Raw genomic sequence first — 42,978 nt, forward strand, 5'->3', positions numbered from 1 at the left:
TGTTGTTGCGAAAGTAACTCTATAAGCCCTTATGTATAGAAAAAAGCGCTCCTTTGGGGCGCTTTTTTATGGTTTTGTCCTGCCCTAAATAAAAAAACCTATCTAATTTTAAATTAACGTCAGTTCGGGATAAACTCTGATGTAAGTTATTGAAAAGATAGATCAGGTGCAGCGGAGTCTTACCATTTAAAGTCAGATGTAAGGATTAACCTTCGGTTCGACCTACTTTTCTTTCGGGAAAAGTAGGCAAAACCATTTGTCAGTCGCCAACTCGACAGATACCATCAAGTACCTAATATATCGCAAAAACAGTATATTACAGGTGTAGCCCTGCCTCGAACAATGCGACTGACGTTTCCGCGTATCATATAGTTGGTAACATATCTTATCCCGAACTCAGGTTAAATTAGAAAGCGTTGAACAAAATTTTAATGTTCATTCATCATATTGGTTAGAAATTTAAATCATTAGAATATAGAGATTATGGTGATTGATGAGATGGTTGTGGTAAAAGTGATTGATAAGAAAAAGTGTTGCTTCTAGTTTGGTTTAGCCTGTTGGAATGCTGCAAGTAAAAGCAAATTATAAGTAGTCTAAGCATCTATAAGTATTCAACTCATATACTCCTGATTATATACACGATTCTAAATGGCTGAAATTGTCAGACAATGAGTCTATAAAGCTGTCCTTAACTGATATTTGTATGACCTAAATTGAACTTATTAGATTTTTATAAAGTCGTAATATAACAATTAAGAAAAACAAACATAAAGTTTTGTGTACTGAAAAGTACGCTAAAAAGGAGCAACAGCAATGAATGCTAAAGTGAATATTTCCAATCGTGCAGGTGCATCATTCCCAGTACGCAGAATGAATTTTGATTTTGATGATGTGCCTGAATATTGGGCAAAAAATTCTGCTGGAATTACCCATTTCATGACAGCATTGTCTGCATTATTTCCAGATGGTGAAAAGCTATTTATCGATTCTGTGCGCGCGGTGCGCTATCACCCTGCCATTAAAGACAATGAAGCACTCCAAAAAGAAATCAGTGCTTTTATTGGGCAAGAAGCAATGCATACACATGAGCATGCTGGGTTTAATGCTTCAGCACAAAAATATGGACATGATGTTGCTAAGTATGAACGTGAAACGGGTAGATTAATTCAAGGTGCACGTAAATGGTTTGCTCGAGCTGTGCGACCATTTGGTATGACTCAAGAGATGGTTGATCTAACTGCAACGACGGCATTGGAACACTTTACTGCAACGCTTGCATCACAATTATTGATGAATAAGAACATTCAGGCACTTATGACAGATCCAACAATGTCTTATATGTGGTATTGGCATGCAGTTGAAGAAAATGAACATAAAGCTGTTGCCTATGATGTTTATGAAGAAATATTTGGTCGAGGTGTGAAGGCGTATGCATTACGTAATACAGCTTTAGTCGTGGCAATGGCGCTAATTTTTGTGACTCAATCTTCTTTTGTCATTCGCTTATTGAAAGAGGATGGTAAGTTAAATTTGAAAGAATTAGGAATGATTTATAAATATGCTTATAGCCCATCGAAAGGGGTAATCACAGGGATGACTCGAGAGATGTTGGCATATTTTAAACCAGGTTTTCATCCAAATGATTTAGATACTGTTGATTTGTTAGAGAAATGGAAAGCTAAGTTAGGAATTTAATTTTCTAATATCTAGGTGTTTTAGCAGATCTATTGTGAATAGAGCAACAATTGTTGCTCTTTTTATTAGACATCTTTTGATAATTTCTTATAATTCATTTTTTATTTTAAGTTGATGAACGAAGATGATTCGTTTGATGCAAGCTTCTGATCTGCAAGTTGTCGTTGAGATTGAAAACCTAGTACAAAGTCACCCTTGGACAAAAAAACAATTTGAGGAATCAATGGATGGCTATGTAAGCACTGTAATCGAACAAGACCAGCAAGTTGTTGGTTTTTGTATCTTACAACCTGTTTTAGATGAGGCGAATTTGTTATTGATGGCAATTCATCCGAGTCAGCAGGGCAAAGGCCTAGGCTTTAAGCTTTTAGATGAATCGATTGCCTTGCTGAAAAATAATCCAGTTCAAATTTTCCTTGAAGTGCGTGAGTCAAATCAAGCAGCAATCGCTTTATATGAAAAGGCAGAATTTCACCAAATTGATTTAAGGAAAAACTATTATCCTAAAAAAGAAGGTGGTCGCGAGCATGCCATTATTATGGTAAAAACCTGTGGTGATGATTTTTCTCAATTATTTAAATAGGTTTGAGTGATTGTTTTAAATAGATAATTAAAATAAAAAAGCCGATTATTTGATAATCGGCTCATTCCATTCAGAGGGGAGAGTCGTCATTAGCATGTCTCCCAGCTGTTGGATCTCTTGCGGTTCTAAATGGCGGTTAATGCGTCGCCATTGACCATCTAATAACAGTTCAAAAGGCGCATATTGGGATTTGTAATTCATTTTATTGGAATGTGGAACCCAATAGCCTAAATAGACATAGTCTAAATTCTGTGATTGCACATATTCGATTTGCTTGAGTACGGCAAATACACCCAGTGAGCGTTTGTTTTCATCGGGATCAAAAAAGGTATATACAGCAGAAATACCATCATCTAACTGATCACAAGTCGAAACACTAATCAGTCGATCATCTTTCCATAATTCTAAGAAGAAGCTATCAGTACAACTGTGGATTAAAAATTTCTCAAATTGATCATAACTTGGTGGAAACATATCTCCATCTGCATGTCTTTCAAGAATGTAACGTTCATAAAGTTGATAATGTGTTTGAGTGGCTTGTTTTGTAGAAATGATTTTTACTGTTAAATCTTGATTGCGTTTCCATGCTTTTTTTTGTGCACTACTCATTTTAAATTCTGCAACAGGCACACGGCAGGAAAGACACTGTCGACAAAGATGGCATTCAGGTCGATAAACAAAATCGCCACTGCGTCTAAAGCCCACTCTAGATAGCTCAGACAGCGTGACTACATCGATCCGTTGAATCGGGTCAAGAAACACCATTCTGGCAGATTTATTCTCTAAATAACTGCAATCGTGGGGTGGCGTAATGTAGTACTGTAAGTCGTTTAATAGGGACTTGGGATGATAAGAATTCATAAATCATGTCCCTCCTTTATTTTCATTCCATTAAATGCGAAAAATTCGCTATTGTTTTACTTGAAAATACACGCTCTTGATAACTTTTCCAATCTATAGGGGGCTGTTTTATTACATCTTGTAACGATTTAAGGTATTCCTGACGAGAAAGTGTACAAGCACCGAGGCTGATGAGGTGATCATTGACCAATTGACAATCAATCCAAGGTAAATGATTTTCTCGACCAATCAGCATTAATGTATAAAAAGCCATTTTGGATACATCGGTTTGAGTACTAAACATTGATTCGCCAAAACAACCCTGTCCAATGGTGACGCCATATAGACCACCAACGATGGTATTTTGATCCCAAACTTCAACGCTGTATGCATAGCCTGCTTCAAATAAATCGCAATATCCTTGGATAATATCTTCAGAAATCCATGTTTCATCTGCATAACTACGTGGCATAGCGCAAGAACGAATGACTGTTTCAAAGTTACGATTGATGGTAATCGCATAGTCAAACTTCTTCATATTCCGCAGCAATGATTTACTGGGTTGATAATCATTCGGACGGATAATACAGCGTGGTTCTGGACTCCACCAACAGATCGGTTCGCCTTCTGAAAACCATGGGAATAATCCATGGGTATATGCTTCATAAAGTGTGGATGCTGTTAAATCTGCACCAATACAAATAAGACCTTGTTCATCTGGATCAGCTTCAACTGGATCTGGAAATATAAATTGTGAAAGAGGAAGTTGACTCACGTTTCATCATCAAATAAAAAAGATCAGCTTTATATTAGCTGATCTTTGTGGGTTGTGTCGTGTTAGATGTTATGCAAAAAGTTTCAGTTGCTTCGCAATTTTTAATTTATCGCTCTGAATAAACTTTTGCGCTTTTTCTTGAAGCACGTCTAAACTTTGCTTGCGATCAGAGACTGCATTGCCATCTTTATCTAAGACTTTCCAATCCAATTGATCAAGAACACCTTGAATGTATTCGGCGAATTGTTTTGCTGTTTTAAGACCATCGACAAAATGAGCACGATAGTACAATTGGCTAAATTGATCTGCAGGAATGCCAATTCCAGTGATTGCACATGCTAACACTTGATAATTTTGATGGTAACTGGCTTGCTCTAGCATGTAGTGATTGAGTTTTTGTGAATATTGAAGTTGTTCTTCTGTTGCTGGATTCTGCGAGCAAGGTAAAGCTAAACCTAAATGGCACAAAATCACCAAGGCATTTAAAATTTGAGCATAATTTAAATTAGGAATCGCTTTTTCTAATTCAGCAATGGTCTGAGGTTGATAGTCCTGCTTTTTGAAATACGCACCTAAAGGTTCATAAATATTTTGAATTAAATTAAATTCACCCAAATACCCATTAATAGTTTTTGGCAAAGTTTCAGGTGCCGTAAGCAATACAAAGGCTGTATTTCTAAGACGATGTTGTTTTTGCAAAGCTGTTAAATTATTTTTTCCACGGATAAATAGATCTTTTCTAAATTGTGTATTTGCAAAATAGTCACGACATTGTTCTTTAAAAATTGGATGTTCAATCTGATTCAGAAAAATTTGGTGCTCTTGAGTAAAATTAATATTATCCAATTGCGTATTAAGGTCGGTTGAACCTGCATAAGACAGTTTAACGTCTTCTAAAATTCGGACTACTTGTTGGAATGAAAAGCATTGCCAATCTTGATTTAAATATTCATGAATTAAATAATTCGGATTTTGATTTTGTAAGTCTTGTACTTTGCTTAAAGCATTTGGATTACGTTTAGCGAAATTTGGATTTTGTTGCAAAAGAGATTCACTAAATGCCAGAGAATCTTTGACCTTTTGAATCGGGTTAGTACTGGTGCTGTTAAATTTGAAATGGCTATGAAATAACTCACGAATCGGCATATTAGCAGCCCAACCCGTAACACAGTTATAACTAATGTAAACAATACCATTCGGTTTTAAAAACTTTCGAATGAATTTTAAAATAATATGTTGATTTTCATGGCTAATCCAACTCCAAATTCCATGTAGGCTGATTGAATTAAACATCGGTAAATCTTTATTTAACAGCTCTTCAAAACTTGCATCATAAAAGTGATGGGGTACTAGGCATTGTTCAGCCAATTGATTGGCATGTGCTGCATGTGCAGGATTAAAATCTGTACCGTAAAATGTACCAAAACTTGCAGCAGCATGAATATTGAGACTAACGCCTTGACCAAAACCAAGCTCGCAATGCATATCGTCTAAATCATTACTTGAACAATCAACGCCATTTAAAAGTAGACAAAATTTTTGATAATTTGGACTTAAATCTTTGTAATAGCCATATGTGTAATTTACTTCAGTTTGATAACCATCTGTCCATGCTGTCGTCACAGTATTTTTCCCATATTAAAATTATAAAAATGATTCAACTATTTATAAATTAAAAATAAATAAACCGCCATATAGGCGGTTTATTTTTACAAAAAATAATCAATGCGTATATTTATTCTAAACCATCTAAATAACGATCTGCATCCAGTGCAGCCATACAGCCTGAACCCGCAGAAGTGATGGCTTGGCGATAGACATCATCCGCAACATCACCAGCAGCAAATACACCAGCAACCGAAGTTGCAGTTGCATTACCAGCTGTACCGCTATGCACTTGAATATAACCATTACGCAATTCAAGTTGCCCTTCAAACATCGAAGTATTTGGTTTATGACCAATCGCTACGAACATACCAGAAACATCAACGTCTTGAGTTGAACCATCTTGAGTCGATTTAATACGTACTGATGTTACACCTGAAGCGCTATCACCTAAAACTTCATCCACTTGATGATTCCAGACGATCGAAATCTTTCCTTCTTTAACTTTTTCGTTCAAATGATCTTGAAGGATTTTTTCAGAACGTAACTTATCACGACGATGTACTAATGTGACATGTGAAGCAATATTTGACAGGTAAAGGGCTTCTTCAACGGCTGTATTACCACCACCAACAACCATCACTTTTTGGTTTTTGTAGAAGAAACCATCACATGTTGCACAAGCACTTACACCTTGGCCCATATAAGCTTGTTCAGACTCTAGGCCTAAATATTGCGCTGTTGCACCTGTTGCAATAATCAAAGCATCACAGGTGTACTCAGCCATATCGCCTTTTAATACAAATGGACGAACATTGAGATCAACTTCATTGATGTGATCATAAAGGATTTCAGTACCAAAACGCTCAGCATGTGCTTGCATGCGATCCATTAACGCAGGACCTGTTAAGCCGATAGGGTCGCCCGGCCAGTTATCTACTTCAGTCGTTGTTGTAAGCTGACCACCCAATTGCATACCAGCGATGAGCGTTGGTTTGAGGTTTGCACGTGCAGCATAAACAGCAGCACTATAACCAGCGGGGCCAGAACCTAAAATAATTAACCGAGAGTGACGAGCGCTCATGAGTCATCCTTTTTTATAAAAAATATAGAAATTGGTAGAATTATACGTGAAACTCTAGCAAAGTTGTGTGGCATCGATGTGGGTAATATTGATCATCTAAATCGAAATGAGCTATATAGGCATAGAAATGTTATAAAAGCACTTTGGGAATTCTGTTAGAAAATAAATCACTGAATTCTTAACAATGCTTACAACACACGTAAATAATAGTGCATCTTTTTTTACTGAACAGGTGCATAATATAAAGATTTCTGCTTTGAAGAAAGTTTAAAAGCTTCAGAAAAGAGTAATTTGAATAATTGGTTACAGGATAGTATATGACTGCGGTGTCGAATGTTTATGCACAGCGCTTTTTAACAACAATATTCTTGATTTCATTTGGGATATATCTGTTCCTTGCAACAGTGACTTATACGCCATTTGATCCAGGTTGGATGCATATCTCAAGTGATACACAGCAGGTTTCAAATGCCAGTGGTGTAGCAGGGGCGTGGATTGCAGATTTATTGTTTGGCTTTTTAGGTTGGGCGAGTTTACTTATCCCTGTATTTATATTTATTGAAGCTGTGCAAGTATGGTGGCCAAGAAGTTTTTTAAGCCGTCCATTTCGTTATGCTGCTCAATTTTTCATTTTACTTGCAACTTCAAGCTTTTTATATTTGATGTGGAATGTGCCAGCAGACACTTTGGCAAATGCATCAGGTGGAATCGTTGGATATGAGTTGGGTGAAAGTCTCACTCAATTGATCACGGTTTACGGCGCTGTTGTATTACTGATTATTTTATTGCTTGTTTTGTTTACTTTAGCCTTCGGGATTCAATGGAATAGAACATGGTCGACATTAAAAGCCACACCATCATATTTACAAGAACTCTTTTATAGAAATGTCCCTGAGAGTGAGTCTGCATTTGATTTAACGACATCTCAAAAAAATAAAAACCGTTCAGCAGCACAAAAGCCTGTACCTGTAACAGCTCAAGCCGAATTTGTTGAGCCTGAAGATGAAGTTCATACAAAAGAACATTTGGTTATTAAGAAAACCAAACATTCACAAACAGCTGAGCGCTTGTTTGACGATATGGTAGAGCAGGAACACAGAACTCAACAGCCTTCTCAGTTTGATCAAGATGGCTTCAGCGATATTGATGATTTAGAGTTAGAACGTACTTTAGAAAAGGCTCATCGCTTAGAACAAGACAGTAAACGTACAGTTTCGTCGGGTGAGGTTTGGAAAGCGCTACAACAAGACCAAGATCATAACAGTGATATTGATGCACTTCTGAAAGCTTCAGAGGATGATTTAAAGCACACTTTTAATGATCCTGAACATGTTGCACGTGATGCCTTTGAGGCAAATTTGAATCGTCAAGAAAAGTCTTTAAATTGGGATGATGATCAAGTCTTTGATGAGTTGTTGGCAGTTGTGCCAAACGGTCAAACAGCAACCGATATTCATAGCCCATTTAATAGCGAAACTGTTCAATCTCAACATAATGTAAATCAACATTTAGCTCATACGTTAGGACAAGCTCTACCAGAATTTAATTCTAGTGCTTCTGTTGCAATTGTGACGTCAAGTGCGACAGTACAAACTCTTGCGAGTGAATTGGATGATTTAGCAATGCTTGCTGATGATGGCTTTACAGATATTGCAGATGGTGGCTTTAGCGATAATGATCATCAGCATAACCAAGTAGCTCATCAGACAGCAGCGAAAACCACAACAAATTATTCACAATCGACAGCGTTTACACGTGCGGATATTCAAACAAATATACAGCCAGTAACATTGGTGAGTGAAGAAGAGAAATCGTTAATTGCTTCAGATAAAGATGCTTTTAGAGATGCATGGCAGGAAACGGCAGGTAAACCTCTAGAAGAAATTGAAGATCAAACTGAAGATGACTTTGATTTAGATGCACCATTGATAGATTCGCATGGGCGACCGATGTCACGTGCAATGCAAGTGGCTCAAAAGCGTCGTGATTTACCAACATTACCTGGTTTAGAGTTGTTAGATAAAGTTGATCCAAATAAAAAAGTCAATTTTACCGCAGAGCAACTTTCTCGATTATCCGAACTTTTGGAAATTAAACTTCAAGAGTTTAATGTCAAAGCAAAAGTGATTGAAGCACAACCGGGCCCAGTCGTTACTCGTTTTGAGTTGGATTTAGCACCGGGTGTTAAAGCCTCTAAAGTGACAAATATTTCACGAGATTTAGCACGTTCAATGTCGATGGCATCTGTACGTGTGGTTGAGGTCATTCCGGGTAAACCGTATATCGGTATTGAAGTGCCAAACAGTTCGCGTGAAATGGTGCGACTCATCGAACTCCTTGAAACGCCAATGTTTAAAGACCCATCTGGCATGCTTTCAATGGCGATGGGTAAAGATATTTCGGGTAATCCAGTAATTACAGATTTGGGTAAAGCACCTCACATGTTGGTTGCGGGTACCACAGGTTCTGGTAAATCTGTTGCTGTAAACTCGATGATTTTATCAATGTTATTGAAATATACACCTGATCAATTACGTTTAATTCTCATCGATCCAAAACAATTGGAATTGGCAAACTATAATGATATCCCTCATTTATTGACGCCTGTTGTCACTGACATGAAAGATGCAGTCAGCGCGCTGAATTGGTGTGTCAATGAAATGGAACGCCGTTATAAGCTCATGTCTTTCTTAAAGATTCGTAAATTGGCAGACTATAACCGTAAGGTTGAAGAAGCAATTGCGAATGGTGAGGATTTAATTGATCCAACGTGGAAGCCTAGCGATTCGGTTATGCAAGAACGTACGCCAAGATTACAACCTTTACCATCGATTGTGATTGTTGCCGATGAGTTCGCCGATATGATCATGCAAGTGGGTAAGAAAGCTGAAGAAATGATTACGCGCCTTGCGCAGAAATCACGTGCTGCGGGTATCCATTTATTACTTGCAACACAACGACCATCTGTTGATGTGATCACAGGTTTGATCAAAGCCAATATTCCAACGCGTGTTGCTTTACGTGTAAACAGTAAGATTGACTCACGTACCATTCTTGATGGTGGTGGGGCAGAAGACTTATTAGGTCATGGTGATATGTTATTCCTCGGGCCCGGTAAAATTGACCCTGAGCGTGTACATGGTGCATTTATCAGTGACGATGAAGTAAACCGTATCTGTGATGCATGGCGTGAGCGTGGTGATCCAGATTATGTCGATGAAATCCTGACACCTTTTGATGAAGAACCGACTTCTCGTGGTTTTGAAGATGGTGATGGTGATCCAAATCGTGATGCTTTATACGACCAATGTGTTTCCTTTGTTCTAGAAACACGCAAGGTTTCAGTTTCATCGTTACAGCGTAAGTTTAGTTTAGGCTATAATCGTGCGGCACGTATTGTGGATCAAATGCAAGAGCAGGGCATTGTCAGCGAACAAGGTGCTAACGGTAAACGTGATATTTTGGTTTAGTACGCTATCTTTCATAAAATAATGAAAATGCCCCGTCAAAATGAAGGGGTATTTTTTATTGTAGATCAGCTTTTTTATATGTTAATAATGTTTTATCTGGAGCTAAGTGAAACACAACTTTTCACATAAATGTAGTAGTATAACCATCCAAATTCAACGAGCTTCTCAAGATGTTGATTGCTTTATGTACATTAATCTTTATTCATTTTTGCGCTTTAATCACGCCGGGGCCAGACTTTTTCCTCGTTTCGCAAACGGCGATTAGTCGCTCAAGAAAGCAATCGATGTTTGTGGTTCTTGGGATTACCGCAGGGGTGATGTTTTGGGCACTTTTAGCATTATTGGGATTAAATATTATTTTTGAAAAAATGGCTTGGTTAAAACAAGTCATGCTGGTGATTGGTGGAATTTATTTGTGCTGGCTTGGTTTTCAAATGCTCAAGTCCGCATTCAGTAAAAAACCCATCGCAGAACAACAGAAATTTGAATTACCACAAAGCAATTTACGTTTTTTTCTGAAAGGTTTTTTAACCAATTTATCCAATCCAAAAGCTGTGATTTATTTTGGTAGCGTATTTTCAATATTCCTTGCGAATCCTAATTTAGACGGTGTCCATTCTTTACTCTTTGTGATTGTGTCTATAGAAACATTGATTTGGTTTAGCTTTGTGGCTTTTGTATTTTCATTACCCAGTTTTAAAGCAGCTTATCAGAATGCTGCAAAATGGATTGATGGAATTTCTGGCGGAATATTTACATTGTTTGGTGCATACTTGATTGGAAACCATTGATACTATAGTCATTGCCTAGACCCGTGTTTAACGCTAAAAGAAAAAACCTGCTTGAAAGCAGGTTTTTGTACTTAATTTTAAGATTTTACTTATTTACTTAAATGTTAAGCAAATTTAGCTAAAACTTCTAAAAACCCATCTTTTTGACGTGGGTATTGCGCAATCACATCATGGATGCGTTGACCTTCTGGGTTGGTTGCATTGATATCACGCTTATCTGCAATGAACTGAGTCAATAAACGCTCATAATCAAATGGACGCATATGTTTGAATGCATGATAAAGCACATGAAAATCTGCGTTTGTACCTTCAGGAGGAAGTTGGGTTAAATAGGCAAATACACGCTCGTCTGACCATTCTTCATTGAACGTTGCTGGCTGTGAAAGTGCCATAACAGCATCTCCTCAAATTTAATAATTTAAAACGCATTGAGCTTATTCATCATTATATAAACCCTTATTAAATTTTCTTTAATAAGGAATAATGCAAAGCATTGATGAATAATTGATAACCCAATTAAAAAGGGCAAAATAACTTGCGCCATTTTGCCCTGATTCAATCTACTTGACTAATCAATAATAGAATTAACGTTCTTCAGGTAAATTGATATTCATTTCCAACATTTCAATATTCGCTTCTGAGCGAACTTGCATTTGGATATGCTGTTCATCTACACCACGAACATAACGATTGACCACTTGCATGATTTCTTTCTTCATTTGGTCAATCTTGTCTTGGCTCAGACGCTTGCCTAAACCATTTTCAGAAGCAACAATAACTTTTAAGCGATCTTTAGCAGTTTGGGCGCTAGATGGTTTGTCATCGTTGCTGAAAAGTTTACTCCAAAATCCTGCCATTTCTTACGCTCCAAATAGACGTGCTAACCAACCCTTAGGTTTCACAGTGATGTGACGATAAGGACGTTCTTCACCTAAGAAGCGAGCCACTAAGTCATCATAAGCCTGACCTGCCGATGCTTCTTGATAAAGTATAACAGGTTTACCTTCGTTCGATGCTTGAAGCACGCTTGGGCATTCAGGAATAACCCCTAGTGTTGGAACACGCAAAATATCTTTAGAAATATCTTCAATCGTTAACATTTCTTGTTTATCAGCACGTTCAGGGTTGAAACGAGTGATACATAAGTGTTTACGAACACGTCCTTCGTTATTTTCAACTTTCTTTGTTTTGCTGTCGAGCATACCAATAATTCGATCTGAATCTCGTACAGACGAAATTTCAGGATTGGTCACAATAATCGCTTCATCTGCATGATACATGGCTAAAATAGCACCACGTTCAATGCCCGCAGGCGAGTCACAAATAATATAATCAAACTCTTGTGAAAGTTCTTCCATAACACGAGCGACACCATCATCTGTCAAGGCATCTTTATCACGTGTTTGTGAAGCAGGTAAAATATATAAATTTTCGATATCTTTATCGCGAATTAAGGCTTGTTGTAAACGTGCTTCATTATTTAAAACATTTACAAAATCATAAACAACACGACGTTCGCAACCCATGATCAAGTCTAAGTTACGTAAACCTACGTCAAAATCGATAACAACAGTTTTATGACCACGTAGGGCTAAACCTGTTGCAAAAGATGCGCTCGTCGTAGTTTTACCTACGCCGCCTTTGCCTGATGTAACAACAACAATTTTGGCCACCGAATCCACTCCTGTTATGGTCATCCCTTTAATTGGGGATTTTTTATGGTGTTTAATTTACATTAAAATTGAAGAGCTTCAAAGACTAGCTCTTGTTGATCATTCAAGTGAATATGTACAGCTTTTTTTACCACATCTTGTGGAATATCATCAGCTACACAATATGTTCCTGCTATAGAAACCAATTCAGCTTCTAGTGAATGACAAAAAATTCTTGCAGCGGTATTCCCGCCTGCACCTGCGATGACTCTACCACGAACACTGCCATAGATATGTATATTTCCTGAAGCAATTACTTCAGAACCACTATTAATCCCTGCGTTGAGAATAATATCACCATGATCTTGAACGAGGCATTGTCCAGTTCTTAAGATTTCATCGTGATAAGACGTCACATGGCTAAAGGATTTAGGTGCTTCTGCTACAGTATTTTCAACAACTTTGGCAGATGAACTTTGTTCTTTTACAGGTGTTTCAACCACTTGTTCTTTGGTCGGTTTGATGCGTTGTAAAGGACGATCTGCTGGCAAAACAGGGAATTGAATTGCACGTGCCTGATCACCCAATAAACCATCAATGACGGCCATAGGTTGTAAATCAAGACTGATAATCAGTTGAATAAGCGCAATAAGCTCTTGTTCAACTGTGGTGTCGATAATGACTAAAGCCCCTTGATAAGACGTTTCACTCATCATCGAAGTTAATTGCTGGCGGATGGCATCATGATCATTTGTATCAAAGGTTAATCGTGTAAAATTAACCATTCTGCCTGTAATCCGTATATCAGCCATAATTATTCCTTAAAAGGCTTGTGACCTAAAATTTTCTATCTGAAGTTAATTTGTAAAATAGCGCAAATGCTAGAACAAATTGAACGATTTCTCTAGCAAAGATACAAATAATTTCAATGAAATGGCTATTCTTTAGCTTGATCATTTTTATTCAATTCAAGTTGCCACTGTTTTACTGCAACTTGTTTCTTCAGTGATTCTAAACTCTCATAGACTACAGATTCAACCAATTCTTCAAGAGACTGATTTTCAATATTTAACTGACTCAGTTTTGTTGAAATGAGCTGATAGGTTGCATTTGGGCTTTTTACGCTACCTTCAGTGAAAGGCTGAATCAAACCCTGAGTAATATTTTCACCTAACTGTTGTCCAATATTTTGTATCTGATTTTCAATCATCCCACCTGCGATTGGAATCATACGCAATAGTTGCGTCAATTGAGGTGTGTCTTCAATGGCTTGGCGAACGATTTGCCCTACATTATTGGTAATTAAAGTACGTTGAGTTTTTAATTCTGTTGCTAAGGATTCTTGTAGAACTTCTGCAATAGCTTTGGCGAATATCTCACGATGATGATCGACCAAGTCATGAATAATTTTTTTATGACTGGAACTGGTATCTAACTCTTGTTTTACGCCATCAATGACAGTAATCACAACACGATCGGATAATTCTTCCATGACCACACGATAATAGAACAAAACACGTTTCATAATGCTGTCGGGAACGACTTTATAGCCCATTTCATGGAATCTATAAGCAATAACCCCTGCACGAATGAGACGTAAAAACCGTAAGTAAGGGCTAATGGCTAAAATTTCATACCAGTGAATAAAAGGGAAGAAGAACCAACGTGTGTGATGTTTATAAATAATTGCAATGAACCAACGGATGAGTAATTCTGCAATTAAAAAAGTAATAAACCAACTTTCGGTTTTAACTACCCATGGGTGTAGAGCATCTTTGTAATATTGTAAAACTTGAGGTAGATGAATACTTTCAAAGAACCAGTTCCCAAAGTTACTCATCAATAAAGCATTGGCACATAAACAAAATAAGTTGAATACGATGATGAACATCATAAAAATGTCATAAGCTAAAAACAGTTTCCAACCGACTGTATCGTGACGGATATGCTGACGAATGCCTGTTTTATTTATTGTATTTTGGCTAGATTCTTGCTGAATTTCTTGTTCTGTCATTGCAATTCCCTTTGAAAACTGACTTCTTTCATCATGTTTTATACCGAAAATGTTTATGGTGAAATAATATTGAGAAAGAAGCCATTGATTTAATGCTGATATTTATTCTTCATTAGACTAATCAGTTGGTCTTTTTCAGTCCACAAATGATCAACCCATTTTTGAAAATGCTCACGATATTCTGCATCATCTTCGTAATTTCCACCGAGAACCCAATCTGGAATCTCAATTTTGCGTATATTGACTGCGATTCGAGGAACTTCACCAAACCAAAACTCACCATAACCAGGTGCGCCATTAGGGTAAACAATGGTCATGTCCACCAAAGCATCAATCTTATCGCCTAAAATATCGAGTGCTAAAGCTAAACCACCCGCTTTAGGCTTCAATAAATTAACATAAGGTGATTGCTGTTGTTGATGTTTTTGTGGGGTAAAACGCGTACCTTCCAAATAGTTCAATAAGGTAAAGGGTTGGCTCAATAGTTGTTCACAAGCTTTACGTGCTTCTGCTAAATCACGATATTTAAGCTCAGGATTCTTAGCAATTTGTTCTTTCGTATGTCGTTTCATCATTGGGAAGCCTAAAATTTTAAAAGCTTGTCCAACAAAGGGGATGAAAATCAATTCCCACTTGGTAAAAAAACGAGTCAGAGGCATACGGGTTAAACCAAAATATTGATTGACCGTGGTATCAACCCAACTTTGATGATTACACATCATGAGATAACGTCCTTGCATATTGAGGTCTAGACCTTCATCAATACTAATATCCCATTGTGTTTCAGGTAGAACATGGTCAATTAACCAATTATTGACACTTAACCAGCTATTGGCAATGTTAATATTGGTTTCATCCACTTTTTTAGATTTTTTGAATAGTTTGGATAATCCAAGTGCTAACACAGGAGGACCATGAAAAAAGGTGCTCCCAGTGATCACTGTGCCAACGGATAGTCCTTTCGTAATTTTTTTTAAAATAGGTTGCTTCTGTTGCTGAGATGACATAGAACAGTCCTAATCATTTTTGCATATTCGAATTAAGTCCTAAATATAGACCTTAGTTGCCTAATTAAAAAGGGACATTTATAAACTGTGTACAAATTATGGTGATCAGTTTTGCAAACTTTGCGCTATATATTACAAAATGTAAAAAAAAGTGAGATTCTTAACAAAATGCCCCTAGTGGAAATTTATTATTTATAAGAAACTTAAGCTTAACAAAAAACACAACTCGGAGGCATGCAATGCGTGCACTATTAATTACGACTTTAACAGCTGGGGCTTTGGCATTATCAGGATGTCAAACAACTGGTAATAACATTGGTGGCGTTGAGTATGACAAAGCTGCCTTGGGTGGTTTAATTGGTGCAGCGGCAGGTTATGGTCTGTCTCGCGGGAATGCCAACACTTCTGCGCAAAATAACCGTGCGGCTGCAATTGGTGCTGCTTTGGGTGCGGGTGCAGGTATTTATCTAGACAATAAAGAGAAAAAGCTTCGCCAACAAATGGCGGGTACTGGTGTTGATGTAAGTCGTAATCCAGATGGTTCTGTTGCTTTAATTATGCCTGGTAGCATTACTTTTGATACCAATAAATCAAATATCAAACCTAACTTTTACAGTACGTTGAATAAAGTTGTTCAAACGTTGAAAGAAGATAACAAGAGCGTAATTCTTGTGACTGGTTATACAGATAATACGGGTACAGATGCGATCAACATCCCATTGTCACAAAACCGTGCTGCTTCTGTAGCAAACTACCTGAAAGGTCAAGGCGTACAAAGCCGTATTGATACTCAAGGTTATGGTTCACAAAACCCGATTGCAGATAACTCAACTGCTGCCGGTCGTGAGCAAAACCGTCGTGTAGAAATTAGTATTTATGCTGCAAGCTAAGAAATCGTTATAAGATTAAGACGATTTTGTAGTCAAAACACAAAAATCGAATCATAGCTTGCTGTGGTTCGGTTTTTTTACGCCTAGCAAAATAAAGAATAAGAAACGTCAGTTCGGGATAAACTTTGATATAAGTTATTGAAAAGATAGATCAGGCACAGCGGAGTCTTACCGTTTAAAAGTCAAATGCAAGGATTAACCTACTTCGTCTTGCACTTCGCTTGAAATATATTTCAATCTTGTTCAGGTTCGACCTGAGAGGTACTACCTCGCAAGGCTTTCGGGAAAAGTAGGCAAAACCATTTGTCAGTCGCCAACTCGACAGATACTATCAAGTACCTAATATATTGCAAAAACAGTACATTACAGATGTAGCCCGGCCTCGAACAATGCGACTGACGTTTCCGCGTATCAGATAGTTGGGAACATATCTTATCTCGAACTCAGGTTAAGACGGAAAATAAATATGAGCACTTGTCATTTTTATAGTTGTTGGCTGTGAGCAAAACCGTCGTGTTGAAATCACGGTTGATGAAACAAAATTATGTTAAGCCTTTATCTTGAAGACGCATTTTTGAAATAGAGTGGCATCATCAAAACCACCTTCGGGTGCTTTTTTATGCGCTCAATTTTTTAGTCGGACACATTCACATAAAGCATTTTGCAACTGTGCTTTTGATGACTATAATCGAGCTCGAAGTTTTTAGAGGATGAACGATGTCAAAAGCAAGTCAATTGAACGACAAGCAACTTGAAGCCATGAAATATACTCAAGGACCCTTGTTAGTACTTGCAGGGGCAGGTTCAGGTAAGACTTCTGTAATTACAAGAAAAATTGCTTATTTGGTTCAACAGTGCGGCATTCCAGCGTATCGAATTACGGCAATGACGTTTACCAATAAAGCGGCACGTGAAATGAAAGAGCGTGTAAGCAAACTATTGGGAAAAGAAGAAGGGAAAGGCTTATCTGTTTCCACCTTCCATAATTTCGGTTTAAATTTATTACGTATAGAACTTAAAAATACGCCACTCAAAGCAAACTTCTCAATTCTAGATGCTGATGATTGTAAACGTATTCTGATGGACTTGATGCATCGTGACAATATGTCGGGCGCAGAAAGCAAAGAGCTCATTGCCAAAGCAATGAAAAAGATTTCTGACTGGAAAAATGACCTTATTCTTCCAGAGCAGGCGCATACTACTTGTGAAACAAATGATGATGTTCAACTTGCACATTTGTATCAACTCTATGAACGTAATTTACGTGCCTATAATGCAGTCGATTTTGACGATCTGATTGTCATGCCAACTCGTTTACTTCAGGACAATGCTGAGGTACGTGATCGTTGGCAGAATCGTGTCCGTTATCTTTTAGTCGACGAATATCAAGATACCAACACAGCACAGTATATTCTGGTAAAACTACTGGTGGGTGTGATGGGACAGTTCACAGCAGTAGGTGATGATGATCAGTCAATCTACGCATGGCGTGGTGCAAAGCCAGAAAATATGGCATTGCTTCAAGAAGATTTTCATAATCTAAAAGTGATTAAACTTGAACAAAATTACCGCTCAACCAGTCGTATTTTAAAAGCGGCAAACCATGTGATTGAAAATAATCCACATTTATTCGATAAGAAATTGTGGAGTGATAAAGGTCATGGTGAAGTGATTCGTGTGATCACCTGTCGTAATGATGATGATGAGTCTGAACGAGTCGTCAAAGATTTATTAACACATAAATTGATGAACGGAAAGAATTGGAAAGATTATGCGGTGCTGTACCGTGGAAATTTCCAAGCACGTGTATTGGAAACACAACTGCGTCAAATGCAGATTCCTTATAAACTTTCAGGTGGTCAATCGTTCTTTGGACGTGCAGAAATTAAAGATGTGATGAGTTATTTACGCATCATTATCAACCCTGAAGATGACAGTGCATTCTTACGAATTATTAATACACCGAAGCGCGCGATTGGGCCAGTAACTTTGGAAAAATTGGGACTGTTTGCTCAAGAAAATCATTTATCGTTATTAGCAGCAGCAAGCGATCAACGTTTAACGATGGTTATGCCAAAGAAAGCGACAACGCAGTTGGCTGAATTTGCGGGCTTTATCAATGATTTTACTCGTGAATTATTGGATGATGATGAACCTGTGCCTAAAATTCGTCAGATGATGAACGACGCAGGTTATATTGATTATTTACGTGAATCGGCTGCAACACCTGCGCAAGAAAAAACCAAGATTGATAACGTTGAAATGCTGTATACCAGTATTCAAAGCTTGATCAACCGTGCAGAAGATGTCGATGAAAAGAACATCGAAAGTGTGATTCGTAAAATGGTGTTGCTCGATCTGCTTGAGCAACAACAGGAAGAAGAAGACACCGATAAAGTCAATTTGTTGACCTTACACGCATCTAAAGGTTTGGAATTTCCATTTGTCTATATCATGGGTTTAGAAGAAGAGTTGCTTCCACATAAGAACTCGATTGCTGCTGAAACCATTGAAGAGGAACGCCGTTTGATGTACGTGGGTATTACACGTGCGCAGCAAGGGTTGACTTTGACGCTCGCTGAACAGCGTAAAAATGGTGGGCAAATGAAGCAAATGACGCCAAGTCGTTTCTTAGATGAATTGCCACAAGATGAGTTGGATTGGTTAGGGCGTAAGAAAAAATTGGCTGAAAATGTCGATCCTAAACAACAAGCTCAGCAGTATTTACAAAACTTAAAAGCGTTATTAAAACGTTGATTTTTAACTCAAGCCAATCTGTTTAATATTGCCCAATTTCACTGAGCTTTCCTCTAAATAAAGAGGAGGGTTTGAGCAATTGGCGTGATTTTAAATCTTATCAATTTCTATGCTTACTGCGAAAAGCATTGATTTTGAAATGGATAAGATTTCAATAGTTTTGAACGGATTGGCTATTCATTTTTAATTGATTTACATAGGATTTCAATATGAAAGTTCAAGTAAAAGTACTTGATTCACGTTTAGGTCAAGAATGGCCATTACCGACGTATGCAACAACAGGTTCAGCAGGTTTGGACTTACGTGCATGTGTTGAAGAGGCGATTCAAATTGAACCAGGTCAAACTGTTTTAGTGAAAACAGGAATGGCGATTTATATTGAAGATCCAAACTTTGCAGGTTTAATTTTACCTCGTTCAGGTTTAGGTCATAAACATGGTATCGTTTTGGGTAATTTAGTGGGTCTAATTGATTCGGACTATCAAGGTGAATTGATGGTTTCGGTTTGGAATCGTGGTCAAAATAGCTTTACTTTAGAACCAGGTGAGCGTTTAGCACAATATGTACTTGTTCCTGTAGTTCAAGCGCAGTTTGATATTGTGAATGAATTTGAGGCTACTGAGCGTGGTGCAGGTGGTTTTGGTCATACTGGGAAAAATTAAGTTTTACTTGTTTTTTAGAGCCTGATTGATCAGGCTCTTTTATATTTTTAATATGTAACAAAAAGTATGTATATATAATGTTTCAAATTTGCATATAGTATTGCGAGTTTATATATGTTTTGCCTCTAACCTTGAACAAAAATTTTGAATAAATTGCTAAAGCGTCATTGAGTGTTTTTAGCTTAGATAGATAAGGTTAAGCAATTAGAAGTTTTGCTTATGAATAAAATGAACGATTTTCCTTTTCAGATTTTCCGTGCTTATGACATTCGTGGGAAAATTGAAATGCTACGACCTGAATGTGTTCAGGCGATTGCTGATGCCTTAGCGAATCAATTTATTGAAAATGGGCAGTCACAAATTAGCTTAGGGTATGACGCACGTTTAACCAGCCCGACTTTTGCTTATATTATTCAACAAGTATTTCAACAAAAAAATATCCAAGTCATAGAAATAGGATGTTGTTCAACACCACAGCTGTACTTTGCTGCACGACAAACAGGGGGGAATGGCATCATGGTGACAGCCAGTCATAACCCCAAAACAGACAATGGTTTCAAATGGATTATGCAAAGTGAACCGCCTTCACCTGAAATGATTCAAAATGTAGGAATCCAAGCAGAACAGTATTTTCAAACAAAATATATTCAAAATGAACAATTTGAAGTTATTCAAAACTTAACAAATACCCCAAGTCTTGTTCACCAAATTAAGTCTGAATTTTGTGTGCCTTATCAAACAGCAATGTTAAAAGACATCCATTTACCCAAACCTTTAAAAGTCGTGATTGATGGCTTAAATGGTTCAGCAGGTTATTGTGCCAATTTAGTATTGAAAAAATTGGGTTGTGAGGTGATCGCAATTCGTTGTAATGCGGATGGAAATTTTCCTGATCATGCACCAGATCCTTCACAGGCAACCCATTTAGAATTATTGCGTCAAAATGTGTTGAATCATCAAGCTGATATTGGAATTGCCTTAGATGGTGATGGTGACCGTGTAGTGATACTCGATGAAACAGCACATATTATTTCCGCAGATCGTCTATTGGCTTTATTTGCACAGATGTGTTTGAAAGAACATCCTCAACATGAAATTGTTTTTGATGTGAAATGTTCGTCTATGGTACGCCAAGCGGTTGAACGTTTAGGCGGCCATGCCAAGATGATTCGTACAGGAAGCAGTTTCCTACGCAAATATATGTCACAGTCGAAAGGTCGTGCTGTATTTGGTGGGGAATACGCAGGGCATTATGTGTTTAATGATGGACGTGGTATGGGCTATGACGATGGTTTATATGCCGCACTACGTGTCATGGAATATTTGTGTTTATTCCCAAAGGCGACATTGTCTGAAATATTAGCGCTTTATCCAGACCGTTTTTATACTGAAGATACTTATATCAGTACGCATCACACCGATCCTAAAGTTGTTCTGAATGAAATTGAACATTTAAGTCAAAATTTTGTAGCTAAATTGAGCAAAATTGATGGTGTTCGACTTGATTTTGAACATGGTTTTGGCATTATTCGAGCATCAAATACAGGTGAGTATTTCACTGTGCGTTTTGATGCAGATTGCCCAATTCATCTCAATGAAATTCGTCAGACATTTGCGTCTATGCTCAGTGATCGTTATCCTATGATCGCTCAAGATATTCTTCAAGCGCATTGACTGTTTTTACGTTCTTCGTATACCAGTCTAATCCATACAGTTCATTAAGGAGAGGCGAATGTCACATCAGCATGCTGGCATCGACAAAGCACAAATATTGACTGAGGCTTTGCCATACATTCAACGTTTTTCAGGAAAAACACTGGTTGTAAAATATGGTGGTAATGCAATGACGGATCCAGCTTTGGAAAGCTCATTTGCGCGTGACATCGTACTTTTGAAAACTGTAGGTTTAAATCCGATTGTAGTCCATGGTGGTGGGCCGCAAGTGGATTCATTACTTAAGCAGTTAGGGCGTGAGTCTGATCGTATTGATGGGATGCGTGTGACCGATTCTGAAACCATGGATGTGGTTGAGATGGTTCTGGGTGGTAGTGTCAACAAATCGATCGTAAATTTGATCAATAAGCATGGTGGCCGTGCGATTGGTTTGACGGGTAAAGATGGTAATTTGCTACGTGCCAAAAAATTATTGATGGAAAAAATACAGGATGATGGCACAGTAACTCAAATCGACTTAGGTTTAGTCGGTGAAGTCACAGGTGTTAAAACTGATGTTTTAGAAATGTTTACCCAAAGTGATTTTATTCCAGTCATTGCACCTTTAGGTGTAGATGAAGATGGGCAAACCTATAATATCAATGCAGATTTAGTCGCTGGTAAAGTCGCTGAAGCTTTAGGCGCAGAGAAATTAATCCTCTTGACCAATATTTCAGGCGTACTGGATGAAAATAAAAATCTACTGACTGGCTTAACTACACAAGAAGTCGATCGTCTGATTGAAACAGGTGTGATTTATGGTGGCATGATTCCTAAAGTTGGATGTGCATTGGATGCTGTAAAAGGCGGTGTTGTGAGTGCGCATATTGTGGATGGTCGTGTACCGCATGCAACTTTACTTGAAATTTTTACCGATCATGGTGTTGGAACGCTGATTACTAATCGTGTAAAACCAGCATAAGTCGATTATTACATGATGTATAAAAAGCGAGGAAGATCTTCTTCGTTTTTTATAGCTTGGATCGTCAAATGATGTATTCAAGCCCTTATGGTGATTTGTATGAATGTAAAAATACATTTATCTGATGTAGTTTATCTCAAAAATAATGTTACTGCTTAGTGTCAGTAATGACGTTGAAATAAAACAAATTATAAATATAATAAATTTCATTAATTGAAAATAATTACTTGAAAGTGAAAAATAAATGGAATTAAAAAATTTGGTTATCTGTGTATCAAGCCTATTGTTCACAGCTTGTGGAGGTGGTGGTGGCAGTAGTGAGACTGGTCAAACAGACCCAGAAGTTGTTAAACCACCTGAAATAACAAACACTGTTCCAGTTTCTGTTATTGAGACTTCTGCTGAAAAAGTTTTGTTGACTGAGCTACTTGATTTATCTGGTTTAAAAAGTTCAGATAAAGATGGAGATACGCTTTCTTATCAATGGTCTGTGGTTTCTAAACCTGCAAGCTCCCAAATTGAAACTAGCCTATCAAATTCAGGTCAATTCAGTTTTGTTCCTGATGTTGTGGGTAAATATGTTTTATCTTTGACTGTAAGTGATGGTAAAGCAACGAACACAACTGAAAAAAGTGTTGAAGTCGAAGTTAATCCAAATATTATTGCACTTTCGTTCAGACCATCCTTGGTAAGTTATTCAAGCAACTTAGATAAAATTATAGCTGTTGATGATCAGAACAACGTCTTAAATATTATTGATCGTCATAGCTCAGAAGTTCAAAAAGTTGTTTTAAGTGATACCGCTCAAGTACTGAAACTCAGTCCGAATGGGAAGTTCGCGATCGTTATTCATCCAAATCATATTTCATATATTGATGTAACTACAGCTCAACTTTTAAAAGCATATTCAAATGAAGGTCCATATACGGATGGGTTTATTACAGATAACTCTATTGCTTATTTTATTGGAAAAGAAAATGGTCAATGGAATGATAAGCCATTTGTAAAAATAGATTTAAAAAGTGGTCAGCAAGAAACTCAACTAAAAAATAATTATTATCATTTTTACTCTACTTTGAAGGGTGTTTATTCAGAAAAAAACAATCAAGTATTCTTTACAAACTTTGGATTATCACCACGAGATATTTTCCAAATTACAATCGATCCAATAACTGGTGATGCTGTTTCTTCGAGTGATTCACCTTATCATGGCGACTATACAATAGGTGATCGATTATTTTTGAATGAACAACAAGATTATATTTATACAAGTATCGGTACATATTTTTATGCAAAAAACTTGAACTATGGTGGAAAAATTAAACTTGATGAAAATCAAAATATACAATCATTTGTTCAAGATCCTGTAACGAATAATTTAAGTATCTTAACGATCGAGCAGGACATATGGTCAAATAATCGGGTCAAAAAGTACAATGCGACTTATGCCCAATATTCTGGTTATGGATATGGCGTTGTAAATAAAAAGGCATTTCCAGTCATTAGTGGATTACAGAGTTATGGTTTAAATCTGTTTAAAGACAATACTGGTAAATTGTTTTCAATTGTCCAAATTGGAAGTGCGGAACCTTATACTGCAAACCTAAAATATTTTGTGGTGAAGTAAAATTTGCAAGCCACATCATTTCTTTTGTGAAAGGATGTGGCACTTGTAATAGTATTATCTTTAAATAAATGCTTATCCACTGTTTTAAAACATTCATTATTTAGTCACATCAGTGTCATGCAGAATGCCTAGTGTAAGTAAAAGCACTAGGAGCGAAAGACATGTTTGCAAAACTAAACCAATATCGTCAGAACTTAAGCTTACCTTTACCAAAACCTAAAAAAGCACAATCACAATATAAATTTGAATGGGTTGAAGACTTAAAGCAACTCAAAGAAGTACAAAAATTTCGTGCAGTACAATTTGCAGATCAATTTGGAATTACATTTGAAAATGGTATAGATCAGGACTTGTATGATCTTGATTGTGAACACGCCGTGTTACGTGATAAATGGAGCAATGAAATTGTTGCTTATACACGCTTGAAACGCTTTCAAGGGCATGAATTAAAACAGAGTTATAGTTCTCAAGAGTTTGATGTATCACCGTTTTCAGAATTGAATAATATCGTCGAAATAGGGCGTACTTGTGTGCATCCACGCTATCGTAATGGTCGTGCATTATCGATGTTATGGCTCAATCTTGTTCCGACTGTATTATGGAAAATGAAAGCCAAATACTTGATTGGTTGTGTCAGCATTCGCTTAGAAGAGAATAAGGCACGTGCTTACTATACACATCAATATCTTAAACAATTAAATGCTGATCAATGTATTGATGTAAAAGCAAAACCTGCTTATGAACCTAGTCATCCTGAATATAGCTTCCCTCAAGATGAACGTATTCCAAAATTATTCGATGTATATTTGAAAATGAATGCTCAATTGTCTAAACAGGCTTACTATGATGAATCATTTAATTGTTTAGACTATTTTGTATTTGTAGAGATCAACGACATTGTGAAAAATTTTGTCTTGAATAAAATGGTCAATCGTTAACAATATCATTGAGATAATAATTGGTTGGTCTGGCTTAATTGTTAAGTTTTGCTTGGATATAAACCTGTTTGCAAATTTTATTCATGATTCTGATTTGCAAGCAGGTACTGACTCATGCACAATATTCGTATAACTAAAATGCTGTATGAATGAACTATGTGCCAATTGCTTGGAATGAACTGTGCGACACCAACAGATATTACTTTTTCCTTTCGTGGTTTTTCTCAGCGCGCGGGAATAACATCTGACCATTCTGACGGATTTGGTATTGCATTTTTTGAAGATAAGGCATGCCGTTTATTTGTTGATAATCAATCTGCAGTTGAATCGCCCATTGCAGAGTTGGTACGTAATTATCCAATTAAGTCACGCAATGTGATTGCACATATTCGCAAAGCCACTCAAGGCAAAATCGCCTTAGAAAACTCACATCCCTTTATGCGAGAGCTATGGGGAAGACAGTGGATTTTTGCACATAATGGTGATTTACATGGTTTTAATCCACGACTATCAGGGCGATTTACTCCAGTAGGAAGTACAGATAGTGAGTTGGCATTTTGCTATTTGCTTGAGCAATTGGTGTTTAAGTTTGGTTATGATGAGCCAAGTTTGAATGATATTTTTGCTTTATTAGAAGAAATTTCCCCTCAAATTGCTGAACATGGTACGTTTAATTTTTGTTTGTCCAATGGACAAGCTTTGTTTAGCTATGCGACGACCAAATTGCATTGGATTGTTCGAGAGTATCCTTTTAAACATGCCAGATTAGTCGATTTAGATGTGGATATTGATTTTAGCAAATTCACCACAGCAGAAGATCGTGTCGCGGTGATTACCACTGAGCCATTAACCCATAATGAAACTTGGACTGCTTATAAAGCAGGAGAGATGATTTTATTTAAAGATGGTCAAGTCATTAAAACAGCGTTGACACAAGTTAACCGATTATTACGTGAAGCAGAAAATCCTAGTTTAGTTAGAGTGACTAAAGCAGATCAATATTAATTTATTTTAATTTAATAATAAAAAGCCTTTAATTTCGATTAAAGGCTTTTATTTTTATATATTTAATTATATTTTTAAATTGCATAAGATCATCAATATGGTTAAAAAATATCTGACTCTTTTGGTTGAGTTTAAAATAATAACTTAGTTTAAACAGTGGCTTAAGTAAATAATTGGTTTTTATCGTGAATTCCGACTAATACGGTTCATTTTTATTTTGAAATTAAGTCGTTACTATGATTTGAAAAGGTGAAAACATTATTTAAAAGGCGGTCGTATGAAGATGAAATGGGTTCCAGATTATAATACTGGTATCGATGTGATTGACGATCAGCATAAAAGAATTTTGGATTATATCAACGAAATTAATGAAATCGGTGTCAGTACGGATCGTGCAAGAATTAAAAATATTCTTGATAATATTATCGATTATACCCAGTCGCATTTTACATTTGAAGAAAGTTTACAAGAGGAAGCAGGTTATAAATATCGTGTTCCGCATAAACGCGTACATGATTTATTTATTAAGCGTATTGAAAGTTATCGGACGAGTTTTGAACAAGGACATTCGATAGAACATGAATTACATGAAGTTCTGTCTAAATGGTTGATTAACCATATTCAGCACGATGATGCGGATTATGTAGGCGCTGTGAAATTAAATATGATGGGAATCATCAAAGAAAACGAAAAGAAAAAAGGTAAAAACTGGTTTGCAAGATTCTTTTCATAATTCACCTTGCTGATCGGGTAAATGATGAAAATAACCCACTCTCTCATTAGAACAATTCAGAGGGAATAAAAAGAAAAACATACAATAGAAATCTTGCGCAGCAAATCATCTGGAGAGGATGATTTGCTTTTTTCTTTTAAACTTTGATTTTCACAATCGAGAAAGGCAAAATAGCAGAACTTTTTACGAAACACCTCATGCAGGATTATTCTATGTCACGATGGTTATCGCCGCTCATGGCATTTTGTTTATCATTTATGATTATCGCAGGCTTGGCGCCAAGCTTGGGTATTCAAATTGATCGACAAATTGATTTTTGGATATTGTGGTTAGTGTCAATGTTAATTTTGGCATTGCCTATAGCTTATTTGGAAGTTGCTTTAGCCAAGCGCTCTAAAACAACCGCATTAAATGCCTTGTCTAGCTTTACTCGTGATGCTGATGCTTCACAATCTTGGCGTATCGTGGGTTGGTTAGCTGTTGTCTTTATTCCATTCTTAGCGGGTGGAATTTTATTTAATATTAGTCAGAGTGCTGTGCAAATTGCACAAATTCCAGTAGCGACCAATATTTTGTTCGCTGGTGCTGCAATTGTTGCATTTGCCTTGTCTTTTATTCCTCGTCAGATTCTGATCGGTTTGACAGCGGTTGGTGTAGTGCTGTCATTGCTACTTGCCAATGTGTTTGGTACAGCTCTACAACCATGGCATGTGACTCCTGTAGAGTTTAAGGAATGGGGCAATGCAAGCATCCTAGCATTGGTTGCAACAGGCTTAGGATTAGGTCTCTACTGGCAAACAAGTTTATCGAGTATCCAACAGCAAAATGAAGCATCTAAAACAGCTTTACCGATTTGGATTGCTCAGCTGATTGCTGTGATTGCTTTTGGATTCTTTGCTGTTTCGGCGCAAATTCCTGCATATACATTATTATTTACCGCAGTGATTTCCGCAGCATTATTATTACAGTTAGCAAAAGAACAGTTAGCACAACGTCAAATTGCAGTCGTGATTCAATTTGTAGTGTTATTGGTCGGTTTGTTTATTTGGGCAGTTCCAAATATAAGCTTAATTTTCAATCCATTGCTTATGCTTTGGGGGCTCATTATTTGTTTGATCTATTCTATTTTTGCAGGATGGATTATGAAAATTAGCCATTTACGCAAAGCGATGAATTTTAGCTCAGAAGCTTTTTATAATATTTGGCGTATTGCGGTACGAATAGTGCTGCCAGTAGCGATTATCTTGGCAATTGCAGCCTACATTGGACAATTGATTTGATGGATATGGTGAAGCAAGTGGGGAAGGTTTGGGTGGCTTATGCGACCGAAAATCAACAATTTCATATTGAGTTACAATTTTCTGAAGGAATGAGCATTGCTGATGCGATTGCTCAAAGTGGTCTAGCGGAACAAGTACAATTACCTGAAAGTTTTAGTTTCGGTATCTTTGGTGTTAAAAGTAAAGATATTACCCAACTTTTACAAGCAGGGGATCGTGTTGAAATCTATAGAGCTTTAACCATTAATCCGAAAGATATTCGCCGTAATCGTGCAAAAGCCAATCCTGTTGGACGTTACTGTCGAGGAAATCGTTATCGCCAATTGCTTTCGAAATAATCCATTATTTGAACCAATCGCTTTAAACAATTGAATCAATATAAAAAACCCCTCAATGAGGGGTTTATTTTTATGACAAAGTGTCTATAGTGGGGGCGCATTCAAAATTGCTTCTTTGGAAGCAGGCAAACCAGGTTGTGATTCAGGAATGGTTTCTAAACCTTCGATTTTATTGACAATACCTGATTGATCAAAATAAACCTTTAAGTGTTGGCCATGTGCTACGGGAATCTTGGCTTTTTTAGCGTAAGTTCCTGGGATATAATTGTAAATGTAGTCCCATCGATTAGGATTCAATGGATCTGTAACCGTTGGACTGCCCAGCAAAAAACGTACTTGTTGGTAAGTCATACCGACTTGAATTTTTGAAGCTTGAGCTTGGGTTAACGGTGTTCCTTGAGGAATATCAACTTTGTATACTCCAAATACAGAACAGCCACCAAGTAAAGAAGCGACGAATAACGTCAGCATGATTTTTTGCATTTTGCTACACTATCCCAAATTAATTATGATGCAATTGATCCACGGATAGATCATACTGCATCTCAACTCTGTTGCATATTCCAACTTAAAATTTGTTGAGAGACCTTTTTATATGCCTATTTCAAATCAAGATTTACGCAAAGCTGGACTTAAAGTTACCCTACCACGAATCAAGATTTTGGAATTATTAGAAAATTCAAGACAACACCACTTGAGCGCGGAAGACATTTATAAAACATTACTTGAACAAGGTGAAGATGTCGGTCTTGCAACCGTATATCGTGTGTTAACGCAATTTGAAGCGGCTGGTATCATTCAGCGTCATCATTTTGAAAACAATCATTCTGTTTTTGAAATCATGCAGGAAGATCATCACGATCATCTTGTCTGCTTAAATTGTAATAAAGTCATTGAATTTACAAATGATACCATTGAGCATGAGCAACATGCAGTAGCAGATAAGCATGGCTTTAAACTGACTGGACATTCATTAAACCTATACGGTTTTTGTGATGCAACTGAATGTCAGGATGCTTATCGTAAGAAATAAAATCACACAAATACAACAAATTAAAAGGGAGCTAAATTAATTTAGCTCCCTTTTTTCGTACTTCGAGTAGGATTTGAAAATGAATTACTGTCCGTCAAAGGTCAGTTTGCTATGTGCATTGAGCAATTGAGCACCGCCTTCTTCATCCAGTTTAATTTGCAGACGTAAGTCATTGGGTGAGTCAGCGTGTTTTAACGCATCTTTATATGTAATCTGACCTGCTTTGTAGAGATCAAATAAAGCTTGGTCAAACGTTTGCATACCCAATTCACGAGAACGTTTCATCAAGTCTTTAATTTCATGTACATCACCTTTACGGATCAAGTCTGAAATTAAAGGAGAATTGATGAGAATTTCAATTGCTGCACGACGAGAGTTTCCATCTGGTGTTGGAATCAATTGCTGAGCAACCATCGCTTTTAAGTTTAGAGACAAGTCCATAAACAATTGACTATGACGGTCAGATTCAAAGAAGTGAATAATACGGTCAATGGCTTGGTTAGCGTTGTTCGCATGCAGTGTTGCGAAAACTAGATGTCCCGTTTCAGCAAAGGCGATCGCATAGTCCATGGTTTCACGTGAGCGAATCTCACCAATCAAAATCACGTCTGGCGCTTGGCGTAGCGTATTCTTTAACGCAATTTCGAAAGAGTCGGTATCAATACCGACTTCACGTTGCGTGATAATACAGCCTGCATGTTCGTGTACAAATTCAATCGGGTCTTCAATGGTAATGATATGACCTTTAGAGTTGTGATTACGATAACCAATAATTGAAGCTAAAGATGTCGATTTACCAGTACCTGTCGCACCTACAAAGATAATAATGCCACGCTTGGTCATGGCTAAATCTTTTAAGATAGGTGGCAGTTTCAGCTCATCCATAGTTGGAATCGTGGTTTCAATACGACGTAACACCATACCGGGCATATCACGCTGTTGGAAAGCACTGACACGGAAGCGTGCTGTTTTATCACGATTGGTGATGGCAAAGTTACATTCACGGGTATCGGCAAATTCTTTACGCTGCTTTTCACTCATAATTGAGTTGAGCAACGACATAATAATTTCGCCGTTTAACTTGGTTTTGACCACAGGTACAATTTGACCATTAATTTTCATTGATGGTTCAACATCTGCGGTAATAAACAAGTCGGACGCTTTTTGCTCAATCATCATATTGAGCAAGTCATTAAAGTCCATCTTTAAACCTCAATAATCCATTTCTTATAAGAATGATTCTGGTTGTTTGGCCATCGTTCTTGCAACCTGAGGACTAATGACACCTTTAGCAACCAAAGCCTTTAAGCTTTGATCGAGTGTGGTCATACCATAGTTTGCACCTGTTTGAATTGCTGAATACATTTGTGCAACCTTATTCTCACGAATCAAGTTACGAATAGCAGGAATACCAATCATAATTTCATGCGCAGCAACACGACCACCACCTGTTTTCTTCAGTAGTGTTTGTGAAATTACGGCTTGAAGAGATTCAGATAACATGGCACGAACCATGTCTTTTTCTTCAGCAGGGAATACGTCAATCACACGGTCAATGGTTTTTGCCGCAGATGTGGTATGTAGTGTACCGAAAACTAAGTGACCCGTTTCTGCCGCTGTGAGCGCTAAACGAATGGTCTCAAGGTCACGCATCTCCCCGACAAGAATAATATCAGGGTCTTCACGAAGTGCAGAACGAAGTGCTTCGTTAAAACCATGGGTATCACGATGCACTTCACGTTGGTTGATCAAACATTTTTTAGATTGGTGTACAAATTCGATTGGATCTTCAACTGTTAAAATATGGTCATAACGGTTGTCGTTAATATAATCGATCATTGCTGCTAGCGTTGTCGATTTACCCGAACCTGTAGGACCCGTCACGAGAACTAAACCACGAGGTAATTCACAAAGGTCTTTAAAGGTTTGTCCTAAACCAAGATCTTCCATGGTTAGAACTTTTGAAGGAATGGTACGGAATACAGCACCTGCTCCACGGTTTTGGTTAAATGCGTTTACACGGAAACGAGCAACGCCAGGGACTTCAAACGAAAAGTCAGTTTCTAATTGTTCTTCAAAATCACGACGTTGTTTATCATTCATGATGTCATAAACAAGTCGATGAACGTCTTTATGTTCCATGGCTGGTAAATTGATTCGACGGACTTCACCATCGACACGGATCATCGGTGGCATACCTGCTGAAAGATGTAAGTCCGATGCACCGTTTTTGACGGAAAACGCCAATAATTCTGTAATATCCATAATGTCCCCGAATAAAAACCTAATTGCCTAGGGTCTGTTGATTATTCATATATTTTAATTCCTATTGCACCTTGCACTGCAAACAAAGTATGAGGTACATATACTGCAAGCTTTTTGCTCGGCTTGTAAATTATCCCAAACCGCATTGTGAAATCTGAAAATAGTCTCGCTATTCTCTTTATTTCATTCCTTGTTTGCTCAATTTAAACTCATAACGCAAGTTATATATGAACTGTTAACACACCCTTATTATTTTGTAGAATAATAAAGCCTTTCACTCAGCATAACCAACAATTTAATTGCTTGGAAGCTGAAATTTTTTAGAAATGAGAAACTTGTCGATGAATGATCTAAATCAAGCTCGAAATCATGTATTAAAACAGATTGAGCAAGCCTGCATAGCTGCACATAGAGATGTCAATCAAGTGATGCTATTGGCGGTTTCAAAAACACATCCAAGTGAAATGCTCAGTGAAATGTATATGACAGGACAGCGTGCTTTTGGGGAAAATTATTTACAAGAAGCTTTAGATAAAATTGAAGCGCTTCAAGATTTGGATATTGAATGGCATTTTATTGGTCATGTACAACGTAATAAAACCAAACATCTTGCTGAGAAATTTGCATGGGTGCATGGCGTTGATCGTTTGATTATCGCTGAGCGTCTTTCAAATCAGCGTGAGACTACATTAGCTCCGCTTAATATTTGCCTGCAAGTAAATATAGATGCACAAGACACCAAAGATGGTTGTCAGCCAGAAGAGGTTGCAGAACTGGTGCGACAAGTGAGTCAACTTCCAAATTTAAAATTACGTGGTTTGATGGTGATACCCGCTCCAGATCATTCACAGGCTTTTGTTGATGCTAAAACTTTATTTGACAATGTGAAAGCACAGCATGCTCACCCTGAAGATTGGGATACTTTGAGTATGGGAATGTCTGCTGATATGGCACATGCGATTATGGCTGGGTCAACCATGGTTCGTGTAGGAACGGCTTTGTTTGGTGCTCGGGATTATCATCAATAAACATCTATACTTAGATTTTAACGAGTTGTTAATATTTTCAAAGCTTGGTCTTTTCATTCAAATGATGAAAAAGCCGAATAAAAGCAAACTTTAAAACTGATGAGGTCAGTTTTTCTGCAAATCATAGACTTATCCACTAAAGTTGAGTACAAAAATGAGCAGAATGGATTAGTTTATCGACGTAATAAATCGTTACAAGGAAATTTATGTCTGCTTATTATCAATTGCTGAGCCGTCATATTGACGAGCAAGGCATCGTGACTGCACGTTATCAATCTACAATCAATGCACAAGGTGCGTGGAATCCGAATGAGCAGCATATGGCGCCTGCAACAGGTGTAATTTGTGCAGAACTAGAACAGTTTTCTCCACGTGAAACAATGCGTATTGGTCGAATCAGTTTGGATATTTACGGGTTAATTGCTTTGGGTGAAATTGAAATTACCACACAAACCCTACGTGCAGGAAAAACCATTGAGTTGATTGAATCGACCATGAAAGGGCAAGGCAAAACCTTAGTTGTCGCACGTACTTGGCGTATGATGCTTTCAGACAGTTCTGCAATCGCTGGATTGGAGGATTCCAAAGTAGCAACCCCTGAAAATATGCCTATTTTTGATGGTATTCACCAATGGAGTGGTCAATATACTCGGACTGTTGAAGCAAGGTCTGATGTCCAACGTCAAGGCAAGGGTTTAGTTTGGCTCAGAACACAAACTGAAATGGTCGAAGGGCAAAAGACCTCTGATTTTGTACGTTTGGTTTGTATGTCAGATATGGCAAATGGCGTTGTCCCGAGGCAGCCTAGACCATTTGAATGGGGCTTTCCAAACTTAGATTTACAAATTCATTTATTCCGTATGCCTCAAGGTGAGTGGTTAGGTCTTGAAGCAGTACAACAATACGGTATGGATGGTGTTGGCTTATCAAGCTCAATTTTGCATGATGTACATGGGCCATTTGGGCGTAGTGAACAGATTTTAACGCTTAGACCGATGTAAGAAATAAATCCATATACATAAAAATGAATTTTTAATCACTTAGGATTTATAGATCTATATTCGGTGATGATTTTGTGATGGATATAGATCTTTTAAACATTATTCAACAATTTTCAATGTTTGAATTCACTATACTGATCCAATATATAATTTAAAAACAAGGGTTAGAGAATGAATAAGTCTAAAATTTTATTGTGCTTATTGCTAAGTGGCTTGGTCACTGCATGTAGTACGATGCAAAATCCCTCAACATCTTCTGAAGCTGATTATGCACCCGTTCCCGCACCACCATCTGCTGCAAAAATGGCTTCACCTCAAGCGACATCTGCTCAAAATCGTGTACGTTCAGAAGAGCGTTTAGGAACAAAGTGGGGCGATGATATTAGTTCCCATGTTACACAAATCGATTTAAAGCGTTTAAGTCAAAATCCAGTTGATGAAACTCAAATACGCTATGCCAGTAAGCAATTTTCAGGGCGTAGTATAAACAGCATTTCTTTAGCAGCTGGAAAAGTGAGCTTTTCTGTTATTGATGATCGTGGACGTATTCTACCGCTGTATCGAGATGGCCAAAGCTATTATCTTGCTGCCAATGATGGACAGAGTTATCAATTACGCTATTCCAATACCAGTCAACAAACCTTTGAAATTGTTGCAAGTGTGGATGGTTTAGATGTTTTAGATGGTCGTCAGGCATCTAGATCAAAAAGTGGTTATGTGCTTCGTCCATATAGTTCATTTGCAATCGAAGGTTTTAGAAAGAGTAATTCAGCGGTGGCTTCTTTTACCTTTAGTAAACCTCAAGATTCGTATGCTGCAAATAATTCGAGTGGCTCTATTCAAAATACAGGTGTGATTGGTACGGTGGTTTATGAGCTTAAAGCACCTAAATATTATCCTGCTAAAAAGCCGAATGATGGTTATGCACCTGCGCCGAACGCTTTCCCAGCAGATTAAAAATGGTGATTTTCATTGAAAGAGGAATGAGCGAATTCCTCTTTTTTAATAATGTTATAATGTTACAAAATTATAAAAAATTCTGAATGGTGAAGTATGGGCAGTCAAGCTATGATTATTTTGATAATAATCTAAGTTGCCTAATACTTCCGATGATCTGATGCCCTATTCATTACTATAGATAAAAAGCATCAAAAATATTGGATGATCAATCATGCTTTTAAATAGGTGACATAATGAAAAGAATACATATTTTAATTTGCATAATGTTCTGTATTTTCCTTGCTGCATGTTCGAAAAAAGCAGAAGAAAACCATTCAACCACCAAAGCTGAATCAACAAGTACGGCAGATGCTGCAGAAGCAACAAATAATGAAGTTGCTGCGGATGAGAAACTTGGAACCAAATGGGGTGATGAAATTGATTCCCGTGTGACCGAAGTGGATTTAAAACGTAAAACAGATGCACCATTGGCTGAAGCAATCGTGCAGTATGCAGATAAAAAATATCAAGGAAAATCAGTAAACTCTATTTCACTGGCTGCTGGAAAAATGAGTTTTTCTGTTGTAGATGATCATGGCAAAAACATTCCAATGTATCGCGTAGGTCAAACTTATTATTTATCTGGACGAGAAGGACAGAGTTATCAACTAAAATATGAAAATCATACGGGACGAACTTTCGAAGTTGTTGCAAGTGTCGATGGTGTTGATGTGATTAATGGTAGCGAAGCGTCTCGAAGTAATTCAGGTTATGTGTTAAATGCACATGATTCATTGACAATCGAAGGTTTCCGAAAGAGTGATTCCGCGGTTGCCTCTTTTACTTTTAGCCAACCTGAGGACTCTTATGCTGCAAATTCAGAGCATGGTTCTATTCAAAATGCAGGTGTAATTGGCACTGTCGTTTATGAATTGGAAGCACCAGAAGAAGAATCTAAACCAGTCAATAAATATGCTCCACCACCCAATGCATTTCCAGCAGATCATAAGTAACTTTACATAAATACAGACATGTTTGATTTAACATGTCTGTATATGATTTTTGATTTAAACAGTAGAAATATAAAGTAAAGATCTTGCAAAAGTCAAAATGATCAAAGATTAATATTGAAAGTTCCTTCTTTTGCGTCATATATGGCTCAGGGAGAAGGTTAGGATGAGGGAGATTTATCATATAAATCCTCACCCTCTTGCGCGTAATAACGCTCATCCTTTAAAAGGAGAGGGAACTTCCATTATAAATAAAAGTTCATCACAGCTCGAGTTATGCAAGAAGTCTAGTATATTGAGGATTATTCAGATGATGAAATTATTGAAAATATCTACAGTAATATTTGTTGCTACTTTTTCTATGCAAATATTTGCAGATCCAGTGCAAGATCAATTTAAAACTTTGATTGCACCACAACCAACCTATGCTAAATTTCAAAAAAACTTTGATACTATTCTCGGTGAAATTGAAGATATTGCTGAGCGTGGAAATCGTACACAAGACAAAGCTGAACTTTATCCGATGTGTGTAGCGATGCAAAGTGCAATAACAGCTTTGAAAAATAATAAAAAATTCAAAGCTGATTATGATAAAGATTATAAGCAATTTGATACGACATTTGATGAAACTTTAGCCAATGCCACCCATGGATTGAGCGACAAAAAAGAGCTTTGTGAAGAAGGTAAAAGATATTATTTCCAAAATATTTCCATTTAATTGATATTTAAATGTTAGGTTCACAACCTGTGTAAAGGGGATTTACCCCCTTTTAACCGAATCAGCCAACGATTTGAATCGTACTTGCACCTGCACCTAAAGGACGTACTTGAATTTGTACAGGAATACGTTCATGCATTTCTTGAATATGGGAAATCAATACGACTTTACGCCCTTGATTTTGCAATTGATCCAACGCATTCATGACCATGTGTAGTGATGATGCATCCAATGTGCCAAAACCTTCATCAATAAATAAAGATTCTATTTTCATAGAGCCTGAAGCCATATTGGCTATCGCTAAAGACAGCGCAAGGGCTGTTAAAAAAGATTCTCCCCCTGAAAGTGAAGCGACAGAACGTGTTTCACCATCCATATCGTGGTCAATAATTGCAAGGCTCAGCGAATTTTCCAGACGTTTCAAGGTATAACGTTGTGATAATAAGGCGAGTTGTTGATTGGCATATTCCAGTAAAATATCCAAATTATATTGCTGTGCATAATCTCGGAACTTTTTACCTGTAGAGTCTCCCATCAAACTGGAAATTTTACTCCAACGATGTTCTTCTTTTTGTATTTGCTCAATTTTATCGGAGAACTGCTTTTGTTTGGCAATATTTTGCTGATGTACTTCAAGTTTCAGTTTGAGTTGATCTCTGATTTCAAGTTGTGTTCTGAGTGTATTCACATTATCTAAAATCAATTGCTGTAATTGAGTCAAATCAATCTCAGGTTGATGATGCAGATGTTCAGTCAATTGCTCTTGTACGGTTTTGAGTGCAGACGTTGCGTCATTGAGTAAACGTTCAGCATTTTGTAGTTGTTGACGAATCTGTTGCTCTTGAGATGAATTGATTTGAGACAAAGCATCTAAGTCTTGTTGTTGAAAATCGGGATGTTGCTTGAGCCAATATTGCATTTCAGTATTGACCTGATTCAAATTATTTTGACATTGTTGCAATTGTGCTTTGAGTTGTTCCAATTGTCCTTTTTGTTGTTCAAACTGATAACGCCGTTGATCAAAGCTTTGTTTATATTGTTGATATTGGCTTTGCAAATTTTGGCGATTTGTATCGTGTTCAGTCAACCATTCATTGGGTTTTACATCGGTCAAGCCAGACATAGTACGGATCAGTTGGGTTGCAATTTCGGTATTTTCTTGACCTTGTTGTTTAATTTTTTCTAGCTCTTGCTGAGTATTGCTTATGTGTTGCGTTGCATTTTCAAGTTTAAGTTGAATAGAAACCAAGAGTTGTGTTGTTTGATCGAGCTGTTTGGAATGTTGCTCAAGTTGTTCAAGCTGTTGAAGGCGTTGATTTAACTGCACATATATTTGCTGTGCCGTGGTGATGGTGTGTTGTTGCCAATTTTGTTGTTCTGTCTTAGATAAACATTGAGTAATTTGTTGAACCTGTTGGTGTAAGTTTTTGGCCGTGTCTAATAAATGTTCAATGTTTTTAATATTTTGTTGAAGTTGAAGTTGCTGTTTATTCGCCTGAATAGCAGTATTTAGTTGTACTTCCAGTTGTTGAATTTCAGCTTTTTGTTGTTGCTCAAATTGATTTAATTTTAAGTGAATTTCAGCTTGCGGTTGATTTAAATCCAGTTGGATATTCGCATTGTTAAATTGTTGAATCAAATCATCTTGTAAAATTAATGTCTTATCTGTCAGTGATTGATGGGTAGATTTAAATTGATCAAGTTCTGCATTTAATTTGGTTAAACTTTTTTGAGCATTTTGCCAAAGCGTAAAACCTGCTTGTTCCTTTAAAGTCGCTTGCTGTTCTTGTTGTTGCTGTAATTCAAATAATGCTTTAGACACAACAGCATCATCAGTTTTATAAGGATGTGTGGTACTTCCGCAAACTAAGCAAGCTTCACCATCTTTGAGTTCGGCACGTAAATGTTCTACATTTTCAGCATGTAATAAACGTTGTTGCTGTAAAACGAGTTGTATTTGCTGACGTGCTTTTTGTGCAGCTAAATAATCTTGTTCAGTTTGTAAGGTGTTTTGTTGCAGCTGTTGAAATTGATCTGTTGACGTTTTTAATTTGTCGTTGAGTTGTTGAGATTCAGCTTTTATTTCAAAAAAATGTCCCAGTTTTTGTTGAACAAAATCCAATTGGTTCAATTGTTTAAGCTTCTGCTCTCGTTGTTGACGTAATTGTTCAAGCTGAGTTTCGATCTGTTCAGAAATGCCATGCTGTTTGACGCTGAGTTGCAATTGTTCTTTGTATTCAACGAGCTGTTGGGCTGTCTGATTTAAATCTTTGGATTGATTTTCAATATTCTGATATTGCTGAATAAATTGTCCTAACTGTTGCAGATGTGCAGATAAGCCTTTGTCTAAACTGGTAAATTGTTGACTGATTTCAAGTTGTTGATTTAGATTGTTTTGTTGCTGATTGAACTGTTGGATTTGTTGTTCAGTTTGCTGTTTTTGAGTGAGTAAAGGGCGCTGTAATTGCTCTAAATCCTGTAGTTTGGCGTAAATTTTCTTAAATTCAGTACCCAAAAATTCACGTTCTTGGACACATTTTCGAACCTGATTGAATGCAGTTTTATGTGTATTTTCAAAATTCTGAATGGTATTTAAAGCCGTCTCAGCGTGTTGATATTGTAATTTTTCAATTTCATATTGCTTGTGTAAATCATCAAATAAATTTTGTTGTTGCTGAATTTGAGGTGTAAGTTGCTGTTCTGTTTTAAGAAACTGTTGTTGTTGAAATACATTTGGACGAATATCTGCAAATATTTCCAGTCGCTTTAATTGATCTTTTTCAGATGCTAGATTTTGTTGAGATTTGAGTTGCAGATCTACATTGTGTTGTTTGAGAATAATATCGCTATCAAATTTATGTTTACGGTCAAACCATTGTTGCTGTTTTTCAAGCTGTGATTTTTCAAGTTCAAGCTTTTTATAATCGGCATCAATCTGTTGAAACTGAGTTGTAAACTCAGCAAGCTCTATATCGGATAAAATCTCAATATGACCCAGCAAATTTTCGAGTTCTTTACGAGCATTCGCAGCTAACTTGGTTTTCTCAAACGCTAATTGTCCAATTTTTCCAAAGATAGATGAGTTGGTTAAATATTCAAGTAATTCACCACGTTCATTATCACGTGCTTTTAAAAATGCAGTCACTTCTGATTGAGCAAGTAATACTGCTCGAGTGAATTGTTCAAAGCTTAACTGTGTGATTTTAAGAATACTGGCATCGACTGCTTTGGCTTTATCTGCAATCACTACACCATCGGTTAAACAGGTTAAATAGCGTTGCACACTTTGTAGTTTACCATCGGCTTTTTCACGTGAACGTTTTAGTTCCCAACGTGCTAAATAATGCTTCTGATCTTGTGCAATAAAAGTGAGTTCAGCAAAACCATGTGCTGTACCTCGACGTAAAACAGTCAGTGGAGAGTTGGTTAATAACTCTGAACCATCTACATCTGTGAGCTTACCATCGCTGTCTTTTAAACGTGGGATCTTATTAAAAAGCGCAAGACACATTGCATCTAAAATGGTGGACTTTCCCGCACCTGTTTTACCGATAATCGCGACTAAACCTGCTGAAGCTAAAGGTTCAGATTCAAAATCAATAAAATGCTCTCCTGAAAGAGATGCCAAATTTTTAAGTCGTATTGATACAATTTTCATGATAAATCCTTAAATTTTTTGTTCATCTTCAAGTGATTTTTCGGCTTCTTGTACCAAACTTAAAAAATCTTTGAGTACCGCAACATCATCTAAATAGCCATTCTTTTCCCAAATTTGTTGAAATAGTTTTTCAGGTGTCGGCGGTTCTAGACTGATTGCAGTGGTGGCATCACTATTCTTTTCAGTCGCTAAGTATTGTCGAGAGATACGTACTAAACGGTAGTGATCTTTGGGCAATGCATCTTCAAACTGTTGTCGTAAATTAGGCTGTGGTGGAATATGGGTATGATATTCAATATCGACATATTCTCGATGATCAATATTGTCGATTTCACCACTTGGCAAAGCGCTTAATCGATTGAAAACTTCAGTGAGTTCTCCTTTAATTTTATGTAGTTGTACGCTACGCGGGATCGCAATGGTATCAAACTGAAATCTTGATTCATCATTTTGTGTAGGATCAAGAGTGACTTCAACAATTTGGTGCTTATAGTTGATTTCACTAAATGATAAAGGAATCGGTGAGCCACTATAACGAATATGTGCATTTTGAACCTTTTGTGGTTTATGCAAATGTCCGAGTGCCACGTAGTCAATCACTTCATCAAAAAGTGTCGTTGAAAGCGCTTCTTCATTGCCAATAATAATGGGGCGTTCGGAATCAGAAGTTTCTCCACCCTGCATATGTGCATGTGACATTAGAATTAAAGCTTGATCAGGTGTTTTTCTTTTTTTTGCTTCGGCAATAAGTTGTTGATGTAAATAAGCAATTGCTTTTTGACTATTGGTGCTTTGTTCAAGAGTGTTTTGTTCATTAAAACCTGTAATTTCAGCAGGGCGTAAGAACGGCAATGTTAAACACCACGCCACAATGATTTTATTTTCATCATAAATCGGCACCAGTAAACGTTCTAAATCAATTAATCCTTCACTATTTTTATGGATGACACCCACTGTTTTGGCATTGTATTTTTCAAGTAGAGGTTCAATTTGTTCAATACGATAACCAGAATCGTGATTGCCTGCGATCATTAACGTTTGCATATGTGGTGCAATAGCATGGGCATCGGCTAAAAATTGATAGAGCTGTTTCTGTGCCGACGATGCAGGGTTGATTACATCGAAAATATCACCTGCAATAAGTAGGGCATTGGGTTGTTTAATTTGAATTTGTTCCAATAACCACGCTAGAAATTGTTCATGTTCATACTGGCGAGAATGCTGATAAAAAAATTGTCCCAAATGCCAGTCAGATGTATGAAAAAAGCGTACAGTCATGTGAACTCAAGTGTTTGAAATGCCCTGTATAACTTAGCATATTTTACAATGCTGAATCATAAAGAGTGTGATGAAACGACATGTTTAGTCGCCCGGATGATTTCGATCACTGTGCATTTTCATCAACTTGAACTAAGCCAAAGGTATTATTATCGAGATCAATAAAATAGCCTTGCCAACATTTATTGGGAATGGCGAACTTCTCCATTGCAACTTGCCCACCTAAGGCTAAAATTTTCTCAGCAGTTTCATCAAAGTTTTCAACTTCTATGGAGCAAGTAAAAGCATTGGTTCCACAATGTGTGGGAGGTATTTGAGCAGGACGTTCAAGCAGACCACCATACAAATTAGATGTTTCTATTTGATAATATTGAATGGGCAAACCGTCTACCTTTGTAAATGTCCAAGCAAAGACTTCACTGTAAAATTTTACGTCTCTTTCAGGGTTTGATGACTGAATTTCAAAATAAGCGATGTTATTCATTAAACGCCCCATGTTGTATTGTTTTGATCATTTAGAATCAACATATTCGAGTGAGCTTTACTTATTCAATGATGTTTTGGTCATTTTGAGTGAATCTATGTGACTTAGAATTGTTATCCAAGAAGCAAAAGTAAATAAAGTTCTTGTTTTAACAAATGAAGATAAAAACACAAACAAGATAGAAAAATTGTGAAGTATTTAAAATTTCCAAAAACAATACTGAATGCCTGATTTTAAAACGTTATACTTCCTCAAGAGAAAAGTTGAGTTGTTCTATGAAAGTTTTGTTTTGGCGAACCTTGGTGATTATTTTTATTGTGCTCGGTGTAATTGGTGCAATATTACCTGGAATGCCAACAACAGTTTTCTTGATTTTGGCCGCATGGGCAGCTTCAAAAGGGTGGCCAGAAGTAGATCATTGGTTACTGAATCATCCTAAGTATGGTGTAACGCTACGCGCATGGCGTGAAAATGGTACTGTGCCTCGTAAGGCGAAATGGTTTGCAACGATTATGATGCTCGTCAGCGGTGTGATTATGTTGTTTACCAATGCACCACTCGCTGTCAAAATTTTTACAGATTTAACCATGTTGATTGTTGCGATTTGGTTGTGGTTAAGACCTGAACCCGTGGCTCAGTCATAATCCAATCTAAAGCATACCGATTGGGTGAAGTTGTTGCAGTTGTTGTCTTAGTTTGACTTTAAATAGGATGATTGTGATTCTCTGGTTGTTATTACGTTCATCATCAACAAATAATCACAAACTAAAACAGATATAAATATCGATAAATAGATAAATAATAAACAAAAAAACGATTATTGAATGAAAATGATCTATTTTTTAATCACTCAAACGTAAAATCTTTAAAACATAGATAAAAGCGTTTGACACACAGTCAAGATTCTCTATAATGCACCTCACAAACGATGAAGTCGTTAGGGCGCTTAGCTCAGTTGGTAGAGCGTCTGCCTTACAAGCAGAATGTCGGCGGTTCGATCCCGTCAGCGCCCACCAAGCTTTAACGTTGAATTTTTAGTGCAGCGGTAGTTCAGTTGGTTAGAATATCGGCCTGTCACGCCGAGGGTCGCGGGTTCGAGTCCCGTCCGCTGCGCCACTTAAATTCATCAGTCGTTTGTTTGCAATAATCTATTGTAGAAGTGCAGCGGTAGTTCAGTTGGTTA

The 42,978-nt window shown here is 37.2% G+C and carries 38 protein-coding genes and 2 tRNA genes; 24 read left to right on the plus strand and 16 right to left on the minus strand.

The features are described 5' to 3' along the window. Window positions 1-813 precede the first annotated feature (813 nt). Both CDA10_RS15230 and rimI read left to right on the plus strand, forming a co-directional pair. Entirely contained in the window at window positions 814-1,695 is an 882-nt protein-coding gene (locus CDA10_RS15230; RefSeq protein WP_089606430.1) for a metal-dependent hydrolase, read from the plus strand. A gap of 124 nt (window positions 1,696-1,819) precedes the next feature. Next, entirely contained in the window at window positions 1,820-2,278 is a 459-nt protein-coding gene (rimI, locus tag CDA10_RS15235; protein WP_089606431.1) for a ribosomal protein S18-alanine N-acetyltransferase, read from the plus strand. A gap of 45 nt (window positions 2,279-2,323) precedes the next feature. On the opposite strand, the gene CDA10_RS15240 is transcribed toward rimI, so the two are convergent. The 4 genes from CDA10_RS15240 to trxB all read right to left on the minus strand — a co-directional run bounded on the left by CDA10_RS15240 (window position 2,324) and on the right by trxB (window position 6,582). After that, window positions 2,324-3,139, minus strand: coding sequence for an arginyltransferase (locus CDA10_RS15240; protein WP_089606432.1), 816 nt, complete (start codon window positions 3,137-3,139; stop codon window positions 2,324-2,326). Between the two features lie 22 nt (window positions 3,140-3,161). Next, window positions 3,162-3,893 carry a leucyl/phenylalanyl-tRNA--protein transferase gene (gene aat / locus CDA10_RS15245; protein WP_089606433.1) on the minus strand — a complete coding sequence of 244 codons (732 nt, stop codon included), beginning with the start codon at window positions 3,891-3,893 and terminating at the stop codon, window positions 3,162-3,164. A 69-nt stretch (window positions 3,894-3,962) separates the two neighbouring features. Next, a complete protein-coding gene (locus tag CDA10_RS15250) occupies window positions 3,963-5,516 on the minus strand; it encodes a methyltransferase regulatory domain-containing protein (protein ID WP_089606434.1) in 1,554 nt (517 codons plus the stop codon). Window positions 5,517-5,628: 112 nt separating this feature from the next. Next, entirely contained in the window at window positions 5,629-6,582 is a 954-nt protein-coding gene (gene trxB / locus CDA10_RS15255) for a thioredoxin-disulfide reductase (protein ID WP_089606435.1), read from the minus strand. A 317-nt stretch (window positions 6,583-6,899) separates the two neighbouring features. Between trxB and CDA10_RS15260 the strand changes: the two genes are divergently transcribed. Beyond that, a complete protein-coding gene (locus CDA10_RS15260) occupies window positions 6,900-10,052 on the plus strand; it encodes a DNA translocase FtsK (RefSeq protein WP_089606436.1) in 3,153 nt (1,050 codons plus the stop codon). Between the two features lie 170 nt (window positions 10,053-10,222). Further along, complete coding sequence (gene rhtC, locus CDA10_RS15265; protein WP_089606437.1) at window positions 10,223-10,843, plus strand: threonine export protein RhtC; 621 nt, start codon at window positions 10,223-10,225, stop codon at window positions 10,841-10,843. Between the two features lie 104 nt (window positions 10,844-10,947). Here rhtC and CDA10_RS15270 read toward each other — a convergent pair whose 3' ends face one another. The 6 genes from CDA10_RS15270 to CDA10_RS15295 all read right to left on the minus strand — a co-directional run bounded on the left by CDA10_RS15270 (window position 10,948) and on the right by CDA10_RS15295 (window position 15,516). Then, window positions 10,948-11,235, minus strand: a complete 288-nt coding sequence (locus CDA10_RS15270) for a PA4642 family protein (RefSeq protein ID WP_089606438.1) — start codon at window positions 11,233-11,235, stop codon at window positions 10,948-10,950. Between the two features lie 192 nt (window positions 11,236-11,427). After that, entirely contained in the window at window positions 11,428-11,700 is a 273-nt protein-coding gene (gene minE, locus CDA10_RS15275) for a cell division topological specificity factor MinE (RefSeq protein ID WP_004722763.1), read from the minus strand. A gap of 3 nt (window positions 11,701-11,703) precedes the next feature. Then, window positions 11,704-12,516, minus strand: coding sequence for a septum site-determining protein MinD (gene minD, locus CDA10_RS15280; RefSeq protein ID WP_010115379.1), 813 nt, complete (start codon window positions 12,514-12,516; stop codon window positions 11,704-11,706). Window positions 12,517-12,578: 62 nt separating this feature from the next. Continuing rightward, window positions 12,579-13,307, minus strand: coding sequence for a septum site-determining protein MinC (minC, locus tag CDA10_RS15285; RefSeq protein ID WP_089606439.1), 729 nt, complete (start codon window positions 13,305-13,307; stop codon window positions 12,579-12,581). A gap of 125 nt (window positions 13,308-13,432) precedes the next feature. After that, window positions 13,433-14,509, minus strand: coding sequence for a hypothetical protein (locus CDA10_RS15290; RefSeq protein ID WP_089606440.1), 1,077 nt, complete (start codon window positions 14,507-14,509; stop codon window positions 13,433-13,435). 89 nt (window positions 14,510-14,598) lie between these two features. Continuing rightward, window positions 14,599-15,516 (minus strand): acyltransferase, encoded by a 918-nt coding sequence (locus CDA10_RS15295; RefSeq protein ID WP_089606441.1) that lies wholly within the window; start codon window positions 15,514-15,516, stop codon window positions 14,599-14,601. 239 nt (window positions 15,517-15,755) lie between these two features. Between CDA10_RS15295 and CDA10_RS15300 the strand changes: the two genes are divergently transcribed. The 11 genes from CDA10_RS15300 to CDA10_RS15350 all read left to right on the plus strand — a co-directional run bounded on the left by CDA10_RS15300 (window position 15,756) and on the right by CDA10_RS15350 (window position 28,381). Further along, window positions 15,756-16,406: a YiaD family glycine zipper/OmpA-like lipoprotein gene (locus CDA10_RS15300; protein ID WP_089606442.1), complete on the plus strand. Its 651-nt coding sequence runs from the start codon at window positions 15,756-15,758 to the stop codon at window positions 16,404-16,406. A gap of 717 nt (window positions 16,407-17,123) precedes the next feature. Then, window positions 17,124-19,163 (plus strand): UvrD-helicase domain-containing protein, encoded by a 2,040-nt coding sequence (locus tag CDA10_RS15305; protein ID WP_089606443.1) that lies wholly within the window; start codon window positions 17,124-17,126, stop codon window positions 19,161-19,163. A gap of 209 nt (window positions 19,164-19,372) precedes the next feature. Continuing rightward, window positions 19,373-19,825 carry a dUTP diphosphatase gene (gene dut, locus CDA10_RS15310; protein ID WP_089606444.1) on the plus strand — a complete coding sequence of 151 codons (453 nt, stop codon included), beginning with the start codon at window positions 19,373-19,375 and terminating at the stop codon, window positions 19,823-19,825. A 219-nt stretch (window positions 19,826-20,044) separates the two neighbouring features. Further along, window positions 20,045-21,499, plus strand: coding sequence for a phosphomannomutase/phosphoglucomutase (locus CDA10_RS15315; protein ID WP_089606445.1), 1,455 nt, complete (start codon window positions 20,045-20,047; stop codon window positions 21,497-21,499). Window positions 21,500-21,557: 58 nt separating this feature from the next. Next, on the plus strand, window positions 21,558-22,460 hold the full coding sequence (argB, locus tag CDA10_RS15320; RefSeq protein ID WP_089606446.1) for an acetylglutamate kinase: 903 nt from the start codon (window positions 21,558-21,560) through the stop codon (window positions 22,458-22,460). A gap of 244 nt (window positions 22,461-22,704) precedes the next feature. Beyond that, window positions 22,705-24,087 carry a PKD domain-containing protein gene (locus tag CDA10_RS15325; RefSeq protein ID WP_089606447.1) on the plus strand — a complete coding sequence of 461 codons (1,383 nt, stop codon included), beginning with the start codon at window positions 22,705-22,707 and terminating at the stop codon, window positions 24,085-24,087. Between the two features lie 161 nt (window positions 24,088-24,248). Further along, window positions 24,249-25,025, plus strand: coding sequence for a GNAT family N-acetyltransferase (locus CDA10_RS15330; RefSeq protein ID WP_089606448.1), 777 nt, complete (start codon window positions 24,249-24,251; stop codon window positions 25,023-25,025). Window positions 25,026-25,181: 156 nt separating this feature from the next. Continuing rightward, complete coding sequence (locus CDA10_RS15335; RefSeq protein ID WP_089606449.1) at window positions 25,182-26,030, plus strand: class II glutamine amidotransferase; 849 nt, start codon at window positions 25,182-25,184, stop codon at window positions 26,028-26,030. Between the two features lie 277 nt (window positions 26,031-26,307). Further along, window positions 26,308-26,763, plus strand: coding sequence for a bacteriohemerythrin (locus tag CDA10_RS15340; RefSeq protein ID WP_089606450.1), 456 nt, complete (start codon window positions 26,308-26,310; stop codon window positions 26,761-26,763). 197 nt (window positions 26,764-26,960) lie between these two features. After that, window positions 26,961-28,043 carry a hypothetical protein gene (locus CDA10_RS15345; RefSeq protein ID WP_213062853.1) on the plus strand — a complete coding sequence of 361 codons (1,083 nt, stop codon included), beginning with the start codon at window positions 26,961-26,963 and terminating at the stop codon, window positions 28,041-28,043. Beyond that, the gene (locus CDA10_RS15350) at window positions 28,043-28,381 is read left to right on the plus strand and encodes an RnfH family protein (RefSeq protein ID WP_089606452.1); all 339 of its coding nucleotides are present in this window, start codon (window positions 28,043-28,045) and stop codon (window positions 28,379-28,381) included. Before CDA10_RS15345 ends, CDA10_RS15350 begins: the two co-directional genes overlap by 1 nt. A gap of 84 nt (window positions 28,382-28,465) precedes the next feature. Here CDA10_RS15350 and CDA10_RS15355 read toward each other — a convergent pair whose 3' ends face one another. Next, window positions 28,466-28,864, minus strand: a complete 399-nt coding sequence (locus CDA10_RS15355; RefSeq protein WP_089606453.1) for an outer membrane protein assembly factor BamE — start codon at window positions 28,862-28,864, stop codon at window positions 28,466-28,468. A gap of 112 nt (window positions 28,865-28,976) precedes the next feature. Between CDA10_RS15355 and fur the strand changes: the two genes are divergently transcribed. After that, window positions 28,977-29,414: a ferric iron uptake transcriptional regulator gene (gene fur, locus CDA10_RS15360; RefSeq protein ID WP_089606454.1), complete on the plus strand. Its 438-nt coding sequence runs from the start codon at window positions 28,977-28,979 to the stop codon at window positions 29,412-29,414. 84 nt (window positions 29,415-29,498) lie between these two features. Here the strand turns inward: fur and CDA10_RS15365 are convergent, their stop codons facing one another. Both CDA10_RS15365 and CDA10_RS15370 read right to left on the minus strand, forming a co-directional pair. Beyond that, window positions 29,499-30,617, minus strand: a complete 1,119-nt coding sequence (locus CDA10_RS15365; RefSeq protein ID WP_089606455.1) for a PilT/PilU family type 4a pilus ATPase — start codon at window positions 30,615-30,617, stop codon at window positions 29,499-29,501. 24 nt (window positions 30,618-30,641) lie between these two features. Then, complete coding sequence (locus tag CDA10_RS15370) at window positions 30,642-31,679, minus strand: type IV pilus twitching motility protein PilT (RefSeq protein WP_089606456.1); 1,038 nt, start codon at window positions 31,677-31,679, stop codon at window positions 30,642-30,644. A gap of 341 nt (window positions 31,680-32,020) precedes the next feature. Between CDA10_RS15370 and CDA10_RS15375 the strand changes: the two genes are divergently transcribed. From CDA10_RS15375 to CDA10_RS15395, 5 genes are all read left to right on the plus strand, one after another. Continuing rightward, window positions 32,021-32,707 carry a YggS family pyridoxal phosphate-dependent enzyme gene (locus CDA10_RS15375; protein WP_089606457.1) on the plus strand — a complete coding sequence of 229 codons (687 nt, stop codon included), beginning with the start codon at window positions 32,021-32,023 and terminating at the stop codon, window positions 32,705-32,707. 206 nt (window positions 32,708-32,913) lie between these two features. Continuing rightward, entirely contained in the window at window positions 32,914-33,708 is a 795-nt protein-coding gene (locus CDA10_RS15380; protein ID WP_089606458.1) for a thioesterase family protein, read from the plus strand. 171 nt (window positions 33,709-33,879) lie between these two features. Then, a complete protein-coding gene (locus CDA10_RS15385; RefSeq protein ID WP_089606459.1) occupies window positions 33,880-34,665 on the plus strand; it encodes a hypothetical protein in 786 nt (261 codons plus the stop codon). A gap of 236 nt (window positions 34,666-34,901) precedes the next feature. Further along, window positions 34,902-35,660 (plus strand): hypothetical protein, encoded by a 759-nt coding sequence (locus CDA10_RS15390; protein WP_089606460.1) that lies wholly within the window; start codon window positions 34,902-34,904, stop codon window positions 35,658-35,660. A gap of 307 nt (window positions 35,661-35,967) precedes the next feature. Further along, window positions 35,968-36,375 (plus strand): hypothetical protein, encoded by a 408-nt coding sequence (locus tag CDA10_RS15395; protein WP_228704647.1) that lies wholly within the window; start codon window positions 35,968-35,970, stop codon window positions 36,373-36,375. A gap of 61 nt (window positions 36,376-36,436) precedes the next feature. On the opposite strand, the gene CDA10_RS15400 is transcribed toward CDA10_RS15395, so the two are convergent. The 3 genes from CDA10_RS15400 to CDA10_RS15410 all read right to left on the minus strand — a co-directional run bounded on the left by CDA10_RS15400 (window position 36,437) and on the right by CDA10_RS15410 (window position 41,795). Next, window positions 36,437-40,033, minus strand: a complete 3,597-nt coding sequence (locus CDA10_RS15400) for an AAA family ATPase (RefSeq protein ID WP_089606461.1) — start codon at window positions 40,031-40,033, stop codon at window positions 36,437-36,439. Between the two features lie 9 nt (window positions 40,034-40,042). Beyond that, complete coding sequence (locus tag CDA10_RS15405) at window positions 40,043-41,311, minus strand: exonuclease SbcCD subunit D (protein WP_089606462.1); 1,269 nt, start codon at window positions 41,309-41,311, stop codon at window positions 40,043-40,045. Between the two features lie 106 nt (window positions 41,312-41,417). After that, window positions 41,418-41,795, minus strand: coding sequence for a VOC family protein (locus tag CDA10_RS15410; RefSeq protein ID WP_089606463.1), 378 nt, complete (start codon window positions 41,793-41,795; stop codon window positions 41,418-41,420). A 275-nt stretch (window positions 41,796-42,070) separates the two neighbouring features. Between CDA10_RS15410 and CDA10_RS15415 the strand changes: the two genes are divergently transcribed. The 3 genes from CDA10_RS15415 to CDA10_RS15425 all read left to right on the plus strand — a co-directional run bounded on the left by CDA10_RS15415 (window position 42,071) and on the right by CDA10_RS15425 (window position 42,911). Beyond that, on the plus strand, window positions 42,071-42,439 hold the full coding sequence (locus tag CDA10_RS15415) for a YbaN family protein (RefSeq protein WP_089606464.1): 369 nt from the start codon (window positions 42,071-42,073) through the stop codon (window positions 42,437-42,439). Between the two features lie 296 nt (window positions 42,440-42,735). After that, window positions 42,736-42,811, plus strand: a tRNA-Val gene (locus CDA10_RS15420). A gap of 23 nt (window positions 42,812-42,834) precedes the next feature. Continuing rightward, window positions 42,835-42,911 (plus strand) — tRNA-Asp (locus tag CDA10_RS15425). Window positions 42,912-42,978: the final 67 nt, after the last annotated feature.

This window comes from Acinetobacter piscicola (genome assembly GCF_002233755.1).
Taxonomy (GTDB): Bacteria; Pseudomonadota; Gammaproteobacteria; order Pseudomonadales; family Moraxellaceae; genus Acinetobacter; species Acinetobacter piscicola.

Coding starts and splice junctions, on each gene's coding strand:
- rimI (WP_089606431.1), top strand. CDS start 1,820: ATGATTCGTTTGATGCAAGCTTCTGATCTGCAAGTTGTCGTTGAGATT.
- CDA10_RS15290 (WP_089606440.1), bottom strand. CDS start 14,509: ATGACAGAACAAGAAATTCAGCAAGAATCTAGCCAAAATACAATAAAT.
- CDA10_RS15315 (WP_089606445.1), top strand. CDS start 20,045: ATGAATAAAATGAACGATTTTCCTTTTCAGATTTTCCGTGCTTATGAC.
- CDA10_RS15340 (WP_089606450.1), top strand. CDS start 26,308: ATGAAGATGAAATGGGTTCCAGATTATAATACTGGTATCGATGTGATT.
- CDA10_RS15355 (WP_089606453.1), bottom strand. CDS start 28,864: ATGCAAAAAATCATGCTGACGTTATTCGTCGCTTCTTTACTTGGTGGC.
- CDA10_RS15410 (WP_089606463.1), bottom strand. CDS start 41,795: ATGAATAACATCGCTTATTTTGAAATTCAGTCATCAAACCCTGAAAGA.
- CDA10_RS15345 (WP_213062853.1), top strand. CDS start 26,961: ATGCAGGATTATTCTATGTCACGATGGTTATCGCCGCTCATGGCATTT.
- CDA10_RS15230 (WP_089606430.1), top strand. CDS start 814: ATGAATGCTAAAGTGAATATTTCCAATCGTGCAGGTGCATCATTCCCA.
- CDA10_RS15380 (WP_089606458.1), top strand. CDS start 32,914: ATGTCTGCTTATTATCAATTGCTGAGCCGTCATATTGACGAGCAAGGC.
- CDA10_RS15395 (WP_228704647.1), top strand. CDS start 35,968: ATGATGAAATTATTGAAAATATCTACAGTAATATTTGTTGCTACTTTT.
- CDA10_RS15260 (WP_089606436.1), top strand. CDS start 6,900: ATGACTGCGGTGTCGAATGTTTATGCACAGCGCTTTTTAACAACAATA.
- CDA10_RS15385 (WP_089606459.1), top strand. CDS start 33,880: ATGAATAAGTCTAAAATTTTATTGTGCTTATTGCTAAGTGGCTTGGTC.
- dut (WP_089606444.1), top strand. CDS start 19,373: ATGAAAGTTCAAGTAAAAGTACTTGATTCACGTTTAGGTCAAGAATGG.
- minC (WP_089606439.1), bottom strand. CDS start 13,307: ATGGCTGATATACGGATTACAGGCAGAATGGTTAATTTTACACGATTA.
- CDA10_RS15390 (WP_089606460.1), top strand. CDS start 34,902: ATGAAAAGAATACATATTTTAATTTGCATAATGTTCTGTATTTTCCTT.
- CDA10_RS15335 (WP_089606449.1), top strand. CDS start 25,182: ATGTGCCAATTGCTTGGAATGAACTGTGCGACACCAACAGATATTACT.
- CDA10_RS15300 (WP_089606442.1), top strand. CDS start 15,756: ATGCGTGCACTATTAATTACGACTTTAACAGCTGGGGCTTTGGCATTA.
- argB (WP_089606446.1), top strand. CDS start 21,558: ATGTCACATCAGCATGCTGGCATCGACAAAGCACAAATATTGACTGAG.
- CDA10_RS15305 (WP_089606443.1), top strand. CDS start 17,124: ATGTCAAAAGCAAGTCAATTGAACGACAAGCAACTTGAAGCCATGAAA.
- fur (WP_089606454.1), top strand. CDS start 28,977: ATGCCTATTTCAAATCAAGATTTACGCAAAGCTGGACTTAAAGTTACC.
- CDA10_RS15330 (WP_089606448.1), top strand. CDS start 24,249: ATGTTTGCAAAACTAAACCAATATCGTCAGAACTTAAGCTTACCTTTA.
- trxB (WP_089606435.1), bottom strand. CDS start 6,582: ATGAGCGCTCGTCACTCTCGGTTAATTATTTTAGGTTCTGGCCCCGCT.
- CDA10_RS15240 (WP_089606432.1), bottom strand. CDS start 3,139: ATGAATTCTTATCATCCCAAGTCCCTATTAAACGACTTACAGTACTAC.
- CDA10_RS15270 (WP_089606438.1), bottom strand. CDS start 11,235: ATGGCACTTTCACAGCCAGCAACGTTCAATGAAGAATGGTCAGACGAG.
- CDA10_RS15405 (WP_089606462.1), bottom strand. CDS start 41,311: ATGACTGTACGCTTTTTTCATACATCTGACTGGCATTTGGGACAATTT.
- CDA10_RS15350 (WP_089606452.1), top strand. CDS start 28,043: ATGGATATGGTGAAGCAAGTGGGGAAGGTTTGGGTGGCTTATGCGACC.
- minE (WP_004722763.1), bottom strand. CDS start 11,700: ATGGCAGGATTTTGGAGTAAACTTTTCAGCAACGATGACAAACCATCT.
- CDA10_RS15295 (WP_089606441.1), bottom strand. CDS start 15,516: ATGTCATCTCAGCAACAGAAGCAACCTATTTTAAAAAAAATTACGAAA.
- CDA10_RS15415 (WP_089606464.1), top strand. CDS start 42,071: ATGAAAGTTTTGTTTTGGCGAACCTTGGTGATTATTTTTATTGTGCTC.
- rhtC (WP_089606437.1), top strand. CDS start 10,223: ATGTTGATTGCTTTATGTACATTAATCTTTATTCATTTTTGCGCTTTA.
- CDA10_RS15325 (WP_089606447.1), top strand. CDS start 22,705: ATGGAATTAAAAAATTTGGTTATCTGTGTATCAAGCCTATTGTTCACA.
- CDA10_RS15375 (WP_089606457.1), top strand. CDS start 32,021: ATGAATGATCTAAATCAAGCTCGAAATCATGTATTAAAACAGATTGAG.
- CDA10_RS15400 (WP_089606461.1), bottom strand. CDS start 40,033: ATGAAAATTGTATCAATACGACTTAAAAATTTGGCATCTCTTTCAGGA.
- CDA10_RS15370 (WP_089606456.1), bottom strand. CDS start 31,679: ATGGATATTACAGAATTATTGGCGTTTTCCGTCAAAAACGGTGCATCG.
- CDA10_RS15365 (WP_089606455.1), bottom strand. CDS start 30,617: ATGGACTTTAATGACTTGCTCAATATGATGATTGAGCAAAAAGCGTCC.